General features: G+C 59.5%; 46 protein-coding genes, 1 tRNA gene and 3 pseudogenes (1 of these 50 cut by a window edge). 28 read left to right on the top strand and 22 right to left on the bottom strand.

What is annotated here, in order from left to right; genetic code table 11:
• The first annotated feature begins 255 nt into the window (after positions 1-255).
• Together G3574_RS27900 and G3574_RS27895 are read left to right on the top strand one after the other, a co-directional pair.
• A complete protein-coding gene (locus G3574_RS27900; protein WP_163968822.1) occupies positions 256-1344 on the top strand; it encodes a hypothetical protein in 1089 nt (362 codons plus the stop codon).
• A gap of 264 nt (positions 1345-1608) precedes the next feature.
• Positions 1609-1737, top strand: a pseudogene (locus G3574_RS27895) (transposase); the annotation flags it as partial.
• Positions 1738-1752: 15 nt separating this feature from the next.
• Here the strand turns inward: G3574_RS27895 and G3574_RS27890 are convergent.
• Entirely contained in the window at positions 1753-2772 is a 1020-nt protein-coding gene (locus tag G3574_RS27890) for a site-specific integrase (RefSeq protein ID WP_235953659.1), read from the bottom strand.
• 172 nt (positions 2773-2944) lie between these two features.
• Between G3574_RS27890 and G3574_RS27885 the strand changes: the two genes are divergently transcribed.
• Complete coding sequence (locus G3574_RS27885; RefSeq protein WP_163968821.1) at positions 2945-3994, top strand: DNA-binding protein; 1050 nt, start codon at positions 2945-2947, stop codon at positions 3992-3994.
• Positions 3995-4230: 236 nt separating this feature from the next.
• On the opposite strand, the gene G3574_RS27880 is transcribed toward G3574_RS27885, so the two are convergent.
• Positions 4231-5394 carry a Fic family protein gene (locus tag G3574_RS27880; RefSeq protein WP_163968820.1) on the bottom strand — a complete coding sequence of 388 codons (1164 nt, stop codon included), beginning with the start codon at positions 5392-5394 and terminating at the stop codon, positions 4231-4233.
• Positions 5395-5538: 144 nt separating this feature from the next.
• Here G3574_RS27880 and G3574_RS27875 point away from each other — a divergent pair.
• Positions 5539-5889, top strand: a pseudogene (locus G3574_RS27875) (integrase core domain-containing protein); the annotation flags it as partial.
• A 588-nt stretch (positions 5890-6477) separates the two neighbouring features.
• On the opposite strand, the gene G3574_RS27870 reads toward G3574_RS27875, so the two are convergent.
• The 3 genes from G3574_RS27870 to G3574_RS27860 form a co-directional block, all read right to left on the bottom strand.
• Positions 6478-6819, bottom strand: coding sequence for a hypothetical protein (locus tag G3574_RS27870; RefSeq protein ID WP_163968819.1), 342 nt, complete (start codon positions 6817-6819; stop codon positions 6478-6480).
• Between the two features lie 302 nt (positions 6820-7121).
• Positions 7122-7571 (bottom strand): hypothetical protein, encoded by a 450-nt coding sequence (locus tag G3574_RS27865; protein ID WP_163968818.1) that lies wholly within the window; start codon positions 7569-7571, stop codon positions 7122-7124.
• Positions 7571-8545: a site-specific integrase gene (locus tag G3574_RS27860; RefSeq protein WP_163968817.1), complete on the bottom strand. Its 975-nt coding sequence runs from the start codon at positions 8543-8545 to the stop codon at positions 7571-7573. Before G3574_RS27860 ends, G3574_RS27865 begins: the two co-directional genes overlap by 1 nt.
• Positions 8546-9069: 524 nt before the next feature.
• Between G3574_RS27860 and G3574_RS27855 the strand changes: the two genes are divergently transcribed.
• The 3 genes from G3574_RS27855 to G3574_RS27845 all read left to right on the top strand — a co-directional run bounded on the left by G3574_RS27855 (position 9070) and on the right by G3574_RS27845 (position 11953).
• Positions 9070-9249, top strand: a complete 180-nt coding sequence (locus tag G3574_RS27855; RefSeq protein ID WP_163968816.1) for a hypothetical protein — start codon at positions 9070-9072, stop codon at positions 9247-9249.
• Between the two features lie 430 nt (positions 9250-9679).
• Entirely contained in the window at positions 9680-10732 is a 1053-nt protein-coding gene (locus tag G3574_RS27850) for a ParM/StbA family protein (RefSeq protein WP_163968815.1), read from the top strand.
• Between the two features lie 822 nt (positions 10733-11554).
• The gene (locus G3574_RS27845; RefSeq protein ID WP_163968814.1) at positions 11555-11953 is read left to right on the top strand and encodes a hypothetical protein; all 399 of its coding nucleotides are present in this window, start codon (positions 11555-11557) and stop codon (positions 11951-11953) included.
• A 401-nt stretch (positions 11954-12354) separates the two neighbouring features.
• On the opposite strand, the gene G3574_RS27840 is transcribed toward G3574_RS27845, so the two are convergent.
• Together G3574_RS27840 and G3574_RS27835 are read right to left on the bottom strand one after the other, a co-directional pair.
• Positions 12355-12525, bottom strand: a complete 171-nt coding sequence (locus G3574_RS27840; protein ID WP_163968813.1) for a hypothetical protein — start codon at positions 12523-12525, stop codon at positions 12355-12357.
• Positions 12526-12619: 94 nt separating this feature from the next.
• Positions 12620-14131 carry an ATP-binding protein gene (locus G3574_RS27835; protein WP_163968812.1) on the bottom strand — a complete coding sequence of 504 codons (1512 nt, stop codon included), beginning with the start codon at positions 14129-14131 and terminating at the stop codon, positions 12620-12622.
• A gap of 778 nt (positions 14132-14909) precedes the next feature.
• On the opposite strand from G3574_RS27835, the gene G3574_RS27830 reads away from it, so the two are divergent.
• On the top strand, positions 14910-15122 hold the full coding sequence (locus G3574_RS27830) for a hypothetical protein (RefSeq protein WP_163968811.1): 213 nt from the start codon (positions 14910-14912) through the stop codon (positions 15120-15122).
• A gap of 730 nt (positions 15123-15852) precedes the next feature.
• On the opposite strand, the pseudogene G3574_RS27825 reads toward G3574_RS27830, so the two are convergent.
• The 11 genes and pseudogenes from G3574_RS27825 to G3574_RS28895 form a co-directional block, all read right to left on the bottom strand.
• Positions 15853-17103, bottom strand: a pseudogene (locus G3574_RS27825) (IS256 family transposase).
• Positions 17104-17772: 669 nt separating this feature from the next.
• Positions 17773-17868: transfer RNA gene (locus G3574_RS27820), tRNA-Sec, on the bottom strand.
• 25 nt (positions 17869-17893) lie between these two features.
• Positions 17894-19792 carry a selenocysteine-specific translation elongation factor gene (gene selB / locus G3574_RS27815; RefSeq protein ID WP_163968810.1) on the bottom strand — a complete coding sequence of 633 codons (1899 nt, stop codon included), beginning with the start codon at positions 19790-19792 and terminating at the stop codon, positions 17894-17896.
• Entirely contained in the window at positions 19789-21183 is a 1395-nt protein-coding gene (selA, locus tag G3574_RS27810) for an L-seryl-tRNA(Sec) selenium transferase (protein ID WP_163968809.1), read from the bottom strand. The genes selB and selA overlap by 4 nt, the downstream gene beginning before the upstream one ends.
• 12 nt (positions 21184-21195) lie before the next feature.
• On the bottom strand, positions 21196-21720 hold the full coding sequence (locus G3574_RS28900; protein ID WP_456237895.1) for a UGSC family (seleno)protein: 525 nt from the start codon (positions 21718-21720) through the stop codon (positions 21196-21198).
• Positions 21717-23150: a thioredoxin gene (locus G3574_RS27795; RefSeq protein WP_163968807.1), complete on the bottom strand. Its 1434-nt coding sequence runs from the start codon at positions 23148-23150 to the stop codon at positions 21717-21719. The genes G3574_RS28900 and G3574_RS27795 overlap by 4 nt, the downstream gene beginning before the upstream one ends.
• 1 nt (position 23151) lies before the next feature.
• The gene (locus G3574_RS27790; protein ID WP_163968806.1) at positions 23152-23778 is read right to left on the bottom strand and encodes a glutathione S-transferase family protein; all 627 of its coding nucleotides are present in this window, start codon (positions 23776-23778) and stop codon (positions 23152-23154) included.
• Positions 23779-23804: 26 nt separating this feature from the next.
• A complete protein-coding gene (locus G3574_RS27785; protein ID WP_163968805.1) occupies positions 23805-25052 on the bottom strand; it encodes a branched-chain amino acid ABC transporter substrate-binding protein in 1248 nt (415 codons plus the stop codon).
• A 46-nt stretch (positions 25053-25098) separates the two neighbouring features.
• A complete protein-coding gene (locus tag G3574_RS27780) occupies positions 25099-26805 on the bottom strand; it encodes a long-chain-fatty-acid--CoA ligase (RefSeq protein WP_328804868.1) in 1707 nt (568 codons plus the stop codon).
• 176 nt (positions 26806-26981) lie between these two features.
• Positions 26982-27902, bottom strand: a complete 921-nt coding sequence (locus G3574_RS27775) for a LysR family transcriptional regulator (protein WP_163968803.1) — start codon at positions 27900-27902, stop codon at positions 26982-26984.
• Positions 27903-28190: 288 nt separating this feature from the next.
• Positions 28191-29951, bottom strand: coding sequence for a methyl-accepting chemotaxis protein (locus G3574_RS28895; protein ID WP_163968802.1), 1761 nt, complete (start codon positions 29949-29951; stop codon positions 28191-28193).
• Between the two features lie 905 nt (positions 29952-30856).
• Between G3574_RS28895 and G3574_RS27765 the strand changes: the two genes are divergently transcribed.
• The 4 genes from G3574_RS27765 (at position 30857) to G3574_RS27750 (ending at position 33417) form a co-directional block, all read left to right on the top strand.
• Entirely contained in the window at positions 30857-31156 is a 300-nt protein-coding gene (locus G3574_RS27765) for a DUF4148 domain-containing protein (protein WP_163968801.1), read from the top strand.
• Entirely contained in the window at positions 31157-31621 is a 465-nt protein-coding gene (locus tag G3574_RS27760) for a hypothetical protein (protein WP_205609953.1), read from the top strand.
• A gap of 382 nt (positions 31622-32003) precedes the next feature.
• On the top strand, positions 32004-32222 hold the full coding sequence (locus G3574_RS27755; RefSeq protein WP_163968800.1) for a hypothetical protein: 219 nt from the start codon (positions 32004-32006) through the stop codon (positions 32220-32222).
• A 409-nt stretch (positions 32223-32631) separates the two neighbouring features.
• Positions 32632-33417, top strand: coding sequence for an SPFH domain-containing protein (locus G3574_RS27750; RefSeq protein ID WP_205609952.1), 786 nt, complete (start codon positions 32632-32634; stop codon positions 33415-33417).
• Between the two features lie 93 nt (positions 33418-33510).
• Here the strand turns inward: G3574_RS27750 and G3574_RS27745 are convergent, their stop codons facing one another.
• Both G3574_RS27745 and G3574_RS27740 read right to left on the bottom strand, forming a co-directional pair.
• Complete coding sequence (locus tag G3574_RS27745) at positions 33511-34299, bottom strand: anti-sigma factor family protein (protein ID WP_163968799.1); 789 nt, start codon at positions 34297-34299, stop codon at positions 33511-33513.
• 1 nt (position 34300) lies between these two features.
• Entirely contained in the window at positions 34301-34861 is a 561-nt protein-coding gene (locus tag G3574_RS27740) for a sigma-70 family RNA polymerase sigma factor (RefSeq protein WP_163968798.1), read from the bottom strand.
• Between the two features lie 142 nt (positions 34862-35003).
• On the opposite strand from G3574_RS27740, the gene G3574_RS27735 reads away from it, so the two are divergent.
• The 6 genes from G3574_RS27735 to G3574_RS27710 all read left to right on the top strand — a co-directional run bounded on the left by G3574_RS27735 (position 35004) and on the right by G3574_RS27710 (position 42036).
• Positions 35004-35372, top strand: a complete 369-nt coding sequence (locus G3574_RS27735; RefSeq protein WP_235953658.1) for a c-type cytochrome — start codon at positions 35004-35006, stop codon at positions 35370-35372.
• Between the two features lie 17 nt (positions 35373-35389).
• Positions 35390-36292, top strand: coding sequence for a metallophosphoesterase family protein (locus tag G3574_RS27730; RefSeq protein ID WP_163968797.1), 903 nt, complete (start codon positions 35390-35392; stop codon positions 36290-36292).
• A gap of 1 nt (position 36293) precedes the next feature.
• Positions 36294-36671 carry a cupredoxin domain-containing protein gene (locus tag G3574_RS27725; RefSeq protein ID WP_163968796.1) on the top strand — a complete coding sequence of 126 codons (378 nt, stop codon included), beginning with the start codon at positions 36294-36296 and terminating at the stop codon, positions 36669-36671.
• A 490-nt stretch (positions 36672-37161) separates the two neighbouring features.
• Positions 37162-38688, top strand: coding sequence for a HupA family protein (locus G3574_RS27720; RefSeq protein WP_163968597.1), 1527 nt, complete (start codon positions 37162-37164; stop codon positions 38686-38688).
• Between the two features lie 144 nt (positions 38689-38832).
• The gene (locus G3574_RS27715; RefSeq protein WP_163968795.1) at positions 38833-39903 is read left to right on the top strand and encodes an AI-2E family transporter; all 1071 of its coding nucleotides are present in this window, start codon (positions 38833-38835) and stop codon (positions 39901-39903) included.
• A gap of 372 nt (positions 39904-40275) precedes the next feature.
• Positions 40276-42036, top strand: coding sequence for a hypothetical protein (locus tag G3574_RS27710; protein WP_163968794.1), 1761 nt, complete (start codon positions 40276-40278; stop codon positions 42034-42036).
• A gap of 127 nt (positions 42037-42163) precedes the next feature.
• Here G3574_RS27710 and G3574_RS27705 read toward each other — a convergent pair whose 3' ends face one another.
• Entirely contained in the window at positions 42164-42934 is a 771-nt protein-coding gene (locus G3574_RS27705; RefSeq protein ID WP_163968793.1) for an IclR family transcriptional regulator, read from the bottom strand.
• 200 nt (positions 42935-43134) lie between these two features.
• Between G3574_RS27705 and G3574_RS27700 the strand changes: the two genes are divergently transcribed.
• The 10 genes from G3574_RS27700 (at position 43135) to G3574_RS27655 (ending at position 52373) form a co-directional block, all read left to right on the top strand.
• Positions 43135-44052 (top strand): polysaccharide deacetylase family protein, encoded by a 918-nt coding sequence (locus G3574_RS27700; RefSeq protein ID WP_163968792.1) that lies wholly within the window; start codon positions 43135-43137, stop codon positions 44050-44052.
• Entirely contained in the window at positions 44049-45065 is a 1017-nt protein-coding gene (locus G3574_RS27695; RefSeq protein WP_163968791.1) for an asparaginase, read from the top strand. Before G3574_RS27700 ends, G3574_RS27695 begins: the two co-directional genes overlap by 4 nt.
• Before the next feature lie 70 nt (positions 45066-45135).
• Positions 45136-46347 (top strand): MFS transporter, encoded by a 1212-nt coding sequence (locus tag G3574_RS27690; RefSeq protein WP_163968790.1) that lies wholly within the window; start codon positions 45136-45138, stop codon positions 46345-46347.
• Between the two features lie 244 nt (positions 46348-46591).
• A complete protein-coding gene (locus G3574_RS27685) occupies positions 46592-47803 on the top strand; it encodes an ABC transporter substrate-binding protein (protein WP_163968789.1) in 1212 nt (403 codons plus the stop codon).
• Between the two features lie 101 nt (positions 47804-47904).
• On the top strand, positions 47905-48795 hold the full coding sequence (locus G3574_RS27680; protein WP_163968788.1) for a branched-chain amino acid ABC transporter permease: 891 nt from the start codon (positions 47905-47907) through the stop codon (positions 48793-48795).
• The gene (locus G3574_RS27675; protein WP_163968787.1) at positions 48792-49787 is read left to right on the top strand and encodes a branched-chain amino acid ABC transporter permease; all 996 of its coding nucleotides are present in this window, start codon (positions 48792-48794) and stop codon (positions 49785-49787) included. Before G3574_RS27680 ends, G3574_RS27675 begins: the two co-directional genes overlap by 4 nt.
• Entirely contained in the window at positions 49784-50506 is a 723-nt protein-coding gene (locus tag G3574_RS27670) for an ABC transporter ATP-binding protein (protein WP_163968786.1), read from the top strand. Before G3574_RS27675 ends, G3574_RS27670 begins: the two co-directional genes overlap by 4 nt.
• Positions 50499-51242 (top strand): ABC transporter ATP-binding protein, encoded by a 744-nt coding sequence (locus tag G3574_RS27665; RefSeq protein ID WP_235953656.1) that lies wholly within the window; start codon positions 50499-50501, stop codon positions 51240-51242. Before G3574_RS27670 ends, G3574_RS27665 begins: the two co-directional genes overlap by 8 nt.
• A complete protein-coding gene (locus tag G3574_RS27660) occupies positions 51242-51751 on the top strand; it encodes an ureidoglycolate lyase (RefSeq protein ID WP_163968785.1) in 510 nt (169 codons plus the stop codon). The genes G3574_RS27665 and G3574_RS27660 overlap by 1 nt, the downstream gene beginning before the upstream one ends.
• 100 nt (positions 51752-51851) lie before the next feature.
• Positions 51852-52373, top strand: a complete 522-nt coding sequence (locus tag G3574_RS27655) for a nucleoside deaminase (protein ID WP_163968784.1) — start codon at positions 51852-51854, stop codon at positions 52371-52373.
• Positions 52374-52499: 126 nt separating this feature from the next.
• Here the strand turns inward: G3574_RS27655 and G3574_RS27650 are convergent, their stop codons facing one another.
• On the bottom strand, positions 52500-52701 hold the final stretch of the coding sequence (locus tag G3574_RS27650) for a sterol desaturase family protein (protein ID WP_163968783.1). Its footprint extends 686 nt past the window's final position; only the last 202 of its 888 coding nucleotides appear in the window; its start codon lies off the right edge, out of view — the gene reads right to left on this strand; it ends in the stop codon at positions 52500-52502.

Genomic DNA, 52701 nt, shown 5'->3' with positions numbered 1-52701 from the left:
AAGCACGTACGCGTGAGGAGCTCGATGAGGCGATTAGAAAAGCCATCAATACCATCAGCAACCGAGACTCCCGGGGCTGGTTTGCTCATTGCGGTTATCCCCTAAACCAATAGGTAATCCGCTGTAGGGCAGAAAGCTAACGCTTCTGGTGATTCAAAGGGAGTCGAAGCGCAGAATGCATTAGAAGAAGCAACGAAAGAAATGTTTCGACTAACGAACTTGTTCGAGACCGCTACGGGTAACCTGACATATCAAATGGCATCGGTCAGCGAGTACGAAAAGCTTCACGCTGACGCGCTGGAGGACTTGAACCGAAATAAAACTGCGCTCAAGTTGCGTAATCTTGGCGCCGAAGTTCATGATATCGAGTTAGCGAAAAATCGTTGTCCAACCTGCCATCAGGACGTTGCTGACTCATTGCTTATTGAAGTAGTCGATGGACCACAAATGGACCTCGAGGCGAATATTGAATACCTCAAGAAGCAGACAAGTATGCTCGACCGACAAATTGCCGGGGGCCAGAAGGCAGTCAAAGATACGGAACGATTACTTTGTGACCTTTCACAAAAAATTGAGGAAACACGTTCTCTTTTGGGTGACCTGCGTACTGACGTCGCGACCGATGCAACAGCGTCACGTGCTGTCGTACGACAGCAAATTCAGATCGAGTTGGAAACTGAAAGACTGCAAAAAACAGAAGTAGAGGCTGGAAAACTTCTCCAAAATCTAGATCAAATTGCCGAGCGTCTTCGATTGAACCAAGCAGCACGTGCCAAGGTACCGAAGGAGTACTACTCCGAGGAAGACAAACGTAAGATAGGGGTATTTGAAAAATTATTCCGCGCTAATGCAAGTGCATTCGAGTATGAGAGCGCGCCAATTCGAGATATTCGCATCAACGAGGACACGCTTGTCCCGTTTCTTTCGAACATCGAGCTTAGGGAAATCAACCTCACCCCAACATCTAAGGCGCAGCGTCCAACACTTTCCACAACGGATATCAAAGCGGATTCAAGCGCCAGTGATTTCGTACGTCTGATTCTAAGTTACCTATTAGCTCTTCATCAAGCATCTGCACTACCTGAAGGGGGCAGACGCCATCCTGGGATTTTGATGCTCGACGAACCGGGCCAGCACTCTATGGCTCAATCTAGCCAAAGGGCATTGTTGCAACAAATCGCCGCGTGCACCTCTCTGCAAGGTATCGTTGCTGCATCTTTTGACGAATCACCTGAGGTGTTTCGCGAGGTCACACACGGTATTGAGTTCAAGCTGATTGAACTAGACGCCAAATCGATTGCGCCTCTTATTAATAACAATTCCGAGAATAGTAGTAACGATTGACTGGCGAGAGAATGTTTGCACAGAGCTATAAATCGTTACTTGGCATTCAACTTGACGGTTGCATCTGACTTATGGGTCAACTCACTACAGCGGATTGCTTATTGGGGGGTACCGTACTTTGCACGCAATTTAATGCGATTTCTGTCAAATTTCTCTGTCACATCATTGCTTTACACTTCTGAGGGGGGTAACTCCCCCGAAAAGTAAGCGGAGTTGAAGGTAGAATTTTCCACCATCAGAGAGAGGAAGTTCTACATGTAGAAGTCGCGTTTTTCGGAGAGCCAGATCATGGCCATCCTCAAACAGGCAGAAGCGGGCACTTCGGTACCGGAGTTGTGCCGGAAGAATGGCATGAGCTCTATCTTGTTATACAAACAACGCAGTTCCCCAGGCCAGTTACTTTTGCGCTTATTTGCGCCGCAACAATGCATTCATCGCATTTTCTTCGAACTGCCCAGCCTCTTCGATGTAGCCTTGGACTGTCCCGTCATGACGCCATCCTCCCTGCCGCTTGATATCCCGCGGACTGGCGCCGGCCCGGTAGGCACTGGTCGCCATGCCGCGCCGCAGGCTGTGACTCGATAGTTCAGGCACGGATTCCAGTCCAGCGGCCCGGGCGCAGCTTTCAAGAATGGCATTGACACTGGCTGGATTCAGCGCCCTCGCCTGCACTTCATCCCACTTGGTGATCGCCCGGAATAGCGGACCGTCAGCGATGCCGGCCACATCGAGCCAGGTCCGTAAGGCCGTGGCCGGACAGCAAACACCTGCGCCATAGGGAATCGCCTTGCTGATCCCCCTGCCCTCCTGATCCGTTTTGGATCGCGGCAAAGTCAGCACGATACCGTCCTTTTCCCATGCCACATGACTGACCTCCAAGCTGACGAGTTCACTGCGCCGGAAGCCACCGAAAAAGCCGATCTGCAGCAACGCGATATCCCTCCCCGCACGCAGTGTCCTCAGTCCAGCGAGGTGGCTCGCGATGCGCTCGAGGTCCTCCACCGGCAGCGCCCTGGCTTTTCGCTTGGGCTTGCCATGTAGGCGCGCAATACCGGCCAGCGTCTTGCGTACCGTCGGGGTGCTGGTCGGATCAGGAAACCCCTGTTGGTGGTGCCACTGCGCCAGTGCGGTCAGGCGAACGGCAAGCGTACGCGGATTGTGGGAATCGGCAAACGCAAGCAAGTAACGGATCGTTGTGCCCTCATCGCACGGCAGCACCCCGCCCCACGCCAGGAAATGGCGGACCGCCGAGCGGTAGGCGCGGCGGGTGTTATCAGCGGTCGCCGCCGCCAGAAACGCCTGATGCCGGGCTGCCAGAGTGATTTCCGCATGTGTATCGACGTTACGCATGACGACGTTGGTACCGTTTCCGGCATCGGCATTTGGCAACTGTGGAATGTCCACGTTTGGATTCACTTTGTTGCTCATGATGGGCAGCTGTAACGGGGAACAGCGCAGGATAGCACGGCGAGTGAATGAATAACCCGCGATAAGCGCCTTTATCGCATGCCAAATTCTCCTAGAGCAAAAGCTGCTCATTCCGTACATAAAAGCAGTGTTACAATCGTACGTAACATGACATGATATTTGCAGGGGATAGATGGCTCGAGCAGGTATTTCCTATACGGACGTCGCACGCGCGGCATCCCAGCTAGTTGCTGATGGTAGAAGTCCCACTGTCGACAGTGTGCGGGAAGCGCTTGGCAGCACCGGCAGCAAGAGCACGATCAGCCCCTACCTCAAGCGTTGGAAAGAGGAACACCAGGGAGAAATCGCTGCGGCCGAGTCTGGCCTGCCCGCGACGCTGATCGAGGCGGTCAAGGGTCTGCACCAGCACATGCAAGCCGACTTCACCCTGCAGGCGGAGGCGCTTCGGGAAAAACACGTCGTGGCATTACAGGAAGCCGCGGCTACAGAGCGGCAACTTCGCGCTGAACGCGATGCGATTCGCACTGCACATACCGCGCTTGAAGAAGAATGTGCCCGACTGCGAACCGTACTGTTAGACTTGCAGCAGCAATATCAAAACCAAACCACCACCCTCGCCGCCACCCGTGCGGAAAAGGACGGGTTGCAGCACCGCCTGGCGGACCGTGCCGCCGAGGTCGGCACGCTCGAGCAGCAGCTAAACCAAACGCGCGCCCAGTTCGAGTACTTTCAGGAAGCCACCGCGGCGCAACGCATGACGGACCGCCAGGCATTTGAACAGCGGATCAGCCGTCTTGAGCATGAACTGACTGCAGCCCAGCAACGCACGGCAAGTCAGCAAGTGCTACAAGCACGCCAGGAGGCGCAGCTCGGCCAGCTGGAAAGTCGGCTTGAGCAGGCGAAGGAAGAATCGAAAGCCAACCTGGACCAGGCGATTAGTCTTCGGACTGAACGGGATCGGCTCGCGGAAAGGCTTGAGGCGAGTGCAGTGGCGCGAGATGACGCCCTGTCGCAAGCCACGATGCTCGGCGCCCAAGTTACCGAAGCGCGTGTAACTGCTGCAGGATTCGAACGCGAAGCGACATTATTGGCCGAGACTGCCCGGATGGCAGAGCAAAAGGTCGCGGAATTAACGCAGGAAAAGTTGGAGTGGATGCAGGAGCGGACTGCGCTGATGCAGCGGCTAGAGGCAAATGGGGATGCGGCAAAAGCAGCCAGTTAAGGCTAGGTTACTTGCCGTGAGTTAAGACAAGCGGCACTTTCTCTTCACCCAGTACGGATAGGGTCAGTTTTCGGTGAACGTCAACAAGCAGGCCGTCCGGTTGGCCATTCATCCCTCTTGCAACGTGGAAAAAATCGCATACAGCACTATGCCTACCCAGAGCCGTAGCGAGTGAAAAGTCAAAAAGTCATATTGTCCATTTCGGTCCTTCCCTTCAAATTTGAGACGGCATTCGGTCATTCACCTGTGACGCGTTCCTTTACCCAGCCGTCAAGATTGATCCAGTAACGCGTCGATTTTCCCTGCCCCGTTATGGTTAGCATCCCAAGTCTTGCCAACGCTCCAAGGTCGCGTGAAGCAGTGGCTGGCGACACACGAGCCAAGCTGCCGTACTTCCGCGTGCTCATGCCGCCATCAAAGCCCTGCGGGCCGGCGTCGAGGAGCACGTTGACGACCTTCCGTTGGGCCTCGCTAAGAGACTTGCCAGCGTGTTCTGCCCAGAATTGGGCTTTTTCAAGAGACCTATCAAGGATGAGCGCCGATTCCTCGCATGCCAACTTGAACTGGTCGGTGAACCAGCAAATCCACTCCGTCACGTCCAGATCGCCCTTCTGTGCCCGCTCTAGCTGCAGGTAGTATTCGTCGCGTGCAGTGGCCATTCGGCGAGAGATCCCAAACAGCCGTGTGGCCTGCTGGATATCCTGGGCCAAGGCCATGTCGATAATTGCTCGCCCTACGCGGCCGTTACCGTCTTCAAACGGGTGCAACGTTTCAAACCAGAGGTGAGCGAGGCCTGCCCGCACCAATCCATCGATATCAGCCGTATCTTCGCCGGCACGCGTCCGGTTAAACCAGGTGAGAAATGTGCCGACCTCACTCTCTAGCTGTTCGGCAGGCGGCGCTTCGTAATGGGATGTTTCCCGGCCTTCTGGTCCGGACATGACGGCAATGGGATCGGTCCGGAAATCGCCCACCTTGATCTGGCGAATGGACGAATACCCCGTGGGAAACAGGGCCGCTTGCCAGCTACAAAGCCTGTCGCGAGAAAGCGGTTCTTCCCAATGGCGGGACGCATCCGCCATCGCGTCGAGCAGGCCTTCTACATGACGCGAGACAGGCCCCGCGGGTGGGTTTTGAAGCCCAAGGCGTCGCGCGACAGACGATCGGACAGCATCGAGGTTGAGTTTTTCGCCCTCAATGGCCGCTGTGGCGATGGCCTCTGAGACCCAGACTTCATTTTCTGCCCCTGGAAGAGCGTGAAGACCAATTGCACTGGCTTTGCCAAGCAGTATGCCCTGCGCTCGCCGTGCGGCGGCAACAGTAGGCAAAAGGCGGCTGTGGTCAAACCTGAATCGTGGCCAGTCAACGCGTTGCCAGATATATTGAGGCGAAAGGGTCATTAATACGAATCAAATTGTGACGTGTATCTGGTGAATATACACCATACGCCTCAAATTGCGAGGTGAAATTGAGGGGATGCGCCTCACGGCCGTATCTTGGCATGTTACGAGCTGCAGTTTGAATGCGAATATTGCTCGACGGAACTTAAGCATGCGGTACGCAACAAGCGAGCGGCAGCAGGACTGATTCATCATTCCGACAGGGGCGCCCAGTATTGTGCTCATGCCTATCGCCAACTGCTGGAGCAGTTCGGCATACGGGCGTCGATGTCGCACAAGGGAGACTGCCATGATAATGCGCCGATGGAAAGCTTCTGGGGCAGCCTGAAGAACGAGATGACGCATCATCAGCGGTATCCGACGCGGGCTCAAGCCAGGGCAGCGATCCAGGAGTACATCGAAATCTTTTACAACCGCCAGCGGCGCCATTCAGGCCTTGGCTACGTGGCACCCGCCATGTTTGCCGACTCTTGGGAATTCGTGCAGGTTGCTTGAAACAAGAGTGTCCGTTATTGACAGTACACCTCAGTTCTCTTGCTGGTTCAGTACCTGCTGCTGGGACTTGGTAATGTGGCCTATTGATGTTCACGTAGAACATTCCCAATGGGTCAGTTTTCGGTGAACGTCAACAGCAAAGGTAACGCAGCTGTTCGTTGGGACGGGCAAGCGCCAGTTCGACAAGCATTTTGGTCATTCCTGCTCCAGCGGCCGTCTCTACACCGATCCGCCTGGCGCCTGACCAAATCGGAGCAAGTTGCTCTGCGGTCGGCGCCGGCTCATTCGCCAGTTGTCCCTCCTTACTATTCTGCATCGTCAACCTCCTTCATAAGCACGATCGGGTATTCCGAACCGAATAATTCCCCGCCTGCACAATCCAGCCCATGCTCTTGGGGAAGGCCTCTCAGTGACTTGGGAGCGACCGCAATCACCGTTCCAGTAAACCTGGCGCCCCTTGAGGGAGTTCTCCTGATAACCCGCGACAAGGGTGAATGTCACCATGTCAGTGGCGAATTGGTAGACAGCGGCCCGTTGCTTTCGCTGTGTTGTGCTCGACCTACCCCCCAAGTCGGCTCCTTTTCTATGTCAGCCTTTCCTTTTCATCGCACGCTCTCGCCGCTTAAGTTGCTGAAGGTATAGGGGCTGGAAGTCAAACGGCAGGCCGGTGTACGACCAACTGGCGATCATCGCCAAAAGTTTTAAGGTAAGCTGAGCGTACCCAAACTCTGTTCGTAATTTCTGGGCCTCTTCTTCGCTCAGTCCAGGAGGGATATGAAGTCCCTTGTGTAACTCTGCAATCTCTTCGGTGTCGACCTTTGGCGGCTTGAGCATCGACACTGCCCTCTTAAAAAACTGGTCCGCCTTGGCTTCCCTCCGCTCCCGTTCCTCTTTAGTCTCGCCTCGATACTTTCTACCGTTCTTTGCCATCAGTTCTACTCCTTAATCATGTGGCCGTGAATTCTCACAGGTGTCATTACTTCAACGCTTCCCTTGCGGGCGCCAATTTCAAGCTTCTGCGCCCTCAATCCTTCAGCAATCCGCACGCATCTGGCTGCCGCCGTCTACAGTGCGTGGAACACAACCTAGCGTTCGTCATCGCTTCGTTCGTCATCCCGTATTCATCACGGCTTGTCTTAGCGAGACGGTCTCTACCCAATCGGCGGCGGCGCCGGACCAGCCGCAAATTGGATCAGTTGGTCAGGTTGGAAGCCGGCGTATCACGTCCAATCTCAATCTTTATGAGATAAGGGCTTTCCCAGTACCAGGGCCCAGATCGGGTCGTTGGGAATTTCGCCGACAGGCTTGCGCTTGACAGATGTCTTTGCCGCTGCCTCTTCCTTCCGTTTGTCCGCCCGCTCCTTCGCCTCTCTCACCGCTTGTAGAGTCGCTTCCCCAGATCTCCGGCCAGCGAGAAAGGCGCCGGAATATGCCGGGATGACCGATTTGCGCCCGTGACCGAGTGATTCGCTGACCTGGTGGTACGCAAAGTCGCTAAGTACGCGACGGGCCTGTTCCTTCGACATTGAAGGCGGGATAGTGATCCCCCGGTAACGCTCGGCAATCTTCTGAACGTCATGTTTGGCCTGGTTCGGCGACGAAGGGATTAACGCCACCGCGTTCGTAAAGGCCTGGTCAACCGCGGCCATCCGGTCCAGTTGTTTTTTGCTCAACCTCGTCATCAAATCGGCTCCTTCCCGAGATTGTTTTTCAACACGGCGTCCAATACTTCGTCGCTTATCTTGCCGGTGCCGCCTCGCACAGTCGCTGTTATCCCCCACTTCTCGAGGGAATCACATCCATATTGTTGGCGCAAACTATGGCTTGTAAACCCATAATCGGCTTTCGTGATCCCAAATTTGGACATTACGTATTCATACCTGCGCTCATTTTGGGCGAGGGTTTTGTTAGGATTGGCGATATATCCGGGATGGTGTCGGTTCCTCGCAGGCACATGGTTCTTGAGCGCAGTTAGCACAAATTTCTGGAACGGCTCTTCAATAGGCACGGTCCGATAGCGGCCGCCTTTGGTCCCCTGGCTCATTTCTATATAGAGGCCCCTATCGTTGACGTGCGGTTTGAAGCAGCAGGTCTCCCGCACCCGCGCGCCAAAGGCCATTGCAAACAGAAACTGCATGGCCACATGCCGGTCATACGCATACATTTTGCTCACCAAGTCCTTAACATCGATTTCGTTCTTGGACGGTGATTTGTCGACTTTGGCCGCATATTCGACTTTTAATTCGGGGCAGTAATAAGCCATCGGCTTAACCAGGCCTGGCTTCCCCACCCACTCACAAAAGATTGCCAGGATCGATAAATTGTTTTTGATCGTCGAAGCGGCAATTCCTTTCGCTTTCCAAAGTTGCACGAGCCGCCCTATGTGGCGTGGTTTTATATTTTTAGGATCTTCAATCTTGCAACCACACTCGTTTCTCAACTCACCGAAGCACTTAAACAACACGTTCGTGCGGGTCTTTTGCGTTTGCAACGAGGCGTGCCCCGACTTGCCGACCTTCTTGTGAACGTGCTGAGCGATGACCCAATCCAATTTCGGTTTAAAACCGCCATGTGTTGGCTTCTCTGGACCACTACTTTGAAAAACCGCCGAGCGGCGACGGGGCAATTGATTCGTTTCTATTACCTTCATTTCCATTCCTCGCTCTGCGCCTGACTCCCACGTCGACCGTATGCGCAAACTCAATGTTCGGCGCACGCCGTCTACATCAGACGCGTGTAATTTTCGTGAGCTTTACAACTTAACTATCCAAACCTTGGACGGGGGCACGCCTACGTGCGTTGCGGGGCGAATTTTCTTAAAAAACGTACGAACCTCTCCTCGTCCCATTTCTGGGTGATGGAGAGCCTGATTGAGATGGGTAACCATGTCAGATCGGGAACGGCCCCGCGTCGGAGCCGCTGTAAGGCGCTTTGTCGTTCCGCGCCAACGCCATGTCCTTGAGGTACATGGGGGATACAAATCAAATCCTTCGATCCTCAACGAGAGTCACGACTGCCACCGTCATGGCGTTGGGCACCTGATGCGGTCATCCTGCCCCAATTAGTGGGGCCAATAGGAGTCAACCGTCTGTCTTTGCGACAGAGTCAAGGTTCGGATTTGACGTGATTTGGGGAGGTTGTCACTGCAGTTTTTTTTCCCAAAATCGTCCGGGAAGCCGCATGAAACCTCATTTTTTCCAAACTCTGTTTTCAGCACATTCCGAAAACAAAGTCTTTAAAAAAACGGCGATGCCGTTTTTTGTGCTACTGATCTTTCAGTGTAGGCCGATCGGGCCTAATGCTCTGCTGCATCCGGCAGCTGGTATCGCGACGTGGGTCGCTGATGGGATGCATTTTTGAATACGGATAGCGGAGTTGTCAAGCGCTTTTTCTTAAACGCCGCTGGGTTGCCGTCATGCCGCGTCTACATCTCAGAGAATTCACTCACTTATTCAAGCCTCCAGGTCAAATTCCGCTCCTAAAATCATCCGATTTAGCCATGCATAACCGAACCGCGGCAGCCTCGAATTTCGATTTTAAAAAGTGTCCTGATCGCGCTATTTTTTACTGCTAGCGGACAAATTTTATCGTGCCTGACGGGGTCTGAAAGAAACTGACCTGGTCGCGTATAAATACCCGCCATATTTTGTAGTTTTCGACCTCGGTGCGGCATCAAGACGCTATTTTCAACGGTTCAAATGCGAATTAACCCATTTCGACGGGTTATTCGCGAGGTTTCTCAGGGGGCGGTCAGCGGAAAATCCAACTGTTCCACTAACCTGAGGATGCAATGACACAAAAAACTGTGAGAGCCAACGACGTTGGATACGGTAACAACAAATTCACGACATCGAATCTGGGTAAGGCCGCGGACGGCTCGGCGCAAGTCGGTGTTTTCCCAAGCATTGTCGCCAAGGCGAAATCGACGGAATCTGTTGGGGACTTGTTCGGGCTCGCCCAAAGCAATAACATCGCCGTCCAGGCAAACAACGCTAATTTCATTGTCGGTGATACTGCACTGAATCACACCGACGGGACTTCTGGTCGCAACCTAAACCCAAATTTCCCCATATCGGATCCCTACCTTGCGCTAGTTCGTGGCTCGCTATACCGGATGGCGGTGTCAGCAATCGATCTGCTCGTCGTAGGCTTGCCAATGAATACTTATAACGTGCACAAGGACGCCTTGCGCGAGCGACTTATCGGTGGCCATACGATTCCCAACCCCTACAAAAAGGATCGGCCGAACGCCGGCAACCAATTCAGCGTTGAGGTAAAGGCAGCTCGTGTCTTGCCACAACCGGTCGGCGCCCTGATCGCATACAGCATGCCCCGCGGACTTTATGGAAAAGTGGCTAAACAAACCAATCTGGTTTTGGATGTCGGGTACGGAACTTTTGACTGGTTCCTTGCTGAGGGTATTGTTGCCCAAGATGCCCGTTGCGGCGCATACCAAGGAGGTGTTTCCGCCCTGCTTATGGCAGTTGCCGACCATATCAATCCGGATCTGAAAGCCATGACGCGAATCCTGCGGGATATCGATAACGCGCTCAATGGCCAGGATTCGACCTTCTATGCAGCTGGAAAGGACCACAATATTTCCGACTTTACTTCCATTGTTGAATTGAAGGCTCAGGATCAGATCAACGCCATGTTGCATAGTGTGAAGTCGATGACGGATGTTCGTAACGTGGTGCTGACGGGAGGTGGAGCAACCATCTTCAAGCCAATCATTGAAAAGATGCTTCCGGGCCTGCAGTTACTCGTTGACGAAAACCCGATCTTCAGCAACGTTCTCGGCTTTCAGATGTACGGTGAAGCGACGATCAGCCAATCCGCATAAGGACACATAATGGAAAACTCCAGCATTCGCATCAGAATAACTATCGGACCAGGCGATCCGGTTCACGATGAAATCAAGCACTTGCCGATAGGCGCAGAACAAGGTCGGCGCGCGGCTTCTATCGTGGAGCAATGGCATCTTGGCGAGCGTTACGGTCGTGGCTATAGTCAAGTAGGGCTCCCCAGCGCAACTTCTGGAGCGTCATTTACGGTTGCGTTCACCATCAAAAAGAGCAATCGGGCATACGATGAATTCGCCCGACGCAGTCCTGGTCTCGAGCGGCGCCGGTATGCGCTTGCGGTGTTAAATTGTTGGACTTTAAACGGGAAGTGCGCGCAATCGGGCACTTTGGTTCCAGTCGGCATTGTGCCTGTAACGCAAGAGGGCACCGTGAATTCGCAGCCCTCCCCCGTAAATTACGCTCCCGTTGCGCGTGAGGAGGCACCGGACACGGCTTCCGCCTCCAAAACTATTACGTTGGACTTCAGCGCTCAGGACCTCGACGTATACCATTAGAGCCTCATCGATCCATGTGGTAGACGGGAATGTCAAGCAGAATAGGCACTTCCCGCCTCCCCATGGAACCCGAGGACGCAACTACTTGGCGCACCGAAGAAGCACTCCCGATGCGAGAGTACTTAGAATAAAAGCAAGCGCGCTTGCCGCCCCCATAACAGTTCGCCAACGTGCGGACTGCACTCAGACTGAAGACACTCGGCGAAAAATTTGCTTGAGCGTTCGAAAAAAGTCGCCCTTCCCCTCTTGATTTCGCAAACTTCCTTGTTACCGTTTTCTCAGGCATACAGCCAAAGGAGCGTAAGCATGGATACAAGCAAGAAGGTAAGCCCAACTTGGGTAGCCGATCACAGTTTGAACGAATGGGTCAAAAAGGATTCGCGGTCGGTGGCCGCAATGTTGGCCGGCTCAGGCGACGGGCGGGAGCGTCAATATGCGCAGTTTCTCAGGATGAGTCGGCGGGTCCAACCGAATATTTCTGAAGAGGAGCGCATGGAAGCCTATTCCAATTTCTGCCAGGATCGAGCATGCGGGAATTTTCCTTCTGCCTTCACCGTTTTCTTTAATGGCGCAAAGAATGGCTCCAAATTTAAGTTTTTGGCCAAGCATCCCCGGTTAGCCCTATGCCTAGATTTTGCCGTTCATTGTATCCCGAATGCGGTCCTAGCCGTCTTTTCTAAACAATGGATGAAAAATAACTATTGATTGTTCAATTCTGGCATGTTCCGTTTTAACACCAGCGCGGTCAAACAATTGCTATGGCTTAGCAACACATTAGCATGCAGTCAATGTAAGCATTATCCGCGCAATGGCAGTCACGGACGCCGGCGGTGGCAGCCTGCAGACCCGAACGATTCGATATGTTTTTTTGGAGTTGGACGTTTGGATATCATCTCATTTCGCTCGAAGAGTCAGCACGCTAACAGAGACTCTGACGCCGTATTTTCGGAGAGCATGCTCCGCTGTGTATATGCTTACAGTGAGATAGCTCTCCCCGCCGCGCTCAAAAATGAATAGTTGAACTTGCAATGCTAGCGGAAGCGCGTTTCTTCAAAATGAGACGAGGAAGCTCGGCAAGATCATCACGCAACCGACTTCGGCAGTAATTATCCGCAGAACCCGGCATCCAGCGAGCGCAAATACCGTAACAATGCGTTCACACGTCCTTGTTCCACCAGTCTTTGCGCCGTAAAGCCTTCGAAGACCGGAATCGGCTCGTTGATGTACCACAGTTCCAAGTCATGCTGTTCATCGAAGACTGACTTGGCTACGTCCATCACCCTGCTTTTATCGCTTTCGTTGTCAGCATGGCATCGCGCCCGTGCGTTCATCTGTTACCCTTCTACCAGTTATAGGAATTGCCTCGATGTGTTAGCCAGCATGGCAAGCATGCCTGAAACGTGTACCGGCAACGCGATGGGACTGTGACGCCCCTACGATTGTGTTCATTGCCTGCATCACATCAGATCTATTCACCGGCGTCAGGTCCCGTCCTGCGCGTCTACTGATCCGAATATTGATCGCTTCCTGCAAAATTGCAGCCACATTCGCAATGGACTGTCCCTTCAATATGGAAGCAAGGGTTTCGGGCAATAACACTGGATCGAACGTGGCGACACTGGATTGACACCATCTATCAATATAGCGTGCCAGTGTTTCCTGGGACGGTAAGTGAAACTGCAGTTTTTCCGTGAATCGGCCGCCTCGCAGCGCTGCCGGATCGAGGCGTTCTGGATAATTGGTGGCGGCAATAAAGACCAGGTCTGGCGGGCGCCCTTTTGCACCATCCATGACCGTGAGCAATTTGTTCGTCACGGATGCATAGGATGACGCTTCCCGCCATAACAGTACGTCGTCGGCTTCATCAATAAAGATGATCGCTGGACGCAGCTCCATTGCTTCACTGACTAGCTCATCGATATGGCATGGATTGACCAGCAAGTCCTGCCCCGTCGTCGCCAAGAACGCCCAGCTACTATCCTTGGCCAGAGCACGCGCCGCTTCAGTCTTGCCCGTTCCGGGAGGGCCGCTAAACAGAATTCCGGTTGGCGCTGTACCGCCTTTCCCTTGCAGCTGCTCGACTTCGCGAAGTCGATACAAAATTCCCTGTAGACGCTCTGTGAACGGGGGCGCAAACACGAGTTCGCTAATACTTTTAGTTTGTTCCGGTAGCTTCCCTTTGTGTCCTTGCACAAGACGTAGTGCCCGGCACAGCATCGGATAGTCAATCGTCGCAAATTTGATGCCCTGCCTTACTTCTGGGATCTGCTCAGCCACTGCCTGCAGACGCTTTACTGAAAAGCCTTCCCAACGCTGGGCCGCTAGTGTAATTGTGTCGCCTTCTATATAACCAAGCCCCATGTGCTGTACGATGGCATCTTCCAGGATGGCACGCCGTGCATTGAAGTCAGGCGGCGGCACTTCAATTTTGAAGTCGAAACGGCCTTCCCGGATTACCGCCGGATCCAGCCGGTCCATATAATTGGTTGCGGCGATCAAAATAACGCGATGTCGACGTAGCTTGACGATTTCCGCGAGTAGCGTATTGACCATCTGAATTCCTTCGCCAGAAGAAGAATGGCGAGCACGATGTTCAGCCACCGATTCGAACTCGTCAAAAAACAATACGCAAGGCGCCTGGGCTGCTGCTTCACGGAATACCTGCACGAGGTTTTCCGTGCTTTCATTAATCCACCTGCTTGCCAAATCTCCTGACGTAATCGAAATCAGCGGCAGGTCAAGCTGGCCAGCCAATGCCTGAGCGAAGTACGTCTTGCCACAGCCGGGAGGCCCAAACAGAAGAATGCCATTCCTGGTTTTGCTAGCACGATTAGTCAGAAGGTTTTGACCAGCGGTCCATAGCCGTTGTTTGATGTTTTCCATGCCTGCTATCTCGCCGAACGTCACAGTTTGGACGCAAGCACTGTAGCGACGTTCGACCGCAGGAGTGGTGCTTGGCTTTGCCGGAAGAGATGGTAGATCATCCTCGTCTTCCGGCAGGACAACGTACGGCAATATTCGATAGATCAACCATGACTCGAACAACGCAGCGACCAGGGCGCCCCAATTTGAGAGTTCCGAGACAGAATACGCTGCCGAGACACAGCAGCTGACAATCAGCGCTGCTGCAGTGCAAAAGGTACTCCATTGCCTTTTGAAGACGTGATGCAATCCGCAAGACATCGCAATGAAGGCGGCAATGTTATATACGATGCTGTGAAGTCCGTGCCGGTGATGTGATAACAGACTGCCTGTGCTAATTGCCAGTGATGCCAGTAAAGCCAGGGTAAGAAATGCATGAAATACCAAGTATCCGTACCATGCCATCCGTGGGAGCTGTTTCGTTGAAGGGGAAGTTGTCATAACCGCTTTCAATAAAGGAGACCTTTTGACACTATCCTAAAAGTGTGTGAGGTCAAGACCCCATCCCGCCTCAAATGCTAAGGCGGCGGTAATGGACCTGCTGGCAAAAATTTCGTCGGATAAGGCGCGGCTTTTAAGTCTGTGATTTCATCTGAGAAGATCGCAGCAAGTTGAGCTTCGGGCTTCGAGCGCAAATTCATATTAAGGATTTGGCGTCCCAACGAGACATTGAAGAATGTTGTCTTGACCTGAGCCTTTTATGCGGTACTCTGGTCAGAGAACTAGTGAGGAGTAATAAATGCCTATCATTTTGAACAGACGATTGCGGCTTACAAAAGCTGAGCAGGAGGCCTATTCACGAATTACTTGCAGCCTACGAGTACCGCTTACTATCGAGGAATACAACCAAACGTTGATGAAAACTGCGGAATATTGGGATGAGATCGCCGCCGAAACGAATGATCCGGCGGCCCGTTTTTTGGCTGCGCTGACACGCGATGACACACTTTAGACTGCGCAGATCAGCGACATATGGGGATAGAGCTAGCGAGACTCGAAATTTTTCTTGAGTTGTAGTTAGCAAGGCCAGACGCAAATGTCTGCGGATCATGGCTGTTTCGGTTGTGAGCAGATGGTAACTGGCCAATTACATCATCTGCATGACCACGGCGCGGACGTGCTTGAGCCAGTTGCGGCGTCGATCAAGTCGTTGAGCCGTCGATTTTGCCGAGAGTGTAGACCGGGTTAACCTCCGCGGCGCTGTCGAAAATTTAGCCAGGCGCTATGCATGAAAACACCTGCCAAAGCTTTTGCTTTAGCAGCCTGACTTCAGATGATTTCAATAGGTCAACAATTTGACCAAAAGGCTGAATGCTTGCCAAGCAAATTGGGCTAGGGACGGCCGTCTTCTAGACCAACTCTATTGGCCGTACAGAAATAAAGTACGTTCGACGCATAAAAGTCGAAGGCGGTAAAAAAGTCGAAGGCGGTAAAAGTGTGAGTTGCGAGTGTTAAGCGCGCTCGCGTTCTAGACGGTCCATTTCTGCGCGCACGCCTCTGTAGGCCCCAACAAGTGGCGCAAAGTACAAACGCAAACTGCTAATGAAAATCATTCGAATGTCGATCATTTTGTTATCCCCTTAATCAAATTGATGCCGGCAACTATTAGATTAACAAAGAATAGCGGTAAGTCCAGCTCCAGCATATTTGGACGTGTCAGGATTTCTGTGTGCGAGGTCGGTTTAGTTAATAGCGTTGGTGAAGCGCTCGCCAAACATGATGGCGAACTGATTGTCCGCCTGCTTCCACGTCCGTTGCGGCATCTTCCAGTCTTTTTCGATATTGCGTAAGGCCAGGAACAGTAGCTCAGTGGCTACCTCGTCGCTGGGGAAGTGTCCGCGGTTCTTGACGATCTTACGCAGCCGCATATGCAGGCTCTCAATGGAATTGGTAGTGTAGATGATGGTTTTGACCTCAGGGGGATACGCAAAGAAGGGAATCACTTACTGCCATTGACGCTTCCACATCGCCGCTACCGCCGGAAACTTGCTGCCCCAAGGGCCAGCGGCAAACTCATCCAGTGCCGCAGCTGCCAGGTCCGCATTGGCTGCTTGGTAGATCGGCTTGAGCGCTGCCGCCAGGTCCTTGCGGTCCTTCCATGCTGCCAGTGTGGTCGAGTTACGGATCAGGTGCACAATGCAGGTCTGGATCTGCGCCTGTGGATAGACCGCCTCAATGGCTTCCGGGAAGGCCCGTAGGCCGTCCACTACCGCGCTCAGGATGTCGTTCAAGCCGCGGTTCTTCAGGTCGTTGAAGACCTTGAGCCAGAACTTGGCGCCTTCGGTTTGTTCGATCCACAAGCCCAGCACTTCCTTGCGTCCATCGGCACGCACGGCAAGTGCCAGGTACACCGCTTTGTTCTTGACCGTTCCTTCGTCACGGATCTTCCGGCGCAAGGCATCGAAGTACACGATCGGATACATCGCCTCCAGTGGCTGCTGTTGCCACTAGGTGACTTCTTCGATGACTTCGTCGGTAATAGTAGAAATGAGGTCCGGCGATACTTCGGTGCCGTACAGCCCCAACAGATGGCCCTGGATCTCCCGGACCTTCATGCCGCGTGCGTACATGCTGATGACATGATCATCAAAGCCGAGCATGCGCCGCTGGTGTTTGGCCACCAGTTTGGGCTCGAAGCTCGACAGCCGGTCGCGCGGCACATCAAGCTGCAGTTCGCCCCCCGGTGCCAGTACCTTCTTGGGCGACGTGCCGTTGCGGTGGTTCTTGCTGGCCTCGCCTTCGCTGGCCAGGTGGTGCGTCAGTTCGGCCGACAGCATGCGCTCGGCCAGCATCTTCTTGAGCTGCCCTGCCAGTCCGGACTCGCCCAGGATCGATTCAGCATCCTTGTTCTGTACGGTCGCCAGCAACTGATCAATCAGTTCGACTAGAAACGGTGGTGGTGCTTTCTGCTTTTTAGGCTTCTTGTTGGTCATTGCTTCGGTCATGGAAAATCCCTTTCGGCATTATTTCACGACCTCGCTTTACGCAGAAATTCTGACAGGCTCCAAAGTTTGCATTAAATAATCCTATGTTGAAGTTATTGCCTTTCTCCGGACGACCTCCTCCTATATCCCGAGCAGCACCGCAATTAATCCAAGCTTACAATCTCACGGCCTTACACACGCATAACCTCTGCTCCATTTGGAAGAGTGATTCCGGCGCCAGGCCGAACGCCCAGCATTTCGTAAGGTGGCCATGACGCCACTCACGAGGTAGCACGAACACGGGCTTTCCCCAATATCCCCTGTTTCAGCTGCAACGCCCAATATCGATCCAGGATTTGTACAGCCAAGTCGAAGTCGTCGTTTTCAGCGGGGTAATGCCGCCGCCCGCCGGCTAGGCAGCTCAAATCGCGTGCCGCTCTGGCACGTCAGCGCCAGCGACAACGCCATCGACACCCTCTACGAAGGCTACGGCTACGCCTAGCTGCCGCACCATCACCTGTGCAGCATTCTGCAGAAACACCATTTGCGCGTGCTGCCGCTAGGTAGTATTGTCACGCAGACCCGCATGATGTACCTCGTGCACGGCAATCCCGGGCGGATTAGTCACAGCGCGCCGGCTGGCCGACCTGTTTCAGGATCTTTCGCGCGTCCTGGCCGTGGCGGAAGGGAGTGGGAGTCGAACCCACCAGACACGCCATGCGCGTCCCGCCGAATTTGAAGTCCGGGCGCTCCACCGGGATACGATTCCCTTCCGTTGTCCTGCACATCATTGCCGGGTTCATGCGGCGATCCGACGCCTGCCGCCAGCGTAGCGGGTAATGCGCATGCGGTCCATGAATTCCAGCACTTCGATCGTGACGTTGCGGCCCAGCCCCGACCGGTCGCGATAGGCCGCCGCCTCGAACATGCCGCCTACCGATTCGCCGGCGAGCTTCTCGGCCACGCGTGCCAACTCATCCATCGTTGCGGGCAGGAAGAAGCGGTTCCTGGCGACGCGCACAAGGTGTCCAAGGCGGCTGGCGTGTTCGAGGAAGGCGGTCAGCGCCGCCAGGTCGATGCCGAGCATCTTCGCCATCTCGCCGGCCGCAGGCGGACGCAAGCCCGATGCCTGCAATACCCCGTTGACTTGCGCCAGCATCGCCGCATTGTTTTCCGACAGGCGCGGACTGTGCTCCGCTAAACGCAGGCTGATGCCTTCCCGCTTGATCTGCCCTTCTTCGCACAGCGACCTCAGCGCCGCGCGCCATGCCGGCGCCAGGGTGCGCTCGCCAAGCTGATCGGCGAGCATCGCTTCGCCCGGACCGATGCCTTCTGGCTGCGCATCGTGCCATTCGCGCAGGTTAGACAGCAAGCGGCTGCGCATGGCTTGCCAACTACTTGCCGTGACGCCGCGTGTTTCGCCCGCATCCGGGAAAGTGGCCAACGAAAATTGCCCCAGCAAGGCAGCGGATTCGTCGGCGGTGAGATTCCATGCGCGAACAAAGCGGTCGAGCCACACGCCATCGGGCTGCGCATCCAGCAGGCGCTCCAGCGCTTCGCGCGGCGTGTCGCATGCCATCGCGGCGAGATGCGCCAAGCGCGCCGGCTTGGCCCGCCCGCGCACCGCTCCGTCAGGGTCGAGCGCGACGCCGCCGGCAATGGTGTGCCGCGCCGACTGGTCGCGCAGGATGAAGCGGTCGCCGCGCAGCAGCATGACGGGCCTGTCAATGATCAATTGCGCCAGCGCGGATGCGCCCGGCGCGATTGCCTGCCCTTCCAGCAGGGCCACCCGTGCATTGACCGCGGCGGCGCCGCAATGCAGGTGCACCGGCGTCCAGTGCGCCAGCGGCTTGTCTTGCGAAACCGGCACGGTGATGCGCACATCGCAGCGTTCGGTCGGCACATGCGCGTCCGGTGCAACGATCCAGTCACCGCGTTCGATGGATACCTTCTTGAGGTCGGTGCCGGCCAGGTTCAATGCGCAACGCCATCCGGCGCAGGCGTCTTCCGCCGCGCGATTGTGCACATGGATGCCGCGTACCCGCAGCGACACGCCTTGCGGGGACACCATCACCTCATCGCCGATGCGGATGCGGCCGGACGCCACCGCGCCAGTCACGACCTGCCCTGTCCCGGCCAGCGAAAAGCAACGATCGACAGCGAGGCGGAAATTACCTTCGGCCGGATGCTTCCTTTGCGCGCGCGCCGCCTTGGCGAGATGGGTTCGCAAAGCTTCGATACCGGCTCCGCTGGTCGCTGCCACGGTAAATGCAGGCGCATTGCACAAAGCAGTCGGCGACAGTGCCGCGGCGATCTCGACCTGCGCCTCCGCAAGGCGCGCCGGCGACACGCAGTCAGCCTTGGTGATAGCAACGGCGCCGTCGCGGATGCCGAGCAACTCCAGTATCGCCAAGTGTTCGTGCGTCTGCGGCATGGGACCATCGTCGGCCGCTATCACCAGCAGCGCGTAGTCCACCGCTGCCACGCCGGCCAGCATGTTGCGCACGAAGCGCTCGTGTCCCGGGACATCGACGAAGCCGACGGGGGCGCCGCTGCCGAGATCAAGATACGCAAAGCCGGGCTCGATCGACATGCCGCGCAGCTTCTCTTCTTTCAGGCGGTCGGTATCGACCCCGGTCAACGCCTTCACCAGCGTGGTCTTGCCATGGTCGACATGGCCGGCGGTGGCGATGATCACGCTCTCCCCTCGCCGGCAAACAGCCCAATGAATTCCGCCTCGTCTTCGAGGCAGCGCAAATCGAGCAGGAAGGCGCCGTCGGCGATGCGCCCGATTACCGGCACCGGCAATGCGCGGAACGTCGCGGCAAGGCCTTCGAGCGCCCTGCCCGCAACGCGCTTCCCGCCGGTCGGGACCATGCGCAAGGCGACACTCGACAGCAAGTTCACCGGCAAGGACCCGCTGCCGATCTGGCTTTGTACAGCGAATACCTCCACTTCGGCGCGACCCGCGAGCCACGCTGACACCGCAGGCTGGACGCGCCGGGCCAGGGCATCGATCTCGTCCGCTGCGCGCGCCAGCAAGCGGATTGCCGGCACGCGCCGTGCAAGCCGGTCCGGGTCGGCATACAGCCGCAGCACGGCATCCAGCGCTGCGATGGTTAGCTTGTCGCAGCGCATGGCGCGCTTCATCGGATTCTTCTTGATGCGCGCCACGAGGTCGGCACGGCCGACGATGATGCCGGCTTGCGGTCCGCCCAACAGCTTGTCACCGCTGAAGGTGACGAGGTCGGCGCCATTGTCCAGCGCCTCCGCGGGTGTCGGCTCGTGCGGCAGGCCGAAGCGGGCGAGGTCGACCAGCGTGCCGCTGCCGAGGTCGACCACAAAGGGCAGGTCCTTGTCTTTCGCGAGCGCGCCGAGTGCCGCTTCATCCACCGCAGCGGTAAAGCCTTCAACCCGATAGTTGCTGGTATGCGCCTTCAGCAGCAGCGCCGTACGGGCACCGATCGCTTCCGCGTAGTCGCCCAGATGGGTGCGGTTTGTCGTGCCGACTTCGCGCAGCTTGCAGCCGGCGCGCGCCATGATGTCCGGCAGTCGGAACGCTCCGCCAATCTCGACCAGTTCACCGCGCGACACAATGGCTTCCTTGCGTGGAGCGAGCGTGTTGAGGGTAAGCAGTACGGCCGCGGCGTTGTTGTTCACCACCGTCGCCGCTTCCGCGCCGGTCAGGCGGCACAGCCAGCGTTCGATATGATCGTCGCGGTCGCCGCGCTTGCCGGTGTTTAGATCGAATTCGAGGTTCGATGCGCCGGACGCTACCTTCACCATGGCATCGATCGCCTCCGGCGGCAGCGGCGCACGACCGAGGTTGGTGTGCAGCACGGTACCGGTCAGGTTGAACACCTTGCGCAGCGAGGGCGCGAGCTGTTCAAGTGTGCGCGCGGCGATCGCGGCAGCGATGTCGTCATCGGCGCCGATCTCGCCCGATGCGCGCCGTGCCGCGAGTTCCTCGCGCGCCGCGTCCACGACCAGCGGCCTGCCGTGCGCGGCGGCGAGTGCTTCCACCGCGGGCCAGCGCAAGACGCTGTCGACCGACGGTGGACGGGTACGAAGTCCGGGTACCGCGCTCACGCGGCACCCGTGTCAGGGCGCGGTGATTCCCCGCAGGATCTGCTCAACCGCCTGGTCGGCGAGCGCGCGCAGTTCGTCGTCGGTACGATCCTGTATCGGATGGCGCACGAACACCATCGCCGGATCGAAACCGAGCACCTTGGACTGCAGCGTTGCTGCCTGCACGAATTCGGTAGATGCAATCGCTACTCCTGGAACGCCTCGACTTTCGAGGTCTGCAATGTCATGCATACAGCACGACGTGCAAGACCCTCAGTCAGCCAGTCCTTCGATGACGACGTCGCATTCCGCCGCGATCTGTTGCTTGAGCGCGGTGGGCGCGACGCGCGTGAACGTCGGCTTGCGGTAGCGTTTGACGCCGATGCCGAGCGCTGCGAGCCGTTCATCGATGCGGTCGAGGAAGACGTTGCCGCGCGCCTTGGAAATGTCGAGGATGCCGACCGTCAGGCCGTCGAGCGATGCCGGCCGCGCCAGCAGCGCGCGCATGGCGGGGGAACGCTCGGCTGTGGGGTCGAGCAGGATGCTTGGTTCTTTCACGAACGAATCTCCTTGGTAACAGGGGTGGAGCCGACCGGGCCGGAAGCGGCCCAGCCGGCGATCACGGCGGAAAACAGGCCGGCGGTGCCGCCAGCGCGTACGATCAGCAAGCCACCGGGCCGGAACTTGGGCACCGTCGCGCCAGCCATGGCGGCAGGCAATCCTTCGGTGATGCCGCCCGCGCCGACAACCATTTCGCTGCCCGGCAATTGCAGCAGTCGCTCCAGTTCCTCCCGCAGGCGCGACTTGCTCCAGCCGGCCTCGATGAATACGCGGCTGTGTTCGGGCGATACCACCAGCAGCGCATCGCCCGCCATCGCCAGCTTGGGATGGTCGACCGCGCGCAGCGCGAGCGCAAAGCTGCGCGCCAGCGATTCCGGCGTGCGGGATTTCTGGTCGACGATGCCTTGCACGCCCTCGCCCGCGAACAGCGTGACGGTCGATTGCCCACGCGTGAAGCCGCGCTCGACGGCCAGGCTGTCCCACGCGCTGTCCTCGGCCTCGGCAAAGCAGAAGGTGTATTTGCCCGGCGTGCCGAGCGTGGCACGGTCGAGCTCGCCGGGGCGGCCGCCGCCGACGTTGCGGATCACCAGCTGCAGGGCGCGGCCGATCGTGGCGTTGGCACGATTCCCCTGCCCCAGCGCATTGACGCCGGAATTCATGCCGACCGCCTTCGCCATCGGGCCGTTCACGATCACCAGCGGACTGGCGAACATGGTGGTGCACAGCACGCCATGCATGCCGAATTCATCGATCAGCGCCGCTTCGACGGCGGCCAGCACGATAGGCAGATATTCCGGCTTGCAGCCGGCCATGACGGCATTGATGGCAACCTTCTCGACCGTGCATTCCACGAGGTCGGGTGGGACCATGCCGATCACCTCATCGGGTGCCCGTGTGGTGCCCGCCAGCATGCGCAGCACGCGCTCGCGCGTGGGCGGAACCACCGGCAAGCCATCGGTCCAGCCGCGCTCGAAGCAGACTTCCATCAGGTCTTCGGAACCGGCGATTTCGACGGCGCGCGCACCGAAGCTGACCTTGCCGAAGCGCACCGCCAGCTCTTCCGCCACACCGGGCTCCAGCGTCTTCGAACCGCATCCCGGCCGAACTGCCGGCAAACCTTCCCCGAGGTCGGGCTGACCGGTCAGGCGCCGCCAATCGTCGCGATGCCAGCCATAGGTACGTTCGACTTCCCGCCCTGCTTCCATGCGGATCAGGGTGGGAACGATCTCGGTGTTGAGCCGGTAGGAATGCTCGAGCGTGTCGTCCAGCACCGCGCCCGGCACGTCCGCCGCATAGGCCGGATCGTCCTGGATGTAGACGGCGAGCGGCGTCGTCCCCGCAATCTGGCGCAGCAGCGGCTCGACCAGCAGGCAGGTCGGGCATTCGCGCTTGGCGATGACGATGAGTCCATCCTGCACGGGAGTCATCTCAAGCTCCCAGGCGGTACGGTCCGCCGCGCTCCAGCGCGCGCAGGTAGGCGGGACGCGCATGGATGCGGGCGGCGTAATGGCTGAGGTTCACGTAGCGGTCCAGCAGGTTGCGCGCATCCGCCGCTTCCACCACGAAGCTGACCTGGATGTCGGCCGCCGACAATTCCGCGCCCAGCAGGAAATCCTTTTGCCCCAGTTGCGCATCGAGGTACGACAGGTGGTTGTCGATCTCGCTGGTGATGCGCGGCTTGAGTGGTGCGCCGGCATCGCCCAGCCGCCCCACATACAAGGCCAGCAGCATCGGCAGCATGGCTGAACCTTCGGCGAAATGCATCCACTGCAAATACTGGATGTAGTCCGGCGAATCGGCGGCCGGCGCCAGGCGGCCGTTGCCGTACTTGCGCACCAGGTACTCGATGATGGCGCCCGATTCGGCGACGACCAGCCCGTCATCGGTAATGACCGGCGACTTGCCGAGCGGATGCACCGCCTTCAGTTCGGGCGGAGCCAGGCGCGTGACCGGATCGCGCTGGTAGTGCACGATCTCATAGGGAAGCGCGAGCTCTTCCAGCAGCCACAGGATGCGCTGCGAGCGCGAATTGTTCAGGTGGTGAACGACGATCATCTTGTCTCCGCCGGCAGGGGCCGCGCTCAGGATTTATTGGGACGCTTCATTTCGCACGACGTCGGCTGCGCTGCGACATAAGTCCCGATTTTCTTTTCGGTCTTCCAGCCGTAGCCGGTGTTTTCCTGGTCGTATTTCACGTCCTTGCCATTGACCTTGGACCACGTCGCCAAGTATATCGGCTGTTGCGCCTGGTGGTCGGCCTTGCGCATTTCCACGTCGCCATTGAAGCTCTTGATGGTCATGCCTTCCATCGCGTACGCGACCTTGACCGGGTCGGCCGTGCCGGTTTCCTTGATGGCGCGCGACAGCATCGCGATGGCGCTGTGGCTCGACATCAGCCAGTAGTCTTCGTTGTACTTCTTCTTGAATGCCTCGGCGACTTCCTTGCCGGCAAAGGTTTCATTATTGATGTTCCAGTTGCTGACGTTTTTCACGCGGTCGGCACCGGCCGCGCCCATCGCCGTCGGCACGCCGGTGGTGTAGGCGGTGTAGGTGTAGAAGTTGACCTTCAGGTCGGCGTCCTTGGCCGCCTTGATCAGCAGCGCCAGGTCGTTGCCCCAGTTGCCGGTGACCACCGAATCCGCCCCCGAAGCCTTAATCTTGGTGATGTAAGGCGAAAAATCCTTGACCGTGGCGATCGGGTGCAGGTCGTCGCCGACGATCTGGATGTCGGGACGCTTGCGCTTGAGGTACTCCTTCGCCGCGCGGCTGACCTGGTGGCCAAGCGCATAGTTCTGGCCGAGGATGTACACCTTCTTGACGTTCTGGTCCGCCGCCATGTAGCTGGTCAGCGCCTCCATGCGCATGTCGGAGTTGGGCTCGAAACGGAAATGCCAGAAGCTGCACTTGCTGTTGGTCAGGTCCGGGTCGAGCGCGGCGAAGTCGAGGTAGACGACTTCCTTGCCCGGGTTGCGCTCATTGTGCTTGTTGATGCCGTCCACCAGGGCCAGCGCGACGCCGGAGCCGCCGCCTTGCGTGATGTAGTGATAGCCCTGGTCGATCACCGTCTTCAACTGGTTGAGCGATTCCTGCGGGCTGCCCTTGCCGTCGAAGCCGACCACTTCGATAGTGTTGCCGGGGCCGGCCCACTTCTGCTGGCTGGCGATCTCGGCCAGCATCTGGAAGCTTTTCAGCGCCGTCTGGCCGGGCGGCGCGAAGGCGCCGGACAAGGCATCGATGAAGGCGATCTTCACGGTTTCGGCGGACGCCGGGGCGGCGATTGCGGCGGCGAAGGCCGCCGTGCAGGCGAGCAGGGTCAGGGGACGAGTCATGTCTTTCTCCTTTGATTCTTCTTCTGGTTTGGGTAGCGTTCGGGAGTCAGGCGGACGATGCCACCCTCCTCTTTTCTTCATCCTGCAATTCTTTCCTGGACAACTTGCCAACCGCGGTTTTCGGCAGACTGACCCGGAATTCCAAGGCCTGCACCATTTCATGCTTGCCAAGGCTGTCTTTCAGAAAACCTTTTAGTTCGTCGAGCGTGAAGGAGGGTGCACCCTGCTTCAGCGTGATGAATGCTTTGGGCGCCTCGCCGCGATAGGCATCGGGCACACCGACCACCAGTACTTCGGCCACCGACGGATGCTTGTAGATCGCTTCCTCGATATTACGCGGATATACGTTGTAGCCGCTGCAAAGAATCATGTCCTTGATGCGGTCGACAATCCACATGAATCCATCGTCGTCCATGTAGCCGACATCGCCGGTACGCAGGAAGCCGTCAGGGGTCATGGCTTCGGCAGTCGCCTCGGGTTTTTTCCAGTAACCCGTCATCACGTTCGGGCCGGCGATGCAGATTTCGCCCTGCCGACCGTAGGCTACCGGCTTTCCCGGATCATCGACGCTGATGAAACGGATCGTGATGCCGGGCAAGGGCACGCCGCAGGAACCGATCTTATGACGGCGCTGCATCGGCGTATTGGTGCCGACGCCGCAGATCTCGGTCATGCCCCAGCCTTCCTGCAGCTTGCAACCGGTCAGCGCTTCATAGCGTTCATGCACCTCGACCGGCAGCGGCGCGCCGCCGGAATTGCTGAGCTTCAGCGAAGAAAAATCATTGCCTTCGACGCCGGGAAACATGTTGATGGCGGTAAACATGGTGGGCACGCCGAAAAACACCGTCACGCGCTTCTCGGCCAGGTCGCGGATCGCCGCCGCCGGATCGAAACGCGCATGCAGCACCAGCGTCGCTGCCAGGCGCACGCCGAGCAGCAGGTTGAAGGTCAGCGCGTAGATGTGAAACAGCGGCAGGACGGCAAGGAAAGTCTCCCGGCCGTCCTGCAGGCCTGTGCCGCCGGACAGGTTTTGCACGGCCTGGCTGCATCCGGCCGACAGGTTGCCATGCGAAAGCATGGCGCCCTTGGGCAGGCCGGTCGTGCCGCCGGTGTACTGCAGCACGGCGATGGTATCGTGCAAGTCGATTGGCGCAACCGGTGCGCACAAGCCGTCGTTGTCAAGCAAGCTGGCGAACGCGATGCGCTGCGCGTCCCAGGCCACGTCGCACAACTGCCCCTGGCTGCGCAACTCCGCCTGCACCTTGTCCGGCGCGCCGGAGACTTCGCCCATGTTGCCGACGACGAGGGTCTTCAGGCGCGTGCTGCCTAGCAGCTTGTTCATGAGCGGATACAGCGATTCGAGGTCGAGAGTGACGATAATGTCGGTTTCGCTGTCAGCGATCTTGTGTGCCAGCACCGCGCCGGCATCCAGCGGCGAATAGTTCACCACGGTCCCGCCCGCCTTCAAAACCGCGAAGAATGCGATGGCGTAATGCGGCGAATTGGGGAGGTAGAGACCGACCTTGATGCCCGGCCCGACGCCCAATGATTGCAGGCCGGCGGCGAAGCGCTGCACGCATTCATGCAGCTGCGCGTAGGTGTAGGCCTTGCCCTGGAATTCGATGGCATGCCGGTCCGGCGCGCGCGCCGCCGCATCGTCCAGCAGATGATGAACGGGCAGCATATCGATCTTCGCATTCCAGGGAATACCTGGCGGATACGACTTGATCCAGGGTAAGTCGGGGGTTGTCACTGCGTCCTCTCTCGGCATTGTCGCGCCCGCCAATCAAACAGGCCCGGCATCGGCGTCATTGTCTAGTTTGCATCAACCGCGTACAGCTTAAAATGCCGACAGAAATGAATCCAATGATTTTGCTCGATGAGAGACTATGCACGCGGTGCATGACAGCAACGTAAACCAGGCGGCGATCAGTGCTGCGGCTCCTGTGGCGGGGCCATGCAAGCGAGGATCTGCTCGCGCAGCCAGCGCGCCGCCGCGTCGTTGTCACTGCGGACATGCCAGTACAGGAACAACTCCAGGCGCAGGGACGGGAAAGGCGCGGGCAAGACCTGGTTCTGCATCGCCTGGTTGGCGATCCTGGCAAAGCAGGCCGGCATCGTGGTCAGCATGTCGGTTTCGCTCACGATGCGGCAAGCGGCGGCATACCGCTGGCACCTGACCCGCACCTGCCGCGTCATGCCTGCGCGGCTCAAGCTGATGTCTTCGATGCTCAGGCCGCGGCGCCGCGACGACACCTGGACATGCGCCTGCTTCAGGTAGGTGTCCAGGTCGACGCTGCCGTCGATGTCGGGATGACCCTGGCGCGCCAGCACGACCAGCGGCTCGGATAGCACCGGCGCATGCACGACGTCTGGCGACGTCGATATCAGCACGTCGATCGCCATGTCGAGCGAGCCGTCCAGCAGCGCGGGTTCGACCCGGCGCCGGTCGCTGTAGATGGCCTCGATCGAGATGCCGGGCGCGGCCGGCCCGATGCGCCGCAGCAGCGGCGGAAGCAGCAACGAATCGAAGGGGTCGCCCATTGCGATCGCGAAGTGGCGCCTGGTGGTGGACAAGTCGAAACGCGCCGTCTTTTGCAGTGTGCATTCCATGCTCTGCAGGGCGTTGCGCACGTCGACGATCAGGATGCGTGCCAGCGGCGTGGGCGCCATACCGCGGCTGTTGCGCTCGAACAGAGGATCGTCGAACAACTGCCGGAGCCGCGCCAGCGCATGGCTGACCGCCGACTGCGACAGGTGCAGCTTCCGCCCGGCAGCCGTGATGCTGCCAAGCGTGAAGATGGCTTCAAAGACGATGAAGAGATTGAGGTCGACGCGGGACAGGTCCATGGGGGCGAGCTTGATCGGGTTGCGGCATTGTAGCCGGCATGAAGTCTCCGCGCGGCAAGCTTTTTCCCGCCACCTTCAAGTTATATCACTTCTTTATATAAGCTTATCGCCAAAATAAATTAGAAAAATATGCTGCGACGCATTAAAGTTCCTCCTGTCTCCTCCAACTCTCCTTGAATTGGATTCAGCCCGCGAGCCGCAAGGCCAGTGGGCTTTTTTTTCGCCTCGCTGCCCCGCGCCCTCGGACAGTTGCGGCCCCGGCGCGGCATATCCGCTTGCCGCGCTCGGTCAGAATTCTTCCCAATCACCGCCACGGACCGCCTGCACCGCAGGCACTTTCCTGGCAGGTGCGGCAACCCTGGCGGATGAGGCCTTGCGCACCGAAGGAATCGCTCCCTGCTTCACCGATTCGCGCGGAGCGGGTAGCCTCGTTAGCTGCGGCATACCGCTCAGCTTGAAGACGTTTACCGTCTGCACCAGCGTCGCAGCCTGGTCCTGCATGGCTTGCGCCGCTGCCGCCGCTTCTTCCACCAGGGCGGCATTCTGCTGGGTGGCGTTGTCCATCTCGGCAATCGCGTGATTCACCTGTTCGATTCCGGCGCCCTGCTCGGCGCTGGCGTCGGTAATTTCCGCCATGATGTCGGTCACGCGCCGGATACTGCGGACGATTTCATCCATCGTCGCGCCAGCCTGATCGACCAGCTTCGAGCCCGACTCCACCTTGCCGACCGAGTCGCTGATCAACGACTTGATTTCCTTCGCGGCGGACGCGGAGCGTTGGGCCAGGCTGCGGACCTCGGTTGCCACGACGGCGAAGCCCTTGCCCTGTTCGCCGGCGCGCGCCGCTTCGACCGCTGCGTTCAGCGCAAGAATATTTGTCTGAAACGCGATGCCGTCGATGACGCTGATGATATCGACGATCTTTTTTGACGACGCATTGATCGACCCCATCATGTCGACCACCTCGGACACCACATGCCCGCCCCTAACGGCCACTTCGGACGCCGTGGATGCCAGCTGATTCGCCTGTCTGGCATTTTCGGCATTCTGCTTGACGGTCGAGGTCAGCTCTTCCATCGACGACGCGGTTTCTTCCAGCGAGCCGGCCTGCGATTCGGTGCGCGCCGACAAGTCAGCATTGCCCGTCGCGATCTGTTTCGAGGCAGCGCTGACCGATTCGGCCGAGACATGCACCGTGCCGATGACCCGGGTCAGGCTTTCCTGCATACGTTTCGTGGCTGCGAAGAGCATGCCGATCTCGTTACTGGAATCGTGGTCGATGCTGGAGGTCAGGTCGCCGCTCGCCATGCGGTCGAGATGCGCGCCCACTTCCGATAACGGTCGCTGAACAATGCGGCTCAGCGCCCAGCGTGCCAGTCCGGCCACCAGCAGGGCAAGCACCATGCCGGCGATGATGACGGTCTGCAGGCGGCCAAATGTGTTGCCGGCGGCGGCTTGAGCCTCATCGCCGCGGGCCGTCGCCTGCTTGGAAAACTTCTCCAGCTCGGTATTGAATGCGCGCGAGGCGGCGATGCTTTTCACGGAGCTGATCTGATCGTATGCGACTGTATCGCCGGCGATCACCGCTTTCTGCTCAGCCTTGACGCTGTCATTGAGGGCTTCGTACGTCGATACCAGCTTTTTCGCCAGGTCCTGGTCTTCCGGATCGATACTGGGCATCTGCGCAAAGCTGTTAATCAGTTTCTGCCCTTGCTCCAGGCGCGTGCCGACCGTCTTCATTAAATCCTTGGCCACAGCTTCGTTGCCTACGCGCGCGGCGCTCTGGGCGCCCGCCAGCGAGACGCGGGCGCGCTGCGTCGCGGCGAAGGCGCCATTGACAGCCTGCACCTCGTCCGTCACGGCACTCAAGCGCTGAACTGAATCGGCGGTATGGCGAAGGCCATTCCATGACACGAAGTTGCTGGCGCCCATGAATACCACGAACAACACCAGTACGACCGTCAGGCTGGTACTGATCCGTAGCTTCCCGAGGATCGACATGCCGGCACCATGCGCATCACCGCGATCCAGATTACTTGCTGCAATCATCTACTCTCCACGTCTTCTTTTCTTGAATCACGTCGTGCGGTTCAGGCGGCCGGCGTGCCGGCCGATCCCCATTTCAAGCCTGACTTCAGCTTGTCGATCTCGACGAGGACCACCTGCGCTTGCGCGGCTCCCCTGACCCGATCCGATCGTGTTGTTCTAGGCCTTCCGGGTAAGCGGGACCAAGAGCCATTCTGGAGAATGCTTGTTCAATAATCAGCCTGTAGATTACTGTGGTGGGCTAGGAAATAATCCTATTGCCAAGCGCAAATCATTTTGTTATTCCGGAGATCGGCTGTCACGATGCGTCATGCATGGAAAAGTGCGAGGAAAAATGGATGGACGGCAACCACAAATCGTCGACTTGACAATACCCCTTAACAGCGTAGTATGCGTCTCACCTGTCGCGTTCCTACATGCCAAAACATTCTTTGGACGATCTACGCGCATTGGTTGGACATGCGTCTTGGTGGGAGCGATCGTTGCTTTGCGATGAACCCGAAGCCAAGCCAGGTCCGACTCCCTTGGACCACTGGTCCCTGGAGTGCTGGCCACGTGCGGCAGGTACAATTCCAACGGCCTGCTTCGATAGCGGGCCGTTTTCTATTGCGCGTCCCCAACTCACTCATCGCGCATGGCAAGCCAAACACCTTGTCGTTCCCTGACTGCCTCTCTGGCAGGCGCGGCGTCCTTCAGGCACGCAGTACACGCATACACGATGCTGGCGAAGTAAAAATACGAATGCCACATCCGAATCGGCTGTTCTTCCGTATATCCATTGTGACCCCATTCAAGAGCCTCCCCTCGCAGGGATAGGTTCCAGGTGCTCTTCCGCACCATGGGGCATGACTGTCGTGCGCCCCTTGCGGCGCACAGCACAGCCCTCGCAACGACCAATGGAGCCTGTCATGAAAACATCCCGAATCCTTTTTGCCGCCGCTGTCGCCGCACTGTCCTCTTCCGCCATCGCCGGGACCAATACCAATTATCCGTGGAGCGAGCCAAGCCTCGATTCGAGCAAAACACGCACGGAAGTCCGATCGGAGCTGGAAAGCGCCTACCGGGAAGGCACGCTCGTCCGGGGCGCTGACTACAATTATCCTGCCATGTCCGCGAAAGCCGGAAATCGAACGTCGAAGGAAGCGCCGCACGTCCCTCAAAAGGCGGCACGCCAGAATGAGAGTAACGTCTTCATGTATGGCGCTTGAATGCAAGTTCAGTCCAGCCTCAATAGGCTGATGGAGAAGACCACGCAATGGCGCTTCACGCCAGCCACGCACATCGTGATGGCATTCCACGAGGCGCTGCTGCAGTTCGAAGCCGGGGGCGGGCAGCTGGCGCGCTACCGGCACAACTACGACACGCTGATGGCGGGAATGGTGGAACTGGGGCTGGAGCCGTTCCTGGACCAGGCGATCCAGGCGCCGATCAGCGTGACGCTGCTTGCGCCGGCGAGCCGGCAGTACAACTTCCAGGAGTTTTACCGGCGAGTGCGGGAGAAGGAGTTCATCTTGTATCCGGGCAAGCTGACGCAGGCCGAGACGTTCCGGGTGGGCTGCATCGGCGCTATCGGCGAGGCGGAGATGCGGCAGGCGGTCAATGCCATGCGCGATGCCCTCAACGACATGGGTATCCTCAAGCATGAGTCAGCTGCGGCTCCGGTCACCGACTGAAAAGCACAATAATAAGCAACACCTTGGCTCTTCTTTTCACAGCCGGCAAGTCGAAAAATATTTGCCAAGCGCCATGTTGTAAGAATTTTCCACTTAACGTCACTAGGCGCGATGGTCGTGAAAATGTTTCGTGAACATATTGGCGCAGAAAAGCGCCGCAATCCCCGTTGCCCTGGACGCGCCCCAATAATCATGAACAAAATATTGGGCACTTGTTAATGATGAATCTGGCGTCTCTTTCCATGACGGGCATGAGGTTTGCTTGAGTTCGGAATCGCTGCTCTTAGCGCTGTTGAACATACAGTCTATTTAAGCGAGAAACAATCTGTTTGGCCGCATGGCTTCTCTACCCCGGCCACGATCAACGACAGGAGATGCATAGATGGCTCAAGACAAAATTGCATTAGAGGCGGTAAAAGCTGTCAGCAACCTGATGCTGAAGATGCCCGATTCTTCAGCAATGGCAGACGCGCTGAACGTGTTAATGATGACCAATTACAACCTGATGCGCGATATCGAAGGAGACGAATTTGTGCGCGCCTGGCTTCAAACCGCCTTGAATGACCTGGAGACAAATCCGCCGGCAATCAAGATACATTGATCTTTCCTCGCCTATGTGTTTAAACCAAGAAACGCGGGTAGGGAGTGATCCGAAACGCGGGTTTGGCGTGACGGCTTGCGCATCGCGCTGACTACCGGGATGTTCTTCTGTGGGAGCGTTCACATACAGCAGGCTTGACCTTGCCGCCTGCATGAGCGCACCAGCTCGTCATTGCGGGATTTTTCGCGCGATTGCGTAGGGCGCCGCAATTCGATGAACTGGTGCGCTCTATTTTTTCTTGAAATCTCGTTCTAAGTGAAATGTGACAAAACGGATCTGCCAAGCAATCGATGATTGCCGATGGAATATTGAATTGGCGATCGCGTGGTTTTGTCGATGATAAAGGTTTTAAGTTGGAGAAATTGAATTATGCTTTCAAGAGGGCCCACTACCGATCCCTGATCCCGACATGATGCCTTCCCTCTCCATTTTTTCCCTGATTGCCCTTGGGTTGATCGTTTCCTTCCTGCTGACCACAATTCGGGTCGCGGATCAGTACAAGAGAGCCGTAGTCCTGCGCTTTGGACGCTTCGCAGGTGTCAGGGGCCCGGGACTTTATTTTCTGCTTCCATGGGGCATCGAGCGCGCGATTCCGGTCGACATCCGCACGACGACATGGTCCTTGCCGCAACAGGAGGCGATCACCAGGGACAATGTGCCCGTCAAGATCACGGCCGTGCTCTGGAATCAGATCGTCGATCCCGCCAAGTCCGTTCTCGACGTCGAAAATGTCGAAGCCGCCATCCGCCAGCTTGCCGCGACGACCATGCGCAGCGTGGTCGGCCTGCACGAGCTCGATGAGGTCTTGTCTGGCGGCGGCCAAATTGCCGCCATCATAGCGCAGAAGATCGAAGAGATCGCGCCCCGCTGGGGAGTCGAGGTGAGCAAGGTGGAAATCGCCAACGTCGAAATTCCAGAAAACATGCAGCGGGCCATCGCCCAGAAAGCGGAGGCTACCCGCGAGCAAGCCGCCCGCCTCATCAAGGCCGATGCGGAATTCCTGGCGGCGAAGAAGCTGACCGACGCCGCGCGCCTGATCGCGCAGACGCCAGAGGCCCTGGAATTGCGCCGCATGCAGATGCTGACTGAAATCGGCGCCGAACAGAACACCATGACCGTCATCATGATGCCCAGCGAATTCGTCCAGGCGGCCGCGGTCTTTGCCAGATCCGTCCCGCCCAAGCCTGTCGAATAAGCCCAGTGCCATCGCGCTCATCGTTTCTGGAATTCCGGGATGGCAGAGGCATGGGGTACCGCTTTCGCCGAACGCTTGACCGCTTGATGGATCTCACTTTTGCGAACCGGATGATGTTTCCCCCCGTATTTGCGCATCGAGGAGATTCCGCAGTTCCGCCAGGTCTTGCGGGGCCGCATCCGAAATTGCCCAATAGCGCAGTCCGTGATCCGACCACGCGAGCAGCTGGAATCCCTGCCTCGACACAGATTGCTGCGCCGTTCCATCCTTTCCTTGTTCCGGCCAGACGAACAGGTTCACGATGTGTTGGCGATGTTGATACACCAGTGCGGCGACGGTTCGTCCATGCAGATAATCAAGCCGCCCGCCGATGAGGGTGTAACCCCGCGCCGCGAAATCGTATGCTGGCGGCGAGAAATCCAGCTTGCCCGTGAACCAGGGTTTCACCATGTGCTGGTCTGACGATGCGACGTCGGTCAAGTGGCCGACAAGTAGCGAGCGATAATGACTCGACACAACATCTTCTTCCAGCCCATTGGTCGAGGTAGGCGCCGCCATATATAGGCCGAGCGTCACCACGAATGCGGCGCTTGACGCCAGCGCGGCACCGAAATTGATCCAGGCCCAAGGCCACTTCCCTGCTTCGCGCGACACGGGAGGACGATGCGGCAACGCCGAGAGGATCCGCTGCTTCAAGTGGGCCGGCGCGGCGTAGCGCTCGCCGTGCATTCGGACGTCCGAAGAGAGTCCAGACAGCGCTTCATACTCCTCCTCGCATTCGGGGCAGTTCGCGACATGCGCAGCGAATTGCGCCATCGTCGCGGCATCGAGTTCGTTATCGATGCGGGCCGTCATCAACAGACGATATTCCGTGCAATCCATCTCATCCTCCGGACGCGTACTGTTTCAGGTATGCGACGAGCAGTTTTCGGGCACGCGCGAGTCGCGACATGACCGTACCAATCGGAATACCGGTCACTTCCGCGATTTCCTTATAGGACAAATCGTCCATCTCCTTGAGCACGACAACCTCGCGGAAGGTGCCCGGCAACCGGTCCAGCGCGCGATTGACCGCATGACGTGTATCGCTGCGGAGCATGGCGCTTTCCGGAAGCTCGACACCCTGCGTGCCCAGGGTGTCGGATTCGCAGGCGGCATGATGCAGTTCTTCGTCGAATGCAATGTTGTCTTGCTCGTGACGATCGTCGCGCAGTGACGTGAAATACGTGTGCCGGACGATCGTGAGCAGCCAGAGACGCGCATCGCCGCCGCGAAAGCCATCGAAAAAGCGGAAAGCGCGGACAAATGCCGCCTGCACCAGGTCCTCGGCGTCGTGGTCGTTGCGCGTCAACCAGCGCGCCAGGTTGTAGGCGGCATCCAGATGAGGCAGCACGATCGCCTCGAATTCCCTGGTCTTGTCGTCATTCTCGAAACGCTGGCTCATCCGGTTTTTTCCCCATGTCAGGGTGCAGGACTCGTCTTGCAGCGACTTTATTCCCGAAATATTTTGCGCGTCGATGGGAATAACGACGGGCGCTTCCGGGTTTTACAGCATGGGGGCATGGTACACGACGAAAGGAAGGGCAATGAAAACCTGGATATGTATTGGAATGACGCTGGCCGTCTGTACAAGCCTGGCTCATGCCAATGGAAACGCGCTGCGTGGTCAGGCGTTATATCAAAGCTTGTGCGCGGGATGCCATTCCATCGACTACAACGGCGTTGGCCCAGCCCACAAAGGCGTGTTCGGACGCAAGGCAGGAAGTGCGCCGGATTATGACTACTCTCCCGCGCTGAAGTCATCCTCAATCATCTGGACGGCCGCGACGCTCGACCGATGGCTGAGCGATCCGGAAAAGCTGGTTCCCGGACAAAAGATGGGCATCCAGGTGCCATCGGCTGCGGATCGTGCCGACCTCATTATCTATTTGCGCGAATTCACGCGGCAACCTTGATTCCATTGAAGGAGAACATGATGATCGATCGCAGGGAATTCCTAAGGCTGGCCGCCGTCGGCGGCGGCGCAGCTTTCCTAAGCGCCTTCTATCGGCCAAGCCTGGCAGGCGTACCCGGCACGCCCATGACAGGCGAGGACGACTTTTATTTCGTTCAACTGTCCGACAGCCATTGGGGATACGCCGGGGACGCAAATCCAGAAGCCGCGCATACGCTGCCCATGGCGGTTGAAGCGGTAAACATGCTGTCGACGCCACCCGACTTCGTCGTATTCACCGGCGACCTAACGCATACGACGGACGACCCAAAAGAGCGACGCCGGCGCCTGGCGGAATTCAAAGACATTGTCAGCAAGCTGAACATCAGGACGATGCACTTCATGCCGGGAGAGCACGATGCATCGCTTGACTTCGGTGCCGCATTCAAAGAATTCTTCGGACCGACCCATTACACATTCGATCACAAGGGAGTGCATTTCATCGTGCTCGACAATGTCTCCGACCCTGGGGCAAGGATCGGCGATAGCCAGCTTGATTGGCTGCGCCAGGACCTTTCGTCTCGCGACAGGCAGGCGCCGATCGTGGTCTTCACGCACAGGCCGCTATTCGATCTCGTGCCGAAGTGGGACTGGGCCACGCGCGACGGCGACAAGGCCGTCGAACTGCTGATGCCTTTCGCGAACGTGACGGTGTTCTATGGGCACATTCATCAGGAACATCATCGGATGACCGGCCATATCGCACATCATGCCGCGAAGTCGCTCGTATTTCCGCTACCTTCGCCAGGATCGCAGGACAAGCGCACGCCTCTTGCATGGGATGCCACCAAGCCATTCAAGGGTCTTGGCTTTCGCGAAGTGGAGGCGAAACCCATATCCGCGGCATACGAAATTGCCGAGTTCCCTGTCGTGAAGGTGTGACATGAACCGCTCCAGACGTTATCTATGCGTCGCCGCGCTTGCAGGCGCCGGGCAATCGCTGCTCGGCCGGCTGAGCGTTGCGCAGGATGCGCCGTCCAGCAATCCGCGCATCATTCAGGTCACCGCCAGAAAATTCCAGTTCTCTCCCAATCCAATTCATCTGCGCAAGGGTGAATCGGTGGTCCTGGAAGTCATGGCTGTCGACTTCATGCATGGCTTCAATATCCCCGATCTGAAGATGCGCATTGACCTGGCGCCAGGCCGGATTACCAGGATACCGCTGATGTTTGAGAAGGCCGGCACCTATGATTTCTTGTGCGACAACTTCTGCGGCAGCGGGCATGAAGAGATGAATGGCAAGTTGATCGTGGCGGCCTGATTGGACGCGATGCTGCGACGAATTCGACAACCCAAGACGCGCCCACCATTGTCCGCACCTGCCTGCCGGCATTCCCGCCCAGATGGGAATTTCATCTGTTGAACCGGCCGGCAGCGGCTGCGTTATCCACGCATGTCTTTCGACTACCTTGACCGCATGTGAATGCTGCCGGGTCGTCAGCTGCGCTCGCACCACGAATCCGGACTTGTTGACTCCACTTGATTTCCGGTGGGTAATCGTTGCCTGCAGCCGATGTCGGGACTTTGGGCGGGCACTGGATTTGCAAGACGTATCAGACGCTTTAGCCGTTGCATGGAGGAACGACGGATCGGTATATAGCTTGAAAAATCCAAGACCCGTGTCAATGAGCCGCCTAAGGGAATGCGATCCATCACAAAGGCAATGTCGGCATGGAAAGCTACATTGTCACGAACTGTGCTGTTCCTGATGGAACACCCGGTCTGAGCTATCGATTCCAAGGAGAATGCCCATGGTCAGGCACCTGCAACTCACGTTGATGTCCATTGCCGTTTCTTTCGCTTTCACCGCGTGCGGCGGCGGTGGAGGCGGTGGCGGCGGAACCACCATCGCCACGAATGATCCCGGTACCGGCACCTCCAGCACCGGGACCGGCGCTGGCACCAGCACTGGCACAGGTACCGGCACAACCACCGGCACCGGTACAGGTACCGGCACAGGCACGACGACACCGGCGCAAGCCGCCCTGCCCGCCGCGCTGCCGGCCTCGGCCGTCGTCACGATGTCATGTCCAGATGGCGGCAGCTATCAATGCAGCGGCAGCGCGCCGCTTCGTACGGAAAACGGCGTCACCCTGACGAGCTCCGGCGTCTATGCCTATGGCAAATCGACCAGCGATCTCGCCACGCCGAACCCGAATGTGGCAAGCGCGACCGGCTATGCGCCGGCGAGCGGCGGCATCGTGGAAATGCGCGTGGCCAAGGATGCCAACGCGCTGCCCAGCGGCACGACGCTCCTGCTGAGCAACCTCGGCATCAGCTGGGATGGCAAGACTGAACGTCCGCCTATCATCGAAAACTTCCTGGCCACCCAGGGAAGAGTGACCTTGGGCGCCAATGGCGCGGTCGTGGTCGGCGCCCTGCCGGCCAGCACGGATCTCGGCTTCTATGACTATGCCACCAAGGGAGCTGCCGCAACCCAGGCCAACTACGCCAACAACCATTACTTCCCGCGCACCGCGCCATCGCGCTGCCCGAGCGACGTGCCGGCAGCGTCCTGCGCGACGACGGAAGCCAGCGCGCCCCAGATCGCTTCCGGCGACTGGCGCGCGGGAGGTACCGAGCCGGACGTGCTGCGCGCCGACCGGTTGCATGAGGATGGCGACATCCATGCCGGAAACGACCAGCCGGCGGCGAACGGCACGCCGGCTTACCTTACCGGCGCGACCGGGCCTGGCGTGCCTTTCCCCGGTGCGAAGGGATACCGCAGCCTGGACAACTTTGGTTATCGCTACGCGAACCTCACCCGCTGGGTGACCCAGGATGGCGTCAATATCGTCGAGTGGAACACCACGAACGAGCACAACCAGAACCGGCGCGGCCTGGTCAGCTATGGCGACGTGACGCCGCCTGCAAGCGTGCCCGCAACCGGCACGGCCAATTACGTCGGTGTCGTGCGCGGCTGGTACACGCCCAATGGCAGCGCGGACCCGACTCCCTTCCGGGCTGACGCGACGGTGACCGTCGACTTTGGTACGCGCCAGGCAACGATCGCTGTGAGCAACCCGGTTCCCGACGACAGTTCTACCGCCTCGTTGCCGGTCGCGCTGACGATGACCGCCGGATTTGGCGCCACCGCCAGCAATGTCGCCAACTACATGACAGGCACGGCAGCCAGCGGCCAGATGAACGGCGGGATGGGCGGCCGCTTCTTCGGGCCCGTGGCGGGGGCGGGACCGGCGGAAGCCGGCGGCACCTTCACATTGAATGCCAGCAACGGTCAATCGATCATCGCAGGCTTCATCGCATTGAGACGATAAGCGGGCACCAGGTCGCAAGCAGGGAGGCCGGTGGGCGCAGTACGCCCACCGGCCGTCTTTACGCCGTGCCGGTGTGCCGAACCCCCGATGTTGGCAGAAGCAGCTTTTACTCCTTGGACACCGAAGGCATTCAGCGAGAATCCCATGTTTGGCATCGACCCCCGCGCCGCAAAAATCGCCTGGACGGTCTTCCTGGTTGGCCTCGGGCTGTATCTCGTCTATGCGATCCGCACCACCATCCTGCTGATCGTATTTTCCGTGTTCTTCGCCTACCTGCTGTTTCCGCTGGTTCGCCTGGTCGACCGCCATACGCCGCGGCGCTTTCCACGGACCGCCACGCTGGCCCTTTCGTTCTTCCTGGTATTCGGGGTCATTACCGTGGCCGGCGCCGTGGTCGGCAACCAGATCGTGGACGAGGCAAGCCGGCTCGCGACGCAATTGCCTACCCTGCTCGACCCGCACAATCTGTCGCGGCGTATACCCTTGCCCGATTTCCTCGATACGCAGCGTGACCGCCTGGCTGCCTTCATCAGCGAGCAGTTGCGCGCAGGCACGGGGCAGGCGTTGCCATTCGCCCAGCAGTTCGGCACGGTCGTCATGCACACGGCCGGCAACCTGATTTACCTGGTACTCGTCCCGATACTCAGCTTTCTGCTCATCAAGGAGGGACCGCGCATCGCCGAGCGGATACAGGCCGGCCTTAGCCGCTCGAGCAGCAAGCTGTGGGTGGCCATCTCTGGCGACCTGAACGTGCTGCTATCGAGCTACGTGCGGGCGTTGATCCTGCTGGCGCTTGCCACATTGCTCGTCTATGGGCTGGCGCTGGCTGCCTTCGGCGTGCCCTATGCCGCCCTTCTCGCCGGCGCGGCGGCGCTGCTGGAAGTCATCCCCGTGGTGGGGCCGTTGACTGCCGCCGCCGCCATCATCGTCACCTGCCTCTTCAGCGGCTTCCCGCACACGCTTTGGGTGCTTGCCTTCATCATCGGTTACCGGCTGATGCAAGATTACGCACTGGCGCCTTACCTCATGGGCAAAGGCGTCGAGATTTCCTCCCTCATGGTGATTCTTGGCCTGGTGGCCGGAGAGGAGCTCGGCGGCATCGCCGGGGTTTTCCTGTCGGTGCCGGTCATCGCGGCAATCAAGATCATTCTCGTGCGGATCGATGCCGCGCAGCCGCCGGCGCCGACTGATTCCCCACCGCCTGCGCGGGACTGATTGTCGCCTCGCCAACCTCGCTCAACCCGACCAATCAGTTCTTCGCTGCATCATTGTCAGCCCATTCGTTGCGCTCGCGACATTGCCGCGAAAACATTGCGTATCAGGGATGACTTTACTCAACAGCTCAACACACTTCGGCCATTGTTATTTGATTAACATCTCATTCGCATGGAGATGTTTGGGCCTGCTCGGATAGGCGACATCCCGACAAGCGTCGCTCTCACAACATGGAGACGAAACATGCAGAAAATTCGCATTCGCAGGTTACTGTCTGTCTTTGGGAGCATCAGCCTGTTACTTCTCGCGCCTCAGATGGCGCAGGCCGCCTCCGCGACGATCATTCGACTTAGTCCCGGTATCGTCAGCAGCATGCCTCTGTCCGCCAACGGCGCGGACACCGGCGTACAGGCAACGGAACTCGACAGCACCGTCGATGTGGACGGCACCGACCTGCGCGGAAGCGGCGGCAAACCGATCGTGGGCGGACGCGTCATCAATCGTTCGATCGCCAAGCATGTCGGCACGGGCAGTTCCACGAATTCTTCTGGCAGGGCCAAGTCGAATCCCGAAGTCGTGTCAAGCTTCGACGGTCTCAACCTGCGCCAGCAGCGGCTCGCAAACAACGGCAATCAGTTCACCGTCGAACCTCCCGACCAGGGACTCTGCGCCGGCAATGGCTATGTGCTGGAATCGGTCAACGATGTGCTGCAGGTCTTCGATGCAAACGGCAATCCGCTTACCGGCGTCGTCGATCTCAATTCATTCCATGGCTATATTCCAGCCATCAACCGCGGCGTCTCCCCGACGAAATACGGTCCATCCATCACAGACCCGGTCTGCCTTTTCGACAAGGACACGCAGCGCTGGTTTCATGTCGTGCTGACGCTGGACCGCGTGGGCACGTCGTCCGCTCTGTCGGGCAAGAATCACCTCGACATCGCGGTCAGCACCACCGCGAGCCCGCTCGATCCCTGGATCATCTATCGCTTGCCCGTGCAAAACGATGGCACCGACGGCACGCCCAATCATCAATGCGACGGCGGCCCCTGCCTCGGCGATTATCCTCACATCGGCGTCGATGCGAATGCCATCTATCTCACCACCAATGAATTCTCTCTCTTCGGAGATGGCTTTTACGGCGCCCAGATCTATGCGCTGTCGAAGCGGGCGCTGGCCAACAGGGCAAGCGGCATCCCGGTGGCCTTGTTCAATACCTTCGATCCTTCCGTGCCTTATCCGGGGTTCACCGTATGGCCTGCGCAAAGCCTGACGCATGACCTCGACAATAACGGCACGGAATTCATGCTGAGCTCGCTCGCGGTCTTCGAAAACAGCGGCAACTCCAACCAGATCGTGCTCTGGAAGCTGACCAATACCCAGAGCATCGACTCCGCCACGCCCGCCCTGCAACTGACCGCCACGGGCATGCCGGTGGCCACCTATGGCGTGCCGCCTTCCGCGAAACAGAAGGCAGGAAGCACGCCGTTGCGCGACTGCATCGCCAATGCTTACAACGACGGCTGCAACGCCCTGCTGGGCGTGCCTCGCACCAGCAATCCCATCTATGATCTCGACAGCAGCGACTCGCGCATGCAGCAGGTTTTCTACGCCAACGGCAAGCTTTGGGGCGCCTTGGGAACGGCGGTACAGATAGCCGGAGATACGGAAGCCCGGGCGGGAATTGCCTATTACGTGGTGAATCCGAATTCCGCCAAGGTGACGAAGCAGGGAGTGATCGCAATGGCCGGCAACAACGTCACCTACCCGGCAATCGCTGTCACCGAGTCGGGACGCGGCGTCATCGGCTTTACCCTGGTCGGCAATGACCACTTCCCGACGGCCGCCTATGCCGCGCTCGACGCCTTGACGGGAGCAGGCGACGTGCACATCGCCAAGGCCGGCGTCGGTCCTGCGGACGGCTTCTCCGGCTACCTGCCATACAGCGACAGGCCGCGCTGGGGCGACTACGGCGCAGCCGCCAGCGATGGCACGTCGATCTGGATCGCCAACGAATACATTGCGCAGACCTGCACCGAACCGCAATTCATGGCAGCCCCATTCGGAAGCTGCGGCGGCACCCGTACCTCCCTGGGTAACTGGGCGACCCGCATCACGCGCCTGAATCCGTAATCCGCAAATTGCCCTGCCTCTTCTGGTCGAAGAGGCAGGGCGTGGACTTCGGATCGGCCTCTGGCAGCGCCCGGTGCCCACACCAGGCGCTGCCAGGGCGGAATGCCAAGCCGTGCATCTTTCCCATTCATTGCCGCAGCAGGCTCGCGATATGATCCGCGGCGCTACGCAGCAACGGCAGGATGTCGGCGACCCGTTTCTCTGTCATGCGCGCCTGGGTTGCAGCGACGGTGATCGCCGCGATCGCGCTGCCGGTCGAACTCAGGATGGGCAGCCCGACCGCGCTCACGCCGGGCACTGCCTTGTTGGAGATGAATGCGAATCCTTGTTCCCGGGCGCGCATGCAATGGGCGCGCAGTTCTTCCACGTCGAGGTCGCCATATACGCTCAACCGGGGAGCGATCGACGCCAGCGTGCGGCTTACCTCCATGTCTGTCAAGCAACTCAGCAGGGCCAATCCGCCCGCGCTTACCCCAAGCGGCTGGCGGCTGCCGACCGGGACGGCTGGCGTCTGGATGGGGTAGGTGCCCTGCACCCTGCTCAGGCAAACCGCATCGTTGCCGCTCTTCACGAAGAGGAAGCTCGTATCTTGTGTCTGCCTGGCGAGCTCTTCCAGCACGGGCCTGCAGAGCTCTCCCAGGTTGAACTGGTGGGCTGACGCCAGCCCGAGCTCAAAGACGAGCGGGCCGAGGGTGTAACGGCGCGACGCGCCATCGCGGACAAGCATGCCTTCGCTCATGAGCGCCTGCAGCAACCGGTGCGCGGTGGGCCGTTCCAGTTCAAGTTCGGTCGCCAGGTCCGTGAGACGCATGCCACCGGGTGCGTGCTGGGCAATCAGTTTCAAGGCGCGCACGGCGCGGGTGATGGTTTGTGCCCCAGGTACGTGAGTTGAACCCATCCGAACGTCCAAATAGTGGAAATAATCCGTAAGCGATTGACACTGCAGCAAGCGCAAAAATACCATGGTTTGAAAGCAAGAACGATGTTTGCACGCTGTGTTGAAGATTTTCAATATGTGGCCTTCCAAATAGTGGACGGCAGCTTGCGCATGCGGGCGTCCACGACAGGCAACGAAGACACCATTCAAGGAGAATGCCGATGACCGAGCAAACACCAGGGCAAGCGCCCGGCGGTCCTACCGCGCGCGAACGCGTCAGGTACGAGCCGATCTCGCAGCGCCGCCCTTTCGTCCTCCCGGATAATGCGCGCGTCGCGGTCTGGACCATCGTCAACATCGAGAACTGGCTGCCGCAGAACCCCATGCCGCGCACCGTTCTCCCTCCTCCGATGGGGCAGCCCCTGCTTCCCGACGTCCCCAACTGGTGCTGGCACGAGTACGGCATGCGCGTGGGGTTCTGGCGCTTCGTCGAGGTGCTGAAGGCGCGCGGCATGCGCGCCACGCTGGCGCTCAATGGCTCCACCTGCACCGAATACCCGGCGGCGTGCAAGGCGGCGCTGGAGGCGGGCTGGGAATTCATGGGTCACGGCTTCGAGCAGAAGCCGATGCACCGCGTCGAAGACCAGGCCCAGGCGATACGCCGCACGGTCGACGCCATCCGCGCGTTCACCGGCAAGACGCCGCGCGGCTGGGAGAGCCCCGGCCTGACTGAAACCGCCGAGACCATCGACCTGCTGGCGGAAGCGGGCATCGAGTATGTGGCCGACTGGGTGCTGGATGACCAGCCGGTGCCGATCAAGACCCGGAGCGGCGAGATGATCTCGGTGCCTTATACGGTGGAGATCAATGACGTCGTGATGTCGGCGATCCAGCAGCAGCCTTCCGACGAGATATTCCGGCGCGGCAAGGACCAGTTCGACCAGCTTTACAAGGAGGGCGCGACGATCCCCAGGGTCATGGCCATCTCGATACATCCGTATCTCACCGGGGTGCCGCATCGCATCAAGTACCTCGAAGCCTTGTATGACTACATCCTGTCGCATCCGGGCGTGGCCATGTGTACCGGCGAGGAAATCCTCGATATCTACAAGGCGCAGGCCGGGAGCGGACAGGCATGACGCCGCGCCGAGTATTGCTGGTCTCAACAGGCGGCACCATCACCATGACCAGCGGCGGACCGGCGGGCGGCATCAGCCCGACGCTCACCGGTGAGGACCTGGTACGCGCGGTCCCCGAGCTTGCCCGGCGCGCGGACCTGGAGGTCGTCTCGTATTCGATGATGCCTGGCGCCTCCCTGTCGCTTGGCGACCTCGTCCGGATCGCCGACCTGGTCGACGGGCGCATGGCCACGGACTTCATGGGCGCGGTCGTGGTGCAAGGCACGGATACCATCGAAGACACGGCTTTCATCCTCGACATGCTGGTGAAGTCCGACAACCCGGTCGTGGTGACGGGCGCCATGCGCGGCCCCGCGGCCCCGGGCGCGGATGGCCCGGCCAACCTGCTGGCGGCGGTGACGGTCGCGAGTTCCACAGCCTCCGCCGGCCTCGGCGCGGTAGCCGTGCTCAACGATGAAATCCATGCCGGAAGCCGCGTGCAAAAGTCGCACACCGCCCTGCCCTCTGCCTTCACCTCGCCGGGGTTCGGTCCCTTCGGGCGCGTCATCGAAGGACGGGTGCACCGGTATGCCCGCCTGCCCCGCCTGCAGGCGCTGGCACGCCCAGCCGACGCCGATGCTACCGGCGTCGCCCTGGTGACGATTCCGCTCGGTGACGACGGCCGCCTGCTCGACGCCCTTCCCGGCCTCGGCTACCGCGGCGCGGTCATCGAAGCGATGGGCGCCGGCCATCTTCCGGCGCGGGTTGCCGACAAGGTGGAAGCGCTCGCCGCCGTGATGCCGGTCGTGCTGTCGACCCGGGTCCAGGCCGGCCCGGTGTTCCAGGGCACCTATGGATTCAAGGGCTCCGAAATGGACCTGATTGCCCGCGGCGCGATTCCAGGTGGATACCTGACCGCAGGCAAGGCCTGCCTGCTACTGCGGCTGCTCATCGCCAACGGCCTGTCGGGCGACGCCCTGCGTGACGCCTTTCATGCACGAAGCAACACCCCGCTCGTCGAAACGCCTGACTAGCGCGGCGACGGCGCGGACATAACGACAAGCCGGAAACCCGGCACACAACCCACTCGGATGGAGACGAAACATGAACAAGCACAAAGCCGCACTTGGGATGTTCATCATCCTGCTGCTGTCGTACGTGATCAACGCCATGGACCGGCAGCTGTTTTCCGTGCTCGCACCGGACGTGCGCAAGGCGCTCGGGCTGAGCTTGCCGCAGGTCGGGCTGGCGGCGACGGTATTCACGCTTGGGATGGGGGTCGCGGGCATCCCGACGGGGTACATGCTGGCTAAGATGTCACGTCGCGCGGTGGTAGTCATGGGCCTGGTGATCTTCTCGGTGGCGACCTATTTCACCGCCTATGCCAAGGGCATGCCTGACCTGCTGCTGTACCGCTTCGTCTCCGGCCTTGGCGAAGCGATGCAGCTGACCGCGCTGCTGGCGATCGGCACGACTTACTTCCTGCAGCACCGCGCGGTCGCGGCAAGCTCGCTCAACTTCACCTTCGGCATCGGCGCGATCATTGGCCCCAACCTGGGCGCGGCCATCCTTGGCGCGACGCAATGGCAGATGCCCTTCATCGTGTTCGGCCTGTCCGGCGCCGGCGCGCTGGTCCTCATCCTGTTGTTCGTGAAGCCATGGTTCACCGAAGTCCAGGCGTCCCAGCAAGAGACCGGCGCCGTGGTCGAGCAAGGCCTGGCCGACACGATCTGGGACAAGACGCCGATGACGCTTGCCCTCGCAACGGTCTTTGCCGGCCTGGCGATCTACGGCTATCTTGGCCTGTATCCCACCTTCCTGCGCGACGGCCTGGGTTTCACGCCCAAGGAAGCAGGCCTTGCGGTCAGTTTCTACGGCTTCGGCGCCCTGCTCTCCCTGTTTGGCGGCTGGCTCGGCGACAAATACGATTACCGCCGGCTGCTGTTCATTTCCCTGGTCATCTCGGCCCTGTCCGGAGGCATTCTTTTCGCCGGACTCGGCAAGTCGCTGACCTTGCATATCGTCTTCTCGTTCGTGTTCGGCGGCGCCATCAGCGGCATGGTGTACTCGAATCTTTCGGCGGGCATCATCAAGTCGGTCAAGCGTGAAAACGCGGCGCATGCGTCGGGCCTGTTCGTAGCCAGCCTCTACATCCCGGCGGCATTCGCGGGCTATCTGCTTGGCCTGCTGAAGGAGAACTTCGGATGGGCGAACGCCGGCATCATCCAGGTCGCCGGATGCGCAATCATTGCCGCCATGCTGGCGCTGATTGCCGCATCGGGCCAGCGCCAGCCTGTGGCGCTTTCGCAAACCTGAGCGAATTTGATGGCGCTCACGATATGACGAAAAGCAAGCCCGGCAGCGAGAAGGAGGACTGACGCAAACATTGTGTGTTAGCTTGGAAACTTTTTAGCCACCCCGGCGAACCCCATGCAGCATGCGCGGGAGGGCAGCGTACCAAGATGAAGTGGAAGGTTGTGACGTGGTTTCGCTTCTGCCATGGCGGCCGGCAGCATCTGGCCGGATGGCAGAAATTCCAGCTTAAAAAAAGGAGACAGGAATGAAACGGTTCGCATTGCTTGCTTTATCCCCATTCGCCCTTCTCGCCGGCGGCAACGCGGTCGCTGCCGACCCGATCGCCATCGGCATCAGCATCGCCCAGTCGCCTCCCGGCTCGGTCGTGCAGGGCACGCAGGTCAAGGACGGCGTGGAGATCGTCAAAGACATGATCAACGCCCAGGGCGGCGTGCTGGGCCGCCAGATCAAGCTGGTCTACGAAGATAACCAGGGCATCCCCGAAAAGGGCCGCGCCGCCAGCGAGAAGCTCATCTCCAAGGACAAGGTCGTCGCCATCGCGGGCGGCCACCAGAGCTCCGTCTGCCTGGCGGAAATGGAAGTGGCGCACCGCTCGCACGTCCCCTACGTCAACACCAACTGCTGGTCGGACGACATCCGCAAGAAGGGCTATCCGGAAGTCTTTAACCCGTCCAACTACAACACTCGCGTTTCCACCGCCATGGCGGAAACCATCGCCGCGATGGGCGTCAAGCGCGTGGTCGCGTTCGCAGAAAATACCGACTACGGCATCGGGCAGGCGAAGCTGATGGCCGAACTCATCAAGGCCAAGGCGCCGAACGTCGACTTCAAGTACGAAACCCTGGACCGCGCCGGCAAGGATTTCACGCCGGCCATCCTCGCCTTGCGCGCCAATCCGCCGGACATGGTCATCAACATCATGCTGCCGCCCGCGGCCTACATCGTGATGAACCAGCTCTACGAGCAAGGCGTTGCGCCGAGCGCGAAGACATGGAGCTACGATGGCGCCGGCATCGCCGACTATCCCGACTTCTGGCAGAACGTGAAGGACGCCGGCAAGTACATGGTGTCGTTCGGCCTGTATCACCCCAAGATGGCGATGCCGGACATGGGCCAGAAGATCGCCGCCGAATACAAGAAGCGCACCAAGAACGACCCCAACCGGCTGATCTTCCAGGCGGCCGATTCCCTGCTGCTGATCGTCGATGCGATCAAGCAGGGTAAGAGCGCCGAACCTGAAGCCATCATCAAGACCATGCAAGGCATGACCTTCAACGGGGCGCGCGGCACCTTCCAGTTTTCGAAGGAACCGGGCTACAAGTTCCAGCAGTGGGTCGACATTCCCTACGTGAACTATCAGCTCACGGCGGTAAACCAGCCCATCGCCGAGTCAGTCCTGATCCAGCCTCCGGGTGGAAAGCTCGACGTCAGCAAGCTGGTCAAGCCGGCCAAATAGACGATGGTCCCCCATCCCGCCGCGGGGTGGGGCTCTCGCTTCGTCCGGAGCATGCGGACTGGTTCAGCGGGCTTTTTCGATTCTGCTTGGTGGAGGAACTGATGCTGGCGGCTGATCTTTTCATCAATGGCTTGATCATCGGCCTCTTCTACGCGCTGATGGCGGTGGGCCTGGCGATGATCTTCGGCGTGCTGAAGATCGTGAACTTCGCGCACGGCGAGTTCTACATGGTCGGGGCCTACGCTTATGTCCTGATATCGCTGAAGCTCGGCGTATCGCCCTGGATCGCCTTGCCGCTGGCCGCCGCCGGCGGCGCCGCGCTTGGCTGGCTGGTGGAACGGCTGCTGATGCGGCCCCTGTACGCCGGCTACGGAAGCTGGAGCATCATGAAGGACGAATATGCGGTCGTGGTGACCTTCGGCCTGTCCCTGCTGCTCATCAACCTGGTCGACAAGGTCGTCGGCCCCTATCCCTTCCGCGGCCCGACATTGATCGACACCTCGCGCTTCGTGATCGGTCCGGTGATGCTCAACGGCCAGAAGCTCATCGCCGCCGGGCTGTCGCTCGTCATCCTGGTGGGCCTGGCCTTGTTCATCAAGCGTTCGCTATGGGGCCGGCAGATCCAGGCGGTCGCGCAGAACAGGCTGGGCGCATCGCTGGCAGGCATCGACGCCACGCGCGCCACCAGCCTGATCTTTGCCATCTCCGGCATGCTGGCCGCGCTCGCCGGCGGCCTGCTTGCCCCGGCCATCAACCCCGCGCCCGACGTCGGCGCCTTCCCGGCGCTCAAATCGTATGTGATCGTGGTGCTTGGCGGCATGGGATCGATCTGGGGCAGCATGGCGGCGGCGCTCCTGCTCGGGGTGCTGGAATCGTTCTTCGCCGTGTATGTTTCCTATGACTACCGCGATGCCTTCGGCCTGCTGGTGCTGATCCTGGTCCTCCTGTTCCGGCCGCAAGGCCTCCTCGGCGAGAAGGGACGCGAAGTATGAGCACCATCCGCAATCTCTGGTCCAACCGCCTGCGCACCGACTTCCGGGCGGCGCTCGCCGTATTGTTCGTCCTGGCGCTGCTGCCGCTCGCGGTGACGAATTCCTATACGCTGGGCATCCTGATCGTGAGCATGTATTTCGCCCTGCTCTCGCTGGGCTGGAACCTGCTGGCGGGATTCACCGGCCAGTTCTCGCTGGCCCCTGCGGCCTTCGCCATGCTGGGCGCCTATGTCACGGCGCTGCTCAATTACCACTGGAAGGTGCCGCTTGCCATCGGCATCCCCGCCGCGATCGTCGTCACCGCGATCGTCGGCTGGGCGCTGGGCAGGATCGCCTTACGCCTGAAGGGACCGTATCTGGCCTTGACGACCTTGTCCTTCGCGGAAATTGCGCGTGTCGTGATCGGCAACTCGCATGAATTCACGCGCGGCGACCAGGGACTCAACGTGCCGACCCTGATGGAAAGCCGGCTCGGGTACTACTACCTTTTCCTGGCGGTCCTGCTGCTGGCGGTATGCGGCGTGTATGTCTTGATGAACCGGCGAACCGGCCGTTTCTGGCTGGCGATCCGCGACGATGAAATCGGCGCCGAGACGCGCGGCATCGACGTCGTGCGCTACAAGACGCTGGCCTTTGCGATCTCGTGCGCGATCTGCGGCTTTGCCGGTTCGCTTTACGGCACCTTCAGCCAGCTGGTCAGCCCGGAGATGGGCTTGCTGCTGCAGACCGGCCTGGTGATTTCCATGGTGGTCATCGGCGGCATCGGCACCCTGGCCGGCTCCCTCATCGGCGCGCTGCTGGTCTACCTCGCCTCGGAGTGGCTGCGTGACTTCGGCAATATCCAGATGATCGTCTTTGCCATCGTGGTGATCATCTTCGCCCGCTTCTTCCGCACCGGCCTCTGGGGGATGGTCACCTATTGGCAAGGAAAGAGCGCGCACGCCAGGGATGCCTCGGCCGCAGCCACGAAATCCGCCGGAGAAATGTCATGACGCTGCTCAAGACCAACGGCCTGTCCAAGCACTTTGGCGGCGTGGCCGCAGTCGACAAGGTAGACATCACCGTCCAAGCCGGCGAGATACTCGGCCTGGTCGGCCCCAACGGTTCGGGCAAGACGACGGTGCTGAACATGCTGTCGGGCTTCCTTGCGCCGGATGCCGGCGAGATCTGGTTCGCGGACCAGAACGTAACGCGCATGAGCACGGTGCAACTGGCCCGCAGGGGCTTGCTCCGCATGTTCCAGATGACCCGGGTATTCCCCCGCATCTCCTGCTTCGACAACCTGCTCGTGGCCGGCATGGCGATGGACCTGTCGGAACGGGAGGCCGCCAGCCGCGCGGCGGCGCTGCTGGAAGAGCTGACCCTGACCCATGTGCAATACCTCGATGCCGGCTCGCTGTCCGGCGGCCAGCGCAAGCTGCTGGAATTCGGCATGTGCTTCATCAAGCCGCCGCGCATCGCCCTGCTCGACGAACCGTTTGCGGCGGTCCATCCGGTCATGCGCGAAACCATGGCGGACTTCATCCGCCGGCGGCATGCGCTCGGCCAGACCTTCGTCCTTGTCAGCCACGACATGCCCATCGTCGTCGACCTTTGCCAGCGCGCGGTATGCATGAACCTGGGGCGCGTGATCGCCGAAGGTCCGACCCGCGCGGTGCTGGAAAGCGCGCCCGTCATCGAAGCCTACCTGGGGAACGCCAGCCATGCCTGAAATATCTGAGCGCCTGCTTTTTCTCGACAAGGTGACCGCCGGCTATGCGCAGGACATCGACGTCCTGCGCGATGTTTCGCTCGAAGTGCATGCCGGTGAAATCAGCGGCCTGATCGGCTTGAACGGCGCCGGCAAGTCGACCGTGGTCAAGACCATCTGCGGTTTCCTCGCGCCCAAGGAAGGCAGCGTGCGCTTCGGCGAGCAGGACATCAGCGGCATCGCGCCCCACAAGCTGATCGACCATGGCATCTGCTGCATCCCGCAGGAATCGAGCCTGTTCCCCTACCTTACCGTGGAGGAAAACCTGCTGCTGCCGATGCAGGGCCGTGCCAGGAAATATGGGAACACGCTCAGGCAGCGCTATGAAGAGGTGCTCGACACCTTCCCGACGGTGCGCGAGAAGCGCCGGGCCCAGGCGGGCGACCTCTCGGGCGGGCAGCAAAAGCAGGTCGAGTTCGCGAAGGCCTGGCTGCAGCGGCCGACGCTATGCCTGATCGACGAACCCAGCATCGGACTCTCGCCTATCATGGCCGAAGGCGTATTCACCTGGATAGAACGATTCGCCAAGGCGGGAATGGGAATCCTGCTGATCGACCATAATGTCCGGCGCGTGGTCAAGATGTCGGACCGGGTGCACGTGCTCAGCCTTGGTCGCATTACCGCCGCGGGCCAGCGGAAGGACTTCGAAGGCGACCTGCACGAGCAGGTCAAACAATGGCTGGGACTGAATTTCTGATGCGCGAATTGACAGTACAAAATCTGAGCAAGGCGGCCTTTGCGCCGTTCGGCGTGGTGATCGACGCGGCAGACGCCGTGCCGGAAATGATCAACGACGGGACTACCCGGCGCCATGCCGACCTCGCGAGCCTCGACATCCGGGGCGTCCCCGGTGACGGCGACCCCAGGATTCATCTTTACGTCGCCTCGGCGCGCCGGTTTCCGCTGCGCCTGGCGAACCTGGAGCGGCACCGGCGCGCAAGCCAGGTCTTCGTTCCCTTGAATGGGCAGCGCTTCATCGTGGTGGTGGCGCCTGGCGGGCCGGCGCCGGAATGGGAACGCATCGAGGCGTTTCTGAGCGCTCCCGGACAAGCCATCAGCCTGCATCGCGATTGCTGGCACCACGGCCTGATCGCCTTGCAAGACGGAGACCGCTTTGCCGTCATCGAAGGCGGAAGCTACCGCCTGGATACGCAGGAGTTGGCGGCGCCCGAGGAAATCATGCTTGTTGCTCCAGGCCTCGAATGACGGTCCGCCCGAAGCTTTAACCGGCAACGTCCCCGTTGCTGGCATTGTGATATCGTGGCGCTCGCACACAGGACGTCGATACGCTGAATCTAGAGCAGACATGGAAACTTCTTCTAACGCCGAAACCTCCGGCTTGTCGGAACGCGACATCGCGTTGCTGCGCAAGTCGATCGCCATGTCTCATGAGTCCCGGGACCGCGGACGCCATCCGTTCGCCGCTTTGGTGGCCGACGAGTCCGGCAACGTGATTGCCGCCGCGGTCAACAACTCGATGCCGCCGGAGGGCGATCCCACGCAGCATGCGGAACTGGTTGCCGTCGCACAGGCCGCTCGCGTGCTCGGTCCGGAACAACTCGCCAGGTGCACCCTCTACACGAGCGCCGAGCCTTGCTGCATGTGCGCCGGCGCGGTGTATTGGACGGGAATCGGCCGCGTGGTCTATGCACTTTCCGAGCATGCGTTGCTTGGCCTCACCGGAAGCCATCCGGAAAATCCAACTTTTTCCCTGCCATGCCGTGAAGTGTTCTCGCGAGGACAGCGCCGCATCGAAGTCATCGGCCCGCTGCTGGAAGACGAGGCCGCGCACGCCCATGAAGGCTTCTGGAACGGCGCGCACGAATAGTCCGAGGCTGCTTTCACGATCGATGAGTTCTATCCAAGGAGCTTGCACGTTCCTGTCCAGAATGCCGGAGACAAACTTGACTGCAATGATGCGTTCGGACGGTACGTGAAGCCCATCGGGCACGGCTCAGCCTGACACCTGCTGCGATACGAGCGCACGCAATTCCTCCGTCGTTTCGCCGCGTCCGTCCGGCGACCAGCCCGGCGGCATGGCAAGAATCTTCAGCGCTTGCATGACGCTGCCCGAGCGGCGCATGTCGGCGGCGATGGCACGCCATTCATCAAACTCGAGACGCAACAGGTTCCTGGTACGGACCGGCTTCACGAGG

The sequence above is a fragment of the Noviherbaspirillum galbum genome (genome assembly GCF_010974945.1).
In the GTDB taxonomy this organism is placed as follows: domain Bacteria; phylum Pseudomonadota; class Gammaproteobacteria; order Burkholderiales; family Burkholderiaceae_D; genus Noviherbaspirillum; species Noviherbaspirillum galbum.
The sequence above is the reverse complement of the archived record's forward strand: the minus strand, read 5'-3'. Positions and strand labels throughout refer to the sequence as shown.

What these genes read in the sequence shown, in the direction of transcription:
- G3574_RS27850 (WP_163968815.1), top strand. Translation starts at nt 9,680, where the DNA reads ATGACACAAAAAACTGTGAGAGCCAACGACGTTGGATACGGTAACAAC.
- G3574_RS27655 (WP_163968784.1), top strand. Translation starts at nt 51,852, where the DNA reads ATGGAAACTTCTTCTAACGCCGAAACCTCCGGCTTGTCGGAACGCGAC.
- G3574_RS27840 (WP_163968813.1), bottom strand. Translation starts at nt 12,525, where the DNA reads ATGGACGTAGCCAAGTCAGTCTTCGATGAACAGCATGACTTGGAACTG.
- G3574_RS27880 (WP_163968820.1), bottom strand. Translation starts at nt 5,394, where the DNA reads ATGACCCTTTCGCCTCAATATATCTGGCAACGCGTTGACTGGCCACGA.
- G3574_RS27750 (WP_205609952.1), top strand. Translation starts at nt 32,632, where the DNA reads ATGATGCCTTCCCTCTCCATTTTTTCCCTGATTGCCCTTGGGTTGATC.
- G3574_RS27775 (WP_163968803.1), bottom strand. Translation starts at nt 27,902, where the DNA reads ATGGACCTGTCCCGCGTCGACCTCAATCTCTTCATCGTCTTTGAAGCC.
- G3574_RS27760 (WP_205609953.1), top strand. Translation starts at nt 31,157, where the DNA reads ATGCAAGTTCAGTCCAGCCTCAATAGGCTGATGGAGAAGACCACGCAA.
- G3574_RS27765 (WP_163968801.1), top strand. Translation starts at nt 30,857, where the DNA reads ATGAAAACATCCCGAATCCTTTTTGCCGCCGCTGTCGCCGCACTGTCC.
- G3574_RS27695 (WP_163968791.1), top strand. Translation starts at nt 44,049, where the DNA reads ATGACGCCGCGCCGAGTATTGCTGGTCTCAACAGGCGGCACCATCACC.
- G3574_RS27735 (WP_235953658.1), top strand. Translation starts at nt 35,004, where the DNA reads ATGAAAACCTGGATATGTATTGGAATGACGCTGGCCGTCTGTACAAGC.
- G3574_RS27795 (WP_163968807.1), bottom strand. Translation starts at nt 23,150, where the DNA reads ATGACTCCCGTGCAGGATGGACTCATCGTCATCGCCAAGCGCGAATGC.
- G3574_RS27670 (WP_163968786.1), top strand. Translation starts at nt 49,784, where the DNA reads ATGACGCTGCTCAAGACCAACGGCCTGTCCAAGCACTTTGGCGGCGTG.
- G3574_RS27715 (WP_163968795.1), top strand. Translation starts at nt 38,833, where the DNA reads ATGTTTGGCATCGACCCCCGCGCCGCAAAAATCGCCTGGACGGTCTTC.
- G3574_RS27855 (WP_163968816.1), top strand. Translation starts at nt 9,070, where the DNA reads ATGAAACCTCATTTTTTCCAAACTCTGTTTTCAGCACATTCCGAAAAC.
- G3574_RS27755 (WP_163968800.1), top strand. Translation starts at nt 32,004, where the DNA reads ATGGCTCAAGACAAAATTGCATTAGAGGCGGTAAAAGCTGTCAGCAAC.
- G3574_RS27890 (WP_235953659.1), bottom strand. Translation starts at nt 2,772, where the DNA reads ATGAGCAACAAAGTGAATCCAAACGTGGACATTCCACAGTTGCCAAAT.
- G3574_RS27865 (WP_163968818.1), bottom strand. Translation starts at nt 7,571, where the DNA reads ATGACGAGGTTGAGCAAAAAACAACTGGACCGGATGGCCGCGGTTGAC.
- G3574_RS28895 (WP_163968802.1), bottom strand. Translation starts at nt 29,951, where the DNA reads ATGATTGCAGCAAGTAATCTGGATCGCGGTGATGCGCATGGTGCCGGC.
- G3574_RS27700 (WP_163968792.1), top strand. Translation starts at nt 43,135, where the DNA reads ATGACCGAGCAAACACCAGGGCAAGCGCCCGGCGGTCCTACCGCGCGC.
- G3574_RS27690 (WP_163968790.1), top strand. Translation starts at nt 45,136, where the DNA reads ATGAACAAGCACAAAGCCGCACTTGGGATGTTCATCATCCTGCTGCTG.
- G3574_RS27845 (WP_163968814.1), top strand. Translation starts at nt 11,555, where the DNA reads ATGGATACAAGCAAGAAGGTAAGCCCAACTTGGGTAGCCGATCACAGT.
- G3574_RS27680 (WP_163968788.1), top strand. Translation starts at nt 47,905, where the DNA reads ATGCTGGCGGCTGATCTTTTCATCAATGGCTTGATCATCGGCCTCTTC.
- G3574_RS27900 (WP_163968822.1), top strand. Translation starts at nt 256, where the DNA reads ATGGCATCGGTCAGCGAGTACGAAAAGCTTCACGCTGACGCGCTGGAG.
- G3574_RS27660 (WP_163968785.1), top strand. Translation starts at nt 51,242, where the DNA reads ATGCGCGAATTGACAGTACAAAATCTGAGCAAGGCGGCCTTTGCGCCG.
- G3574_RS27675 (WP_163968787.1), top strand. Translation starts at nt 48,792, where the DNA reads ATGAGCACCATCCGCAATCTCTGGTCCAACCGCCTGCGCACCGACTTC.
- G3574_RS27790 (WP_163968806.1), bottom strand. Translation starts at nt 23,778, where the DNA reads ATGATCGTCGTTCACCACCTGAACAATTCGCGCTCGCAGCGCATCCTG.
- G3574_RS27705 (WP_163968793.1), bottom strand. Translation starts at nt 42,934, where the DNA reads ATGGGTTCAACTCACGTACCTGGGGCACAAACCATCACCCGCGCCGTG.
- G3574_RS27785 (WP_163968805.1), bottom strand. Translation starts at nt 25,052, where the DNA reads ATGACTCGTCCCCTGACCCTGCTCGCCTGCACGGCGGCCTTCGCCGCC.
- G3574_RS27740 (WP_163968798.1), bottom strand. Translation starts at nt 34,861, where the DNA reads ATGAGCCAGCGTTTCGAGAATGACGACAAGACCAGGGAATTCGAGGCG.
- G3574_RS27870 (WP_163968819.1), bottom strand. Translation starts at nt 6,819, where the DNA reads ATGGCAAAGAACGGTAGAAAGTATCGAGGCGAGACTAAAGAGGAACGG.
- G3574_RS27835 (WP_163968812.1), bottom strand. Translation starts at nt 14,131, where the DNA reads ATGGAAAACATCAAACAACGGCTATGGACCGCTGGTCAAAACCTTCTG.
- G3574_RS27710 (WP_163968794.1), top strand. Translation starts at nt 40,276, where the DNA reads ATGCCTCTGTCCGCCAACGGCGCGGACACCGGCGTACAGGCAACGGAA.
- G3574_RS27745 (WP_163968799.1), bottom strand. Translation starts at nt 34,299, where the DNA reads ATGGATTGCACGGAATATCGTCTGTTGATGACGGCCCGCATCGATAAC.
- G3574_RS27725 (WP_163968796.1), top strand. Translation starts at nt 36,294, where the DNA reads ATGAACCGCTCCAGACGTTATCTATGCGTCGCCGCGCTTGCAGGCGCC.
- G3574_RS27730 (WP_163968797.1), top strand. Translation starts at nt 35,390, where the DNA reads ATGATGATCGATCGCAGGGAATTCCTAAGGCTGGCCGCCGTCGGCGGC.
- G3574_RS27885 (WP_163968821.1), top strand. Translation starts at nt 2,945, where the DNA reads ATGGCTCGAGCAGGTATTTCCTATACGGACGTCGCACGCGCGGCATCC.
- G3574_RS27860 (WP_163968817.1), bottom strand. Translation starts at nt 8,545, where the DNA reads ATGGAAATGAAGGTAATAGAAACGAATCAATTGCCCCGTCGCCGCTCG.
- G3574_RS27830 (WP_163968811.1), top strand. Translation starts at nt 14,910, where the DNA reads ATGCCTATCATTTTGAACAGACGATTGCGGCTTACAAAAGCTGAGCAG.
- G3574_RS27720 (WP_163968597.1), top strand. Translation starts at nt 37,162, where the DNA reads ATGGTCAGGCACCTGCAACTCACGTTGATGTCCATTGCCGTTTCTTTC.
- G3574_RS27685 (WP_163968789.1), top strand. Translation starts at nt 46,592, where the DNA reads ATGAAACGGTTCGCATTGCTTGCTTTATCCCCATTCGCCCTTCTCGCC.
- G3574_RS27665 (WP_235953656.1), top strand. Translation starts at nt 50,499, where the DNA reads ATGCCTGAAATATCTGAGCGCCTGCTTTTTCTCGACAAGGTGACCGCC.